The following is a 57671-nucleotide window of genomic DNA, read 5'->3' as shown; positions in this document are numbered from 1 at the left end:
CGGCCCTGTTTGATGACCGGGCACAGATTGCATCCATGCTGCTTTTTGAATCGGCCCTTGCCGCGGCCGAGGCGCGCGCAGGTGTGATCCCCGAAAAAAGTGCCACCCGCATCGCCGAAGTCTGCCGTGATTTTACGCCCGATCCGGCAAGCCTTGCGGCTGGAACGGCCAGTGCCGGTGTGCCTGTACCGGCCCTTGTTAAGGCGCTTAAGGCGGAAATTGGCGGTGAAGATGCGCGCTATGTCCATTTTGGCGCCACCAGCCAGGATGTGGTTGATAGCGCACTTGTCCTGCAGCTGCGCGATGCGGTTGCGATCATTCGTCGCCGCATTCGTAAATTGGCCAAGGCGCTGTCTGCCCATGCCGACACCCATCGCAAAACGGTTATGATCGGGCGGACGCGATCCCAACAGGCTGTGCCCACCACCTTTGGTCTTAAGGCTGCCGGATGGCTCGCACCGCTTGTGCGGATTGATCACCGGATTGATAGCCTGTCATCGGATTTGTTGCGGATTTCGTTTGGCGGCGCTGCGGGCACATTGGCCTCGATCGGGGTGAAGGCCGCAGACGTCGAAAGCAATCTTTCCGAAGAACTTGATCTGCCGCTTGCTGATATGCCCTGGCATGCGCAGCGTGACGTCCTTGTTGATTTCGCAAGCCAGTTAACAGCGTTAACCGGCGCGCTTGGCAAGATGGGGCAGGACTTGGTTCTGCTGGCCCAGTCCGAAATTGCCGAGGTCCAGCCGGGCAAGGGCGGCGGATCATCGACCATGCCGCACAAATCCAATCCGGTGCAGGCGGAAATGCTGGTGACACTGGCACGTTTCAATGCCGGGCTGCTTGGTACCTTTGCCCAGGCGCAATTGCATGATCATGAACGAAGCGGGGCAAGCTGGCTTCTGGAATGGTTGACCTTGCCGCAGATCATTACCGCAACCGGTGCGGCACTTGCGCAAGCCGTTGATATGGTGCCGGATCTTAAAATCAATGCAGATCGCATGGCCGAAAACCTTGAACTGTCACGCGGGGCGATGTTGGCCGAGGCGGCAACATTTGCGCTGGCCGATCACCTTGGCCGTGATGCCGCAGATAAACTGGTCAAAGATGCCATCGCCAAGTCGGCAGAAAACGCATCGAACCTGTTTGATGAATTGCCAAAACTGACCGACGCCCCGGTTGATTGGGTGCATATCCGTAACCCGGCAAATTATATCGGGCAGTCGGATGTGTTTATCGATCGTGTTTTGGGGGCCGCCAAGCGTGGCTTGCGCGACTAGGAAAAAGGCTGCCGGATGGCAGCCTTTTTTGTGTGTGATGCGGTGATTTGGTTCAGCGTGGTGCCCGCAGGCGCTTTTCAACCGCGTAATTGTGGATGGGTACGCCGGCGACTTCGAAATCGCGACGCTCCACAACGCTAAAGCCCTGTTTAAGCAGGAAGGATTTGGCAAATTCACTGGCCTCGGAATAAAGCTTGCCGATATCCTGTTTACGCGCGTGCGCTTCAAGCGCGTCGTACAGCTTTGTCACAATACCTTTGCCCGCAAAATCGGGCAGGGCATACAGAAACCCGATATGGCCATCGGCCTCGACATCGCCAAATGCGACAACCTGATCATTGCCATCAACCGCGACAAGACTGAACCGTCCATCTGTCATGATTTCGATAAACCGTTCCGGCGTCGGCAGAAGCTTTGCCCACACGGCAACCTGTTCGGAATTATAGGCGTTGGGGCCAATTTCCGTAACGGAGTGGCGATAAATCTCGACCAAGGCCTTTGCATCACTGTTCGCAAACGGACGAATTGTGATCATTCTTGTGGTTCCCATGCCGTATCAAAGAACTGACATTCAAGATCGGTTGCACGTTTGAAATAGGACAGGCATTCGGCGCGGTCTTCCTCTGGCAGTGACGGTCCGACCTGATCCAGTTGGGTATTCAGATAGGCAACCACACTTTCAAAATACACCCCGACATGCAGATCAATCCATTCGGCGTACCAGAAATCATCGGGGCGTTTGGCGATGGTCTTGTTGACCCGATCCGCCCAGCCAAGATAGGTGCCCTCGGCAACGGCCAGAACGGCCAGCATATTGGCGTAACTGTTGCTGTCCGTGGCGTCTTTCATAAGCTGCTTGAACGCTGCTGTTGCTGGCCAGTCCGGCATGTTTTCACGTGCATCATCAGATACGCCAAGGGCGGCAAAGGATCGTTCGAAATAGGTGTTTTCTTCGCCCGTGACCAGTGCAAGGAACTGACATCCCGGAATGCGATCCTTCAGGCTTGGTGCACGCGATACGGCCGCGGCCAGCAGGGCAACAAACCGATCAATAAACCGGTGATCCTGAATAAGGTAGTTTTCAAGATTGGCCTTGGGAAGCGCGGCATCACCCCAGGCATCGGTAAAGACATGGTGGGTTACCGCACGCCATTGATCCGCACAGGATGCCTTCAGCCAGTCTGAAAACAAACCATTCGGATTGGTTTGACGCCATGACGGAAAATCCGAAACGGCCTTTGCGGTGTTGCTCATATCTGCGCGTTTCCTGAGGAGCTTGATATCATTTGGGTTTTGAACTTTTGACATGCTCGCAACCATTGGGCAAGCCACGAAATAGGGCATCCGCCAAAGTACCGATCCGCATGGAGGCGATTGATAAGTATCAAAGTAATCGATTGGATTATAATGTTATAAATCACTCCATCAGAGCTTTTCCCAAGGAGGAAGTTATGGCGAATGTTGGAACTCTGGACCGTGTTGTCCGTGCGATTGCCGGTGTTGTTTTGCTGGCCATTCCGTTTGTTTCGGCCGCGCCCGAAGGTGGCGGCATGGCGTATGGCGTTTATGGCTGGGTGATGATTGCTGCCGGTGTTGTCATGTTGGCGACTGCGGCACTGCGTTTCTGCCCGCTTTACATGCTGTTTGGTTTGCGGACCTGTCCGCTTTCCAAATAAGGTAATAAACGGCGTTTGAAACCGGAATATTCCGTTCGATCTGTTGTTGTTTGAACGTTATGCTGGCGTCCGTAAATCTCTGCGGTATGTTGGATAGACGTGCTGTTGATGCCCGACGTGTGGGCACGGCGACCAGCAACGACGAACGGAATATAAAAATGAAACGCCTGAGTGATGAACTGACTGTATCCCCGCAAATGCCGCTTGCTGCGATTGACGAAATTGCTGCGGCCGGTTTCAAAACCATCATTTGCAACCGCCCGGACGGCGAAGATCCCGGGCAACCGTCATTTTCCGAAGTCGCCGCCAAGGCCGAGGCTGCCGGTATGAAGGCGATCTTCCAGCCCGTCGCAAGCGGCAATGTGTCGGACGCGGATGCGGATGCCTTTGCCGCCAATTTGGCCGCCGCCGAAAAGCCCATCTTTGCCTATTGCCGCAGTGGCACACGTTGCACCATCCTGTGGTCGCTGGCCAATGCCGGGCAGATGCAGGTTGGCGATATCGTCAAGGCTGCGGCGGAGGCCGGATATGATATGGCGCCGCTGGCACCACGGATTGCAGCACGCGGCTAAGCCGTTTGAATTTGCAGGTTATGCGGTGCGTTGCTGTGCAAAAAACGCAGTGAGCATCGCATAAATTGCACTATTGCTTTTGTGCGTTTCATGACGATATGTCCGCGCATGCTGTATCTGGCATGGTTTTATCAAGTGGCACCGGTATGACGTCAAACGCAGACCAACTTTCCAACATCAGATTTCGACTGGCAAAGAGCGATGATCTCGACGCCCTGTGCGAGATCGAAAACCGGTCCTTTGAAGTCGACCGACTGACCCGGCGTGCCTTCAAACGTTTCGTCGGCAGTGAAACCGCGCGTTTGACTGTTGCGGAAACCATCAGGGACGGGGGCGTTGTTGTTGGCTACGCGCTGGTGATTTTTCGCAGCAACGTCGCACTCGCGCGCCTTTATTCGATGGCGGTATCACCCGATAAGCGCGGGCAGGGGATTGGCCGTGCCCTGATTGAACGGGCCGAAGAACTCAGCCTTGATTTCGGCACGCCGATCCTGCGTCTTGAAGTCAGCCAGAAAAACAAGGATGCGATCCGGCTTTTCAAGGCAGTCGGATATCGCGAATTTGCACTTTATCCGGATTATTATCCCGATCATTCGAATGCGCTTCGCATGGAAAAGGTATTGGTTCCCAATGCCATGCATTTGCCATCGCCCATCCATTTCTATCACCAGACCCTGCCATTTACCTGTGGTCCGGCGGCCTTAATGATGGCGATGAATGCGCTGGATCAGGATATCGAACTTGATCGTAATCTTGAGATCGCGCTGTGGCGCGAAGCCACCACGATCTTCATGACATCCGGGCATGGCGGCTGTGGCCCGCTGGGTTTGGCGTTGGCTGCGCATAAGCGCGGCTTTGATGTCGAAGTGCTGAGCAGTCGCGACGGGCCGTTATTCGTTGATACCGTGCGAAAGCCGAAAAACCGCGAAGTGGTCGAACTGGTTCATTACGACTTTGCCCGTCAGGCACTTGATGCCGGTATTTCGGTCACGACCGGCCCGTTTGGCATTGCCGAGATCGAAGAACGCACCAAACAGGGCAAAATGGCCCTGGTCCTGATCAGCCAATACCGCATTTATGGCGATAAAATTCCGCATTGGGTGGTGGTTTCGGGCTTTGACGACCGGTTTGTCTATGTCAGTGATCCCGATATTGGCGAAGACCATGAACCCTATACCGGCAGTGACTGTCTGTCCGTGCCGATCCTGCGCCATGAGTTTGATCTGATGGCGCGCTATGGCCGCGATAAACTGCAAGCCGCTGTCTTCATTGACAAAAAGGCCGGGTAAAAACCCGGCCTTTTGCTTTTGTGGAATGTTGCTGAGGCCCTTATGGGCGCGCAATCTTGCCAAGAAGATGCGCAATGATCCGGCGATACAAATCCATGCCCAGAACCACATCCTCAACCCCGGCATCGATATTGGGGTTGTCATTCACCTCGATCACCATCGGTCCATGCGGCGTTTCCTTGACATCCACGCCATAAAGGCCATCGCCCATCAATCGTGCAGAGGCGAGGGCCGTCGCAACGATGTCGGCAGGGGCGTCTTCGACCGCAAGGGTTTCAAACCCGCCTTCCTCATAACTTTTGCCATCATCTTCGTGTTTGACGATCTGCCAGTGGCCCGGTGCCATGAAATAGCGACTGGCAAAGATGGCCTCGCCACCCAGAACACCAATCCGCCAGTCAAAGGTGGTTTCGACATATTCCTGAATGACCAGAAGTTCGGAGTTCTTGAACATCTCGGTCGCGACTTCGTTCAGGTGTTCTGGCGATTTGACCTTGCGCACCCCGCGCGAGAAGCAGCCATCAGGCACCTTCAAAACCGACGGGAAGCTGAATTGCTTTGCGATGTCGGGAATGCGGCGCTTATCGAAAATCGCACTTTTTGGTGCCGGGATACGGTGTGTGCGCAGCAATTCGGCCAAATAGACCTTGTTGGTACAACGCAGCATCGAGTCTGGATCATCAATCACCGGAATGCCTTCCTTTACCGCCCGCTTGGCAAAGCGATAGGTATGGTGATCAAGCGCCGTGGTTTCGCGGATCAAAAGGGCATCAAATTCCGAAAGGTGATGGAAATCCTTGGCCGTAATCAGTTCGGCCTTTGCCCCCAGATCGGACGCGGCCTGCACGAAATTGGCAAGCGCCTCCTTGTCTGACGGGGGCAGGACTTCATCCGGATCATGCAGGATGGCGACAAGGGCGGTCGGCGGGGTGACGTTACCCTGTTTGCGCACACGCCCGCGCAAATAGGCGCGCAATGCTGCCTCAAACTCGACAAGTTTGTCGTCATCAAGCTGGCTGATCGACGGGGCTTCGATTTCGCGCAAAATTCTGCGGTCCTGCTTGTTCAGATGCAGGCGCAGGATCGGGCAGCGGAACTGATCAAAGGCGCGTTCGCCAATCTGACGAAACTTCTTGTTGGCAGTTCGCCCGAAATAGACATCGATATGATCCGGCGCCTGATCAGGTGTCTGGCCGGATTTTTCCAGTGCCTCGATGATTTGCGGGCTGAGTTCCGCACGCGCAGTTTTCTGAAGCCGTTTCCAATTCAGATCCAAAAGAACATCGGCCTCGGGAATGACGCGTTCTGCACGGGCTGCCGCAAGAAGGCTGCAATAATAACCGCGCGAAAGATATTCATAGGACTGACACAGGTTGATCACGCGCCGGTTGCGCACACCGTGATCAAGTGCGAGATAATCGCGCACGCGCATCACGCGTGCCCCCGATACGGCAAAGCGTTGATCTGACAGGCGGTCGACCAAAATCAGCGGCGCACCGGTGGCAACAGCCGGGCTGACAGCGCTTTCGCCGTCATAAAGCGCGTGTTCAAGGCGGATGCCATCGCTACCATCTTCATAGTAACCTGGAAGGTCGGCAATCCGGACATAGCCATGGCGTTCATAAAGGTTGCGCGCGGTTTCGTTGGTCACACGCACTTCAAGGCGCATGCGCGTGCATCCCGCGTCCATCGCCAGATTTTCAAGGCCAGCCAATAGCTGTGTGCCCAAACCTTTGCCGCGCCAGTCTTTGGCAATCGCCAGCGAGTAAATCCGCGCTGTAACCGTATTGGCGCGCAGCAACAGCAAACCATACCCGACAATTTCAGGATGATCGGCATCACCAGCGTCGGCGACAAGAAGGCGCGCACTGGCCTGACGCAGGAACCGCGAAAAAGAAGCCCGCGAAATCAGGTCGCTTTCGAAATTGCCGCTTTCAAGGGCGCAAAGACCATCAAGGTCGTCGCGCACCGCTGCACGGATGATGACAGTATTGGTCTGGGGCAAAGTCACTGTGCAGCTCTCCTACGATGAGGGTAAATATGTTGCGCTCAACTTCCGGTACGCCCAAAGATCGTTCGTCGCAAGCGCATTTATTGTTCATAGCCATGCCTTTTTTTCATGGATCATGGCACAGGTCACACTCGACCAGCAGGTCCAATAAAAATAAGGTGTTTTCATTGGGCCTGCTGTGAAACATTTAATCATCCTGATCGTTTGCACTTATATAAACAAGAGATCAGAAACAAACAGGTTGGCGTACGTTGCACTGCGTCCGCAAAGCTTTCAAGGGCAAGATGGTTTGAATAAACGCATCCTAGACAAATCTCCGATCCACAGGCGCAGGTTTGCAATCGTTCCGCTTTTACTGGCAGGGTCGATGCTTTCGGCGTGCACCTCGGACGAGGGCTTAAGTGGTGTGCTTGGCTTTGGCGACGGTGCTGACAGCGAGATTGCGCAAAATGATCTGCAAACAACCATCCCCTATGAAGTCGAAATTGCCGGCATCGATCCCCAGGAAGAAAATCTGATTGCGGCGTTGGACGGGGTTAGTACGGCGCGCCGTTTGCAGTCGCGCCCGACCGCTTCGCGCGCGGGCCTGCAACGCCGTGCCGAAGACGACGTCGAACGGTTTCAGGCTGTTCTGCGATCCAAGGGATTTTATGACGGGCAGATCACATTTGAGATTAATGAAAAGGCCGCAGCAGACGCATCGAGCGCGCCAGCCCAAGACGCACCTGATGCTGGTTCAGAGCAAGACCCGGCCGATGGCCAGTCCGGGGATGATGCATTGGCATCAACATCCGAACAGCCAACCCCACTGGTTCTGACCTATAATATCGATGTCGGCACACCTTATCTGATTTCGGCGGTGAACCTTGTGATCACATACCCCGATCGTGTGGTGGAACGCCATGCGACGGATAAGGAACTTGAAAAGACCCGCCTTGAGATCGGGCAGCGCGCAACCGCGGAGCCGATCATTCTGGGCGAACAATACGGTATCGATATCCTGCGCGAACAGGGTTACCCGCTTGTCGAGGCTGGTAAACGAACCGTATTGGCCGACACTGCGCAAAAAACCATTACGATCAATTATGCCTTTGAAACCGGGCCGCAGGCCGATTTTGGCAAGATTACCGTCAATGGGGCAGAGGACGTCGATGCCGACTTCATCGCTGGATACCGAAGCTGGCGGTCGGGCGAGCAATATCATCCTGATCAGGTGCGCACCACGCGCCGCGATCTGGCGCAAACCAACCTGTTTGACAGTGTGATTGTCAAGGTTGCCGGTCCGGTAAATGACAATGGCGAAATCCCGGTTGAGATCGAAGTGGTTGAACGCAAAATGCGTTCGATCGGCGGCGGGGTAAATTTCTCGACCGCCGATGGGCCGGGTGCCAACGCGTTCTGGGAACATCGCAATCTGTTTGGTGCTGGTGAACGTCTGCGGCTGGGGATTGATGTTTCAAGCCTTGAACAAGGTCTGTCGGCAGAATTCAAAAAGCCGCAGTTTCTTGAGCGGCGTCAGTCCTTTGTGGCTGAGGCCAACGCCAAAAACAACGATACCGACGCCTATAAGGGCTCAACCTTGGACAGCTTTGCCGGTATCGAACGGCCGCTTTGGGAAAACTGGACAACCACATTTGGTGTCACTGCGGAATATTCCGACCTGACCGGATCAGACTCCCCGAACGAGGAATTCTACCTTGCTGGTTTGCGGGGCATCTTGCGCCATGACAACACCGACAACCCCCTTGATCCGAGCCGGGGGAACCGTTTTGAAATTAACGTATCGCCCTATATAGGCCTGACAGACAAGGATACCGGTTTCACCACCGTATCGGTCGTCGGGTCGCAATACCTGTCGATTGACGAGGAGGGCGACTATGTTTTGGCGGCCCGTGCACGCACCGGTACCATTATCGGCGAGGATCGCGGCAACCTGCCATCGAACAAACGTTATTATTCCGGCGGTGGTGGCTCCATCCGGGGCTACGAATACCAGAAAGTCGGCCCACTAGATGGTGATAATGATCCGCTGGGCGGGCGTTCCGTACTGGAAGTCGGTGCCGAATTCCGCGCCCGTGTGACCGAAAGCTTTGGCATCGTGCCATTCATCGAAGGTGGTAACGTGTATGCCAGATCCGAACCCGAAGACATCAGTCTTCTATGGGCCGCCGGTCTTGGCTTCCGTTATTACACCGCGGTCGGGCCGCTACGTTTTGATGTCGCCGTACCACTTGATAAACGCGACAACGTTGATGACGATTTTCAATTCTATATCAGTCTGGGGCAGGCATTTTGACCGGGTCTGACACGTCACCACCGAATAATCCCAAACGTTCCGCATCGCGCCGTTCTTCGACAAAGTGGCTGCGCTATGGTGCCTATGGTCTGGGCGGGGCTGTGCTTGGACTTGCGGGCCTGATTGCCGTTGCCGGGACCGGTCCGGTATTGCGGATGGCAACCCCGATGATCAACGAGGCCTTATCGGCCGCAACCGACAGCGAATTTGCACTTGGCCGGGTCGAAGGCAGTTTGTGGACTGGATTGACCCTTGATCAGGTGACGATGGATCGCGCCACAGATGGGTTGCATCTTGATATCAATGATATCGAATTTGACTGGTCGCCGATGGCACTTTTGGCTGGTCGGTTGCAAATCAATCAGATCAGTCTGGCAACGGCCAATGTCATTTTGCCCGACGGCACCGCACCGGAAACGGTCGAGGAAGAGGACGAAGACAGCGGTGGCTTTGCCATGCCGCTGGCGGTTTCGCTTGACGCGCTTGAGCTTGGCGAAATTGCCATTGTTGATCAGGTTACCGGTAACAGTTTCCTCTATAGCCTGAATGGGCGGGCAAAGGTTGGCACAAATCTGTCTGCGACCGCCTTTCTGGATTTGCAGCCGCGTGATGGCGGTACCGACCGGATAAAACTTGATCTGGATTTTGACGGCCCCGGGCAAAAGCTTGCAGCCGAGATTGATGGTTTGTTGGGGCGCGAAGGACTTGTCATGACCCTGGCTGGCGTTGATCCGACCAGCGCAACCGATATCAAGATTGCGCTTAATGGTGATGGTCCGGCCAATGACTGGAAAGGCACGATTGATTTGTCGGCGGCGGGCTATGCATCGCTTGCAAGCGACATTGGCGTTCAACTGTCTTCGGATGTTGTGGCATTTACCCTCGACGGTGCGCTTTCACCGCAGGAACGCATAAGCGAACAATTGCCAGCAAGCATGGATAAAGAAGTCGCACTGGGCGTTGGCGGGGCATTTGATCAATCAGAACAGATCCTTTCGTTTGATCGCATTTCGATTGCGATGGCAGATGTGCTGGCGCTATCGGGCACAACGGAACTTGACCTTGAAGACAGCCTGATGACGGCCGGTTTAACGGCCGATATTGATCCTGCAATGTCGGCACTGCTTGACGATGCAGTTTCATGGGCGGAACTTGGGCTTTCCGTTCAGGCCAATGGCAATCTTTCGATGCCCGGTGTGGCGCTGCGGGTGAATGGCCGTGATGTGAAAACGCCAGTGTCGCGTATTGGCGACATCGCCTTGCAGGCGGATATGGCAGCCCCCGATGACGCGGATGAGCCACTTGACGCAACCGTCGCATTTTCCGCAACCAGCACGGATTGGGATGACCTGGATCTGGGGGCGTTTTTGGGGGCGGCGCAGGACCTGTCGTTTGATGCGCAGATGTCGCCGGACTTTGCCGATATTGCGATCCGCAATCTGGCATTGAATACGCCTGATATGACGCTCCGCGGGCAGGCGGACGTTAACGAGGATCTGGTCGTCACGACATCGAACCTTGTGGCTGATATCCGTGATCTTGCGATTTTTGCGCCGATTTCGGGGCTTGATCTGCGCGGGCAGGGGCAGGTTGCCTTGCCCGGCCTGACCTGGTCAGAGGCCCATGGTCTGGAAACCGGGATTGAGGTTTCAGCCAGTCAGGCCGGTTTCGGGATTGCCGATCTTGATCGTATCGTCGGCTCCGAGCCGCGTATCACGGGCGAACTGACACTTGCACCCGACCTTGATCTCAGCGTTGATGTCAGCGCACTTGATACCGCAATGATCGACGGTCCGCTGATGCTTCGCATTACAGAGGCATTCGGGAAAATGTCGCTTGAAAGCACGCTTGATATTGCATCTGGTGCGGTGCCGCCGGATCTGGGCATTGAAATGGCCCCGGCAAAGCTGACAGCCGATCTTGAAGGTGACCTGACTGCACCCCCGGGGACGTTTGAGTTGAGTGTTCCAAGCCTTGCTGTTTCGGGTCAGGAATTCTCCGATATCGTGCTGACAAGCCGCATGACTTGGTCTGAACAGGCTGTTTTGTCGCTTGCCAATAAGGGCAACTTTACCTTTGCCAACCGTCCTTACGAAGTGGCTGCAAATCTTGTCCTGCCCGAAGATGCGCTGCGCGTTGAGCAGATATCGCTTAAAGGCGAACATGTCGCGTTGAGCGGTGATATCGCCTTGCCCGACTACAGCATTCCGATGCGCGGTGATGTTACGCTGTCAAATCTGGATGCCGAATTTCTCGATCAGTTTGGCGTGAGCTTGGTGAACGGTACCGTGACGGCCGATATCGCCCTTCGTCCGGATGGCCAACGCCAAAGTGTTACGGCAAATGCATCGGCCAAGGGCCTGCGGATGGCAAGCACAGATGGCACCAATCCGACGATGATCGAGGATGTTGAACTGACCGCGACGATCGGTAATGCGTTTGACGTGCCGGAAATTTCAGCGGAGCTGGATGGCCGTGACATTATTGCCGGATCAATTGCCGTTGGCGAGATTACCGTTGACGTTGACGGTGGCATGGATGCCCTCGCCATCACGCTGACGAGTTCAGGTCTTTATCAGGGCAATGTGCCGATTTCGACCGACTTGGCTGCTGATCTGTCGCTTGGCAATGATATCGCTGTGACGGCCAATCGGCTTGAAGCGATCATTGGCGATCAGACGATTGAACTTCGAAAACCACTGGAACTTGTTTTGCGTGAAAACGGGCGGCAACAACTCGACGCCGACCTGACCGTTGGTACCGGCCATCTTGTCGCAAGCCTTGATCAGGAAGCCGGGCAAAAATCCATTTCGGGTGAGCTCCGCCTTAATGATTTTGATCTTGGTCCGTGGGGGCGTATTTCCGGCTTTGACGGGCTGAGCGGCACCGCAAATCTTGATGCGTCCTTGCGTGAAACACGCGGGAACTTGCCAAGTGCACAGGTCAATGGTCGTATTTCCGGCATCACGGCAAAGGCAGTGGCGGGGCTGAAGCCCTTTGAAATGCGGCTTGATATCACGCTTGAGGACGGAAAACTTGCAGGGCAGGCGTCGCTTGGTAATGGCGATGTCGAAGCACTGACAGCCGAAGGCAATGTTCCGCTTGCGATTTCTGTGCTTGAACAGGAATTCAGCCCGGATCTTGCTGCGCCTGTTTCGGCCCGCGTGCGTGTGAATGGTCAAATTGCCGAATTCTGGCCTTATGTCCCGGCACCCGATCATCAGATGTCGGGCAAGATCAAACTTGCGCTTGATGTCGCTGGAACGCTTGACGATATCCGTTGGAACGGGGATGTCGCGCTTGCCAATGGACGATACGAAAACCTTGAGTACGGCACACTCCTTGATCAGATGACGCTTGAGGGCACCTTTGATCAGGCGGGTCTTTCCATTCCGTCCATTACGGCCACAGATGGCGGCAAAGGCACTGTTGATGCATCGGTTGATCTTGATCTGCTTGACGGTGGCGAGATGCGCTATGACGTGTCGGCTGATCTGCGCAATGTTGCCCTATCACGTAAGGATGAACTGCAATTCTGGGCGGATGTAAAAGCCAGCGTGACCGGATCCCAGTCAGAGGCTGATATCCAAAGTACGGTGTCGGTCCTGCGCGGGGAGGTCGATCTGACCCTGGCCTTGCCGGAATCGGTTCCGACCATCGAGATTGAAAATCTGCCGGACGCCGCGCAGGTCGAAAAGACCGAGGATACAGAGGAAGCGGACGACGCGTTTACCGGCAATCTTGATGTCACCGTTGATATCCCCGGGCGTCTTTTTGTGCGCGGTAAGGGACTTGATTCCGAGTGGGGCGGTCGACTTGAAATTTCCGGCACCACCGATGATCCACGCATCACCGGGCAGTTATCTGCCTTGCGCGGGCAGCTTGATGTCATCGGCAAAACATTTGTGATCCGGGATTCTCAGATTACCTTTGCGGGTGCATCCCCCCCCGATCCGATGCTTGATATCGAAGGGGTCTATACCACCGAAGATCTGGTCGTGACCGCAGGCTTCCAGGGGCCGTCAAGCGATCCGGAACTTGTGCTGTCGTCCAATCCGTCGCTGCCAGAAGACGAAATCCTGTCTCAGGTCCTGTTTGGCAAATCACAGGGCAGCCTTTCGGCAGTCGAGGCCGTGCAACTGGCAAGTGCCCTGAACGAACTTTCTGGCGGTGGTAGTGGCCTTGATGTGGTTGGCAGCATCCGACGCTTTATCGGTGCAGATGTCCTGCGCGTCGGTGGCGGCGAAGACGGGCCGGAGGTCAAGGTTGGCAAATACCTGACAGAGGGGGTCTATGTCGGCACCAAGGCCGGGTCAACGCCGGGATCAAGCGGCGTCGAAGTCGAAATCGAAGTCACGCCAAATATCAGCGTGACCAGCGAAAGCACCGAAATCGATAGCAAGGCTGGCGTTCAGTTCAGGCTTGATTACTAAGGCCGCACAAGCCTTAGCTTAGTCGCCGATGGGTTGGTGCCCGGTTGGGGGATTGACCGTCAAAAGCGACGAGCGAATGCGTCGCAGCTTTTCCTTGGCCTGATCGGGCATGCGTCGTGCCACAGCCGTCGCAATCACATCAATCGTTGCCAGAAACGCGTGGCGTGTGGCGGTTGGCTTATAGATGTCGGGGTTTTCCGGCATGTTGATTGATATGACCAAGTCACTCTCGGCCGCAAGCGGGCTGTCTGGGTTGGTCAATGAGATGACCTTGGCGCCATATTGGCGCGCAATGGCAGCGGAGTGGATGATTTCCGTCGGGCGACCACTGGTGGAGATCGCGAATATCACGTCCTCGGCGCCAAAGGTCGAGGCCAGCATGCGCTGCAAATAACCGTCACTTTGCGATTGTGCCGGAATTCCCAGTCGGAAAAAGCGGTTTGCGGCATCAAACGCCACAGTGGTCGATCCACCCCCAACCCCGAAAAACGCCACCTGACGTGCCTTGACCAGAATGTCGGCAGCCTGATCAATTTGATCAGACGATAACTGATCGCGCAGCAGGCGCAGGTTATCAATGATCACGCCCAGAACATGGTTTGACAGAACATCTGCGGCGGTTGTGTCATCTGAAATGTCTTCGGATGTCAGATACTGAATGCTGACGGCAAGGTTTTGCGCCAATCGGATTTTAAAATCGCGAAATCCGTCGCACCCCAAGGTGCGGCAAAAACGAATGACGGTGGGTTCGCTGACCCCGACATTTTTCGCCAGATCGGACAGGGCGATGGTTGTGACATCTTCCAGATGTGCGCTGACATAGTCCGCGACCAGTTGTTCGCGGTTCGGGAATTTGCCCGACTGGCTACGCAGTAGGCTGATGATGTCTGCGGTTTGTTGCATGGAATCGACCTGATCCGTCTATCTGGTTTGGTGTGTCAAAACCGACACCTTATTGGGAACTAACATTATTTCTGTTTGCAGGCGATAGCCATAATTTCAATTTAAGCGTCAACTCAGTACCCCGCACGCGGGTTTTCTCACATCAAATATCATCGTTTTGCCCGACATTAACCCGGTCGAAATTGACCATGTAGTTATTCAATGCACGAGACGGCGAAGTTGCTGTTTCGGGCTTTGGTTTGTCGGGATCCTAGGCGTCTTAATCCTTGATCCGATTGGCGAATTTCCTGCTTGAAAGTCTGATCGAAACAGGGGCGCTGCGAAATCTTATAATGTAGTTAAGCTACTTATATCAGTTTAAAAGTCAGTTTAAGAGCAAAAATATGAAACTTAGGAGATAAATAATGTAGACAAACTACAAAATGGGCCTCAGTATGTAGAAAAATTACATAACATTTGATCAGTGGAGAGTTTGGCGGAGATGGCTTTACGCCGTATTGAAACCACAGCTGCAACCGCAAGCCGGTGCCTTAATTGGGTGGTTGAACGCATCATAGCGGTTCTGATGCTTGTTCTTGTTCTGGACGTCTGGCTGGGTGTCGTTGACCGATACTTATTTCATTGGCAACTGCCATGGCCGGAAGAACTGGCGCGGTATCTGATGATTTGGGCGGCACTTCTGGCGATCTCGGCCGGGATTGCGCGGCGCGAACATATCGGGATTGGCATGTTTGTTCTCAGCCTGCCGATGCCGATCCAGCGCACAATCCTGTTTCTGGTGGATCTGATTGCGCTCGCAGCTTTCCTGTATCTTGCGATTTATGGATTTGATTTTGCCCAAGGTGGTATGCGCCGTCAGGCAATGATTTTCGGCATGTCACTGGCACTGCCTTATGCCGCCGTGCCGGTTTCAGCATTGCTTGCCGCCATTCAACTCCTCCTCGTTGCCTTGCGTGATCAGGGCCGTTTTGTCCCGGTTGATCTTGCGGAGGGCGCAGAATGATTGTCGCCATTATCTTTGTCGTTCTGATGGTTCTGGGCATGCCGATTGGCTTTGCTCTGGGTGTGGCAGGCGTTGTTGGCCTGTTTGACATGGGCGGGGGGATGTTCTTGTCCCAGGGTCCAAGCAAGGTCTTTAACGGGCTGAATGTCTTCCCGTTCCTTGCCATGCCGTTCTTTATTCTGGCGGGCGAAATCATGAACCATATCGGCATTACCAGCCGGTTGGTCAAATTCGCCCAAGCACTCGTCGGGCACATGCGCGGCGGGCTGGCCCATACCAACATGCTGGCATCGGTTTTCTTTGCCGGTCTTACCGGGGCCGCAACCGCCGATGCCGCGGCCTTTGGCAAGACACTGGTGCCGGCCATGGTCGAACGCGGATATCGCCGTGATTATGCCTGTGCGGTGACTGCCGCCGGATCGATCATCGGGCCGACCATTCCGCCATCGGGTTTGATGGTTGTTTATGGATCGCTGATGGGCGTTTCAATCGGTGGTCTGTTTGCCGCAGGTATCCTGCCAGGACTTATGATCTGCCTGATCTGCATGACGGTGATTGCGGTCACCGCACGGTCCAAGAACCTGCCAAAGAACGAACGCCGTGCGTCGCTTCTGGAAGTCTGGAAGATTTTCAAATCATCGATCACGGCACTGATCATGCCATTGATCATTCTGGGCGGTATCCTTGGCGGGATCGTCACCCCGACCGAGGCCGCATCAGTTGCTGTGGCCTATGCTCTGTTCATTGGTGTGTTTGTTTACCGCGCGCTTAGTTTTGCGGATTTCTTCAGGATGCTGGTGCGCACAGCACGTGTGACCGGGGTGATCTTTGTGATCATTGCCTTTGCGTCGATCCTGGGTTGGTGGCTGAGCTTCAACCGCATCCCACAAGAAGTCGCGACAATGGTTCTGGGTGTTTCAGAAAATCCCTACATCGTGATTTTCATGATTGTCGGTCTGCTTTTGATGATCGGCATGGTGATGGATATCAACGCCATCCTGATCATTCTGGCCCCGGTTCTGGTGCCGCTGACCGTTCAGATCGGCATGGACCCGATCCATGCCGGGATCATCTTTATCCTGGCACTTAACATCTCGCTGATGACGCCGCCTGTCGGAGCCTGTCTGTTTGTTCTGTCATCCGTCACTGGTGAAAAGCTTGAAAAAATTGCCGCACAACTTTGGCCGTTCCTTCTGGCCGAGCTGGGCGTGCTGTTCCTGTTTGCCTTCTGGTCGGACCTTGCCCTCGTGATACCGCGATTGCTGGGCTTCCGCTAAGTCATCGGGATGAATATAGCCCCGGTCAGGTCCGGGCCGGGGCGCACACCACAATAACGCCGGACACATAAAGTCGTTAAATCAAGGAGAGGTAGAAATGAAAACCGTAAAGCGTTTGGGCGCAGCCGCCCTTGCAACCGCGATGCTGATGGGCAGCACCTCGATGGCATTCGCCGAGCCGAAGGTTCTTAAATTCGCGCACGACAACAAGACCGACCCGTTTGAAAACCCGGCACATGCCTGCACGGCTGTTTTCGCCAACATCGTCGAAGCCGACACCAACGGCGAAATCGAAGTCGAAGTTTATCCGTCAAACCAGCTTGGTTCGGCTGCCGAACATGTTCAGATGGTCCGTGATGGCCTGATCCAGGGTACGCTGACCTCGACCGGTGCGCTGGCGTCTTACTATCCGCGCATTGACGTTCTGAACCTTGCATTCGCGTTTGATAGCAACGCATCGACCTATGACGTGTTTGATGGTCCGTTTGGCGAAACCCTTGCAAGCGACATCGAAGGCGAACTGGGTGATGTGAAGGTTCTTGGCTTCCCGGATACCGGCGGGTTCTTTGCTGTGACCAACTCGCAGCATTCGATTGCAACGCTTGAAGATTTCAAGGGTATCCGCATTCGTACCATGTCGCTGCCATCCCATCAGAAAATCATGCAGGCCCTTGGTGCCGAAGCATATCCGATGGCCTGGGGCGAAGTTTATGCCGGTCTTCAGACCGGTGTGATCGATGGCCAGATGAACCCGGTTCCGACCGTGACCTTTGCCAAGTTCAACGAAGTTCAGGGGTATTTGACCCTGACCAACCATCTGTTCTCGCCTTACACCATGATGCTCTCGAAGGCATTCTGGGATGACCTGACCGCCGATCAGCAGAAAATCATTCGCTACGCTGCACAGTCTTGCGTCGTTGCAAGCCGTGGCGTGTCACGTGTGATCGAGGCATCTGATCGTGGTCTTGCCGGTCTTAAGGACAAAATGGAAATCACCGCGCTGTCGGCTGAAGACCGTGAAAAGTTCAAAGAGGCAACCCAGCCGGTCGTGGTCAAACACGTTCAGGAAAGCCTTGGCGATGAAGGTGTCAAACTTCTGAACCTGTTCAAGGAAGAAGTCGAGAAGGCCAACGCCAACCGCTACATGGAATAAGCCATTCCAATTGCCGAAGGGGCGGGATTCTCGCCCCCTCGGAATTCTTTAGCTGATATCAAAAGACCAATAACAAAGGCACGGGCCATGCGGATTTTTTGCGCCTCGATTGCAACCGAGACCAATACATTTTCACCTTTGCGCACTGATTTTTCCGATTTTCAGGAAAGCTTTTATGCCCCGCCGGGCCAGCATCCGGTCACCCCGACACTGTGCAGTGCCGTCTTCACCGAAGGCCGCCTGCGTGCCGCCAAGGAAGGCTGGGATCTGATCGAAGGGACCGCCACCTGGGCCGAACCGGGCGGGTTGGTCAACCGTGCAACATATGAACAGTTGCGCGACGAGGTGCTTGGCCAATTGCGTGCGGCCATGCCGGTCGATGGCGTGATCCTTGGTCTGCATGGCGCAATGGTGGCCCAGGATTATCTTGATTGCGAAGGTGATCTGATTGCGCGTATTCGTGCGCTTGTCGGCCCTGATGTCGTGATCGGCACAAGCTTTGATCCGCACAGTCATTTGACCGCGAAACGCATTGATAACGCTGACATTATTGTCGCGTTCAAGGAATTCCCCCATACCGATTTTGTCGAAACCGGCCGGGCTGTGGTTGATCTTGTATTGCGCACATTGCGCGGCGAAATCAAACCGACCAAGGAAGTTTTTGACTGCCATATGATCGAGGTCCTGCCGACCTCGCGCGAACCGATGCGGTCATTCATTGACCGGGCAAAGGCAATGGAAGGAACAGGCAATATCTTGTCGGTATCCTTCATTCACGGATTTATGGCCGGTGACGTGCCCGATCTTGGGGCCAAGGTGATTGTCACCACCAACGATAACCCTGCGGAAGCCAGGCAGATAGCACGAAACCTGGGGGTTGAGTTGTTTGGTTTCCGTGGGGCCACCCGGCCTGATTTTGCCAAACCCGAAGATGCCCTTGATCAGGCGCTGGCATCCGATGCCAAACCGATTGTCCTGACCGATGTCTGGGACAATCCGGGCGGTGGCGTTCCGGGCGATAGCACCATTTTGCTGCGTGCCGTGATCAAACGCGGGCTTAACGATTATGCCTTTGGCACCCTGTGGGATCCGATGGCGGTGCGAACCTGTTTTTCCGCGGGCGAGGGGGCGGTTTTGCCCCTGCGTTTTGGCGGGAAAACCGGTGCCCATGCCGGTGCACCGATTGATGCCGAGGTCCGGGTCAAAACCTTGAAACGCGATGCCTGGCAGTATTTCGGTGAAAGCATCGTTCCGCTTGGCGATTGCGCCGTGATCATCCTGCCCGACGGGGGGGAGGTGATCCTCAATACCAACCGGTCGCAAAGCTTTGATCCCAGTCTGTTTTCCAACATGGGTATCGATCCGGTATCGAAGAAATACCTGTTTATCAAATCGACGAACCATTTTTATGACTCGTTTGCCAAGATCGCGGGCGAGATCATTTACGTCGATGTGCACGGACCATATCCGTCCGACCCGAAAACGAACGGATATCGCCATCTGACCCGCGACCTGTGGCCGATTGTCGAAGATCCGTTCGAAAAAAAGGCCGGTTAGAAAGTTTACCTTGTGCCAGTCGCAAGCGGTTCAAAAGCCACACATTCGAGCCGTTAAAAGTCTCCCTGCGAAAGACTGGTCAAGGATTGGGGCCATGATTGGGTTTAACACCCGGTCATGGCTCTTTTTTATGCGGCAGCGATCGGTACGCGTTGGTGAGTTCGGTTAAAAGCACCATCTATTTTGCGAAGTGTTTGCAAACAATCCGAAATTAAAGAAAGATTGAACCGGGCGAGATCGTTTTCACCGAAAATAATGAGGTTCCGATGGCTTGGGGCGGTTTCACAGCAGCAGAGCTTGAATGGCAATATAATCCGCGCGAAACCGTGCCGGACTTCATGACCCATTTTGAACGGTTCGTGAAACTGTCCGACGAAACCCGTGCCCAGCTTGGCGGCAAGATTGATGTGCGCTATGGCGACGGGCCCAAGGAAACCATGGATATTTTCATGGCATCCGATCCGGGCGCACCGGTGCATGTGTTTTTCCATGGCGGTTATTGGCGCAGTCAGGACAAAAAGGATTACGCCTTTGTCGCGCGCGATCTGGTCGCAGCCGGGTTTACGGTCATCTGCCCGAATTATGATCTGTGCCCGGATGTAACCGTGGCCGACATCACCGAAGAAGCCGTGCGCGCGATTGCCTATATCTATCAGCATATCGAAGAATTTAACGGCGACCGTGACCGGATTTCGATTTCGGGCCATTCCGCCGGTGGGCAGATCGTCGCCCGTCTGGCCACCCATGACTGGACCGAAACGCTTGGCGATGCGATGCCGTTTGAGGCCATTGTGCCGATTTCCGGTGTTTTTGATCTTGAACCGATCCGGCACACGACGATCAATGACGATGTCCGCCTTGATGAAGCATCCGCTGCCGACAATTCACCGATGTTGGACGGCGTGCCGCTTGATGCCCGTTTGATGGTGGTGGTTGGCGGTAATGAAAGCCCGGAATTTGTCCGCCAAAGCGATGCCTATGGTGCTTATTGTGGCAGTGCCGGGCTTAAGGTTTCGGTCTATAAGGCATGGGGTGCCAACCACTTTACCGTGCTTGAAGAAGTGTTCCTTGGCACCGGATCCCTGTTTGGCATGCTCAAACGGTTTTTGTTGCCGTAAATCCCCCGGAAATTCTTAGAAAACAGCATAAAAAACTGCTGGTCTTCCTGTGACGTGCGTGGCTCAACGTGGTATAAAATATGACCGCTACCGCACTGAAAACAAAAATGCTTATACAGGAAGGCCCATGCGTTTCATTACTGCCGAAGATATCGAAAAATTCGTCTCGCCCCGTGATCTGGTCGAAGCCCTTCGCGACGGGTTCGAACAAGGCTGCGAAGCACCGCTGCGCAGTCATTTCAACATGGAACGCAGTAACGAGGATGATGCAACCTTCCTGATCATGCCAGCCTGGCAAAAGGATGGTGCGGCAGGTGTTAAAATCGCTGCCGTCGTGCCGGGCAACTCGGCGCGCAATCTTCCGGCTGTATCGGGCACCTATGTTTTGCTGGATGCCGTCACCGGCCAACCATCCGCCGTCATTGATGGCACCAAACTGACCACGCGCCGTACGGCTGCTGCATCCGCATTGGCATGTGACTATCTGGCGCGCAAGGACACCAGCGACATGGTCATGGTCGGGTCTGGGGCGATGGCCCCACAATTGATCAAGGCACATGCATCGGTTCGCCCGATCAAGAATGTCACGATCTGGAACCGCAATCCCGACAAGGCGGCAAAACTCGCGACCGAGATTGCCGAGCTCGGCTTTAATGCCAAGGGCACCGATGACCTCGAAGCGGCGTGCAAGACAGCCGATCTGATTTCATGCGCCACCCTGTCGACCGCGCCGCTGGTGCATGGCGACTGGCTGCGTGAAGGAACCCACGTTGATCTGGTCGGCGCGTTCAAGCCAACCATGCGTGAAACCGATGATGCTGTCATGCAGAAATGCCGCATCTATGTCGATAGTTTTGAGGGGGCGAGTGCCGAAGGCGGTGACGTCGTTCAGGCCATCGACAGCGGGGCGATTACCAAATCCGACATCATCGGCGATCTGTTCGGCCTGACCCGCGGGCAGGTCAAGGGCCGCGAGACGGATAGCGAATGCACGGTCTTCAAATCGGTTGGTCATTCGCTTGAAGATTTCGTCGCGGCGGTCGCGGTCGTAAAGGCCGTCGAAAAATGATCAGCACCGATCTGTTTGCGCCTGAACCGCTTGAAGCCTTTCGCGGGCATATCAAACCCGAATGGATTGATTTCAACGGCCATATGAATGTTGGCTATTACGTGGTCGCATTCGATCTGGGATCGATGGCGTTTCTGGATGCGGTGGGGATGGGATACAGCTATCCCGAACGGCGCGGCGGATCGACCTTCGGGCTTGAAATGCACGTGACCTATGATCGCGAAATTCATCAGGATGATCCGTATGTGATCCATACCCGTGTTCTGGATTGCGATCAGAAACGCATTCACATGTATCATGAAATGCGCCATGGCACTGAAGGCTGGCTGGCCGCGACCAATGAAATCATCACCATGCATATTAACATGAAGGAACGGCGTTCGGCCCCGTTCCCCGATGACATCATGGAAACACTGAACAAGATCAAGGACGCGCACGCCAATTTACCCATCCCGTCCGGGGTTGGTCGCAAGATCGGCATTCGCCGCAAATAATCAAAAACCCCGCATCATCAGATCGCGGGGTTTTGTTTTGGTCTTTGCTATGCGTCTTAGGGGCGGGTTGCCACATAAAGCCTGCACATTTCGCCAGACTGATTGACATCCTGATCGCGCAGATAAGTCAGGCCGAGCTTTTCAAGCATCCGAACGGACGCGATATTGTCAGGCAGGCAATAGCCATAAATCTTGTCAAACCCGTAGTGATGCCAGCCATGATTGATCAGTGCCGAGCTGACTTCATAGGCATATCCCTTGCCCTGATGGGCCTCCGTCACGGCATAGCCGATATCAGGGGCATCAAGCGTGTCACGCTTTACAAAGCCGATCAGGCCAATCGGGCTTTGGCTTTGTTTTTCCAGTGCAACGCACATCCCAAAGCCAAGCTTGTCATAGTTTTCGCGAAAACGCAGATCGATATAATCCCGCGCCGCCTGAAGGTCATGAATATTGCGATCACCGATAAACCGAAGCCATCCGGGCTCATTTAGCAACTTAAGAATGAATGGCGCGTCGTCATGCGTGGCTTCTCGCAAAATTGTGCGTTCGGTTTGAACGATCATCACTGAACTGTCCGTGTTACGGTGGCATCAAGAAGGATATTATCGGGGACTATCTGAAATAGCAGTATGATTTCACCCCTCAAGGGTCAGGAGAATGACAATGCCCGGAAAACCGATCAAGGTGACATTTGAAGGGGCCCATGGTGCCGAACTGGCCGCACGGCTGGACCTGCCGACCGGGCCGGTCAAGGCCTATGCGCTGTTTGCCCATTGTTTCACCTGTACCAAGGATCTGATCGCCGCCCGCAAAATTGCCGAGGCGCTCACGATTGAGGGCATCGGTGTCCTGCGGTTTGACTTTACCGGGCTGGGTGGATCGGGCGGTGATTTTGCCTCGACCAACTTTACGTCCAACCTTGAAGATCTTGAACGTGCGGCCGATTTCCTGCGTGACGCGTTTGAAGCCCCCAAACTTCTGATCGGACATTCACTTGGTGGGGCGGCGGTTCTGGCGGTGGCCGATCGCATCAAGGAGGCAACAGCGGTTGCAACCATCGGCGCACCGGCAGATGTTCATCATGTGACGCATAACTTTGCCGATCATCTTGATGAAATCCGCCAAAAGGGCGAGGCCGAAGTTTGCCTTGGCGGGCGACCGTTTGTCATTCGCAAGCAGTTTGTCGATGACCTTGGCGGATATGATCTGCCAACGCAGGTGGCAAAGATGAAAAAGGCGCTTTTGGTCTTGCATGCGCCGCTTGATCAGACTGTCGGGATTGAAAATGCCGGCAAGATTTTTGATGCGGCCAAGCATCCCAAAAGCTTTGTTTCGCTTGATCAGGCAGACCATTTGCTGCGCGATCCTGATGATGCGCAGTACGCTGCGTCCGTGATTGCCGCATGGGCAAAACGATATCTGCCGGAAGGCAAATCGGCAAAACCGGATATCGGCGAAGGTGTGATTGTCCGTGAAACCGGTCTTGGCAAGTTCCAGTCGATGGTCATGGCGGGCAAGCATCGCTTGCTAGCCGATGAACCGGAAAAGGTTGGTGGGCTTGATAGTGGACCGTCGCCTTATGATTATCTGTCAACCGCCCTTGGCAGTTGCACGGTGATGACGATCCGGATGTATGCCGATCACAAGGGCATCCCGATTGATTCCATTCGTGCTGAAGTCTTGCATCAAAAAGTTCATGCCGATGATTGCGCGGAATGCGGCGAACAGCATGCGGCAAAGGGCGGCAAGATCGACCGTTTCGAACGCATCATCCGGTTCACCGGCGATCTGGATGACGCAACCCGTCAACGCCTGATCGAGATTGCTGATAAGTGCCCGGTGCACAGAACGCTTGAGGCGACATCCCTGATCGTCACGCGCGAAGATCGGGTTTAGCCCGCCAGATTTCCGATGAAACAAAAAACGCCTGACCGGTTTCCCGCGTCAGGCGTTTTTTATTGATGCCAAAGTGTCTTACGGCTTGGCCGCAATCACGATGAACTCAACCAGGTAATCCGGGTTGGCAAGCTTTGCTTCGCCGCAGGCACGACCCGGGGTGTGACCCTGCGGGACCCATGCATCCCAAACCGCGTTCATTGCCGCAAAGTCTTTCATGTCGGCAAGCCAGACGGTGGTCGACAGGATGTTTTCTTTGCTGGAGCCGCATTCGGCCAGAAGCGCATCAACCTTTTCAAGGCATTCCTTGGTCTGGTTGGTGATGTCGCTATCGGGGTTACCAACCTGGCCGGCCAGATAGATGGTGTTGCCATGGACAACGGCCTGGCTCATACGCGGGCCGGTGTGAAGACGCTGGATGCTCATGAAACGCTCCTTGTTAAAGCATTGGATATATTATTCGAATTGGGATGTAGGGTCGAAACTCGTTCACATAATCGTTCCGGTCGCCCGGATTTGTGCGGATATGCGAAGCAAAACCGCAGGAAGATATACATCTTTCAAGGTTTTGCGACAAAATAGCCCGTGCAAATCCGGGTGATCCAAAGGACAACTGATATGAGAGAAAGCCTCTGCGTCAAATCCCTTGACCGGGGATCACCCCGATCTGCGGCATTTTCCTAGCTTTTTCTCTCATATCAGTTGCCGGATCGGTCATGTGAACGAGTTTCGACCCTAGCTAGCACGCTTTTGTACGCCGCACCAGTCGGCAATGAACAGGGCAAGAACCTCGGTGACTTCCATCATCGACGCAATCGAAACCCGTTCGTCTATCCCGTGAATCCGTTCGGCCTTCGGGCCATAACAGGTGGCCGGGATATCGCCATAAATCTGGAAAAAGCGCGCATCGGTCGTCGCGGTCGAGGCAAGGTTTCTGATCTCCTTGCCCGTCACTTCCTGATGAATGTCGCCAATCATCGACATCATCGGATGATTGATATCCATCTCGCAACCCTCGGCCTGAAAACCGCGATAGGTGATCTCGATCTTGGCTCCTTTGCAGGAAGGGTGGTTATCAAGCGCGCTTTGTTTGACGGCCTCAATGGTTTCGCGCACCTTTTCAAGTTCCATCCCCGGATAGAACCCGACACGGATATCAGCGGTGCACACCGGCGGCACGGTCGATGCCCATTCGCCGCCTTCAATCTTGCCCAGATTGAAGTTCACCGGATGGACATGCGCACCAAAGGCAGCATGACGGTGGGTCGGATGGTTCCAGATTTCTTCAACTTCCTTCAGCGTTTCAAAGAAACCAAAGGCCGCCTCAATCGCGTTGCTGCCAGCCGAGGTATCAAGAACATGCGCCGGGCTTCCCGATACATGGATCTGGAACCACATGACACCAAGTTGGGCGGTCATCAGGGTCTGGTTGAACGGTTCGGGAATGATGGCGCAATCGGCCTTGTACCCGGCATGCAGGCAGGCAAGCGCCCCGTTGCCAGTACATTCTTCCTCGATCACCGATTGCAGGGTGACGGCGGCTGCCGGTTCAAGACCGATATCGTGCAGGGCCTGAAGCGCCTGGCAATAGGCAATGATCCCGGCCTTCATATCGCCCGCCCCACGCCCGTAAATCCAGTCATCCTCGACATGCGGGGTAAAGGGACCGTGGCGCCATTGTTCAGCCGGGCCAGTCGGCACAACATCCATATGACCATTGAGGATCAGGCTGCGCCCCGTCGGGTTTTGCGGGCGATGCAGACCAACAACGTTTTCACGCCCGTCATAGCCGTCAATCACCGGTGGGGAAAAGCCCGGCTGATCGCGTAAAGCGCTGATGTCAATCTTGACCCGTTCGACATCGAGCCCCATCGCAGCAAACTTGTCGGCAATCCAACCTTGCGCGGATGCTTCGTTGCCAAGCAGGCTGTCATGACGCACCAGCGCGCACAAATCATCAATCGCACTTTGGGTGCGCTTTGAAACAGCGTCGCGCAAGGCTGCACGATCAAATTGGCTCATTGGTCTTTCTCCTGATCGGGCGAGGCCGATGATTACTTGCCGCTGACAAGGGTAGGGCGGGTGGCCGAAAGCGCATCGGTGGTAATGCCAAGCTTTTCCATCTGCGGCGGGACACCGTTTCCGGTGATGATGCTTGCGGCATATTCACCCATGGCGGGTGCGGTCTGGATGCCATAACCGCCTTGACCGGCCAGCCAATAGAAACTGTCATCAGTCGGATCAAAGCTTGATACCGGATCACCATCGGCAAAGAAACTGCGCAATCCGGCCCAGCTTTCACCCGGACGGCGGACCTCGATGCTGGTCGCCGTCATCAGGCGATCTATGGTGATCGCGATATCAAGTTCTTCGGGCTGGACATCATGTGGCTCGGTCGGTGTGGTATCGGCAGGCGACACCAGCAAGCGACCGGCATCTTCCTTGAAATAAAGCGTTTCATCGAGGCTTGCGACCAGCGGCCAGCCATGTGGCTTTACGTCGGCTGGCACATCCACCATTACTGCCGTGCGGCGTTTGGGCACGATGCCAAGCGGCTTGATACCAGCCTTGGTCGCGATCTCATCGGCCCAGGCACCCGCCGCATTGACGACGATATCGCCGGTATAAACATCGCCCTTGGCCAGCGTGACCTGCCACTTGCCGTCTGCCTTGCCAATCGCGCTGACATCGGCCTTGGTCACAACCGAACCGCCAAGTGCCTTGAACTGGCGGATAAAGCCCCAGTGAAGCGCATGCACGTCGATATCCATGGCTTCTGGTTCATAGGCCGCCTTGACCACCCGGTCGGTATGAATGACAGGCACAATTTCCTTGAGTTCATCGGGCGTCAGTTCAACAAAGTTCGCGCCATTCGCGCGTCCCTCGGTCAGGATGGCATCCAGTTCGGCCTCTTCGCCGGGGGCGGCGGTCATGATGATGCCGCGCGGGGTCAGGATCGGGTTTTCGGTAAACCCGTCCGGCGGGGTGATGAAGAAAGCCCGGCTGGCGGTCGACATCTTGCGGATGATCTTCGGGCCATAGGTCTCGCTATATAGGGCTGCTGACCGGCCGGTGCTGTGATAGCCCGGCTGGTCTTCGCGTTCGAGTACCGTGACGGATTTACCCGCCCTGGCCAAAAAGAATGCAGCTGACATTCCGGCAATGCCGCCGCCGATGATCAGGATGTCCGAATGTGTCATGTGGGGCCTTCTTAAATCGGGTTTGTTTTGGTGGTCGCGCCAAAGCCGCTGATAAATTGATAAAGGTTTTCTGCAAGTGTTTCACTAACATAACCACCTTCCTGCACCAGAACGGTCGGGCAGGAAAGGGTGCCAATCTTTTCGCCGATCCGGGCAAAACCATCGGGACTGACCGTCAATCCGCCAAACGGATCATCGCGTGATGCATCAAGGCCAAGCGCGATAACAACCGCATCCGCAGCGAAATCGTCGATCCTTGCCAATGCCCGGTCAAGCGCATCAAGAAACACCGCATCACCACTGCCAAGGGGCAGGGGCTGATTATGGTTAAAGCCAAGCCCGTCTCGTTCACCGCATTCCTCGGCATGCCCCCAATAGAACGGATAGAAATCCATCGGATCTGCATGGATCGACAGGGTCATGATATCAGACCGGTCATAGAAAATATGCTGGGTCCCGTTGCCATGATGCAGATCGACATCAAGGATCGCCACCCGGTCATATTTGGTGCGGAGCTCCTCGGCGGCAATCGCACTGTTGTTCAGGTAACAAAAGCCGCCGGCGATATTGCCACTGGCATGGTGTCCCGGCGGGCGGCACAGGGCATAGGCGGTCTTGGCCCCCTGATCACGCACATGGCGGGCGGCGGCAATTGCGGTTTGCGCGCTGGCATAGGCTGAATGCCATGTGGTGCGTGATACAGGGCAGGATGTATCACCAAGATGAAAGCCCGCCTTACCCGCCGGATGACGCGGGTAGGGGCCGGTGCGATCAAATGGGTGGATGTTTGGAATGACCTGTTCTGCACCCCCGACATCCTGCCATTCATCGTGAATGGTCTGCAGGAAGTTCAGATATTGCGCATCGTGAATGGCGGCAATCGGGGCAAGCCCGGCATCATTGGGGGTATGAAGATCAAGCCCCAGACGCCCGACCGCACCGCGCAGGATTTCCGCGCGTTCGGGGACTTCGGGGATCGGCTTTTTCTCGCCCGCGACAATGAATGTCTTGCCATGATGGCGGAGCTGATCGTCTGAGAAATAGGCATGCATCATCTCTGCCGCCTTTCACATGATGTGGTCAAACGGTGGTGGCTTTATCGGGCCTGTCGTCAGAATGCGACCTTGTCGCCGCCTTTCAGGCCGAGGATCGCGCGTGCCTCGTCCGGGGTTGCGATTTCAAGCGACAACCCGTCAAGCACTTCGCGGATTTTGCGCACTTGCGATGCGTTGTCCGGCGCAAGTTCGCCCTTTTTGATATACAGGTTGTCTTCAAGCCCGACCCGCACATTACCGCCCATTGCGGCCGACATGCTGCCAAGCGGCATCTGATGGCGACCGGCACCCAGAACAGAAAACTGGTACTGATCGCCAAACAGCTTGTCTGCCGTGCGTTTCAGATGCGCAAGGTTGTCGGGATCGGCGCCAATGCCACCCAGAACGCCCAACACGAACTGGATGAAGATCGGCCCCTTGATCAGGCCACGATCAACGAAATGCGCCAGGGTATATAGATGGCCGACGTCATAGCATTCAAACTCGAACCGGGTGCCATTGGCCTCACCCAGTTCGGCCAGAATGGTTTCGATGTCCGAAAACGTGTTCTTGAAAACAAAGTCACGGCTGCTTTCAAGGAATTCCGGTTCCCAGTCATGTTTCCATTCGCTGCGGCTGGCAAGGGCCGGGAACAGGCCGAAATTCATCGTGCCCATGTTCAGTGACGCCATTTCCGGTGCGGCTTCGCGGGCCGCCCGGATGCGGTCACGCACATTCATGTTCATGCCACCACCGGTGGAAATGTTGATCACCGCATTGGTCGCCGCCTTGATCTTTGGCAGGAACTGCATGAACACATCCGGATCCGGGCTTGGATAACCGGTTTTGGGGTCACGTGCATGCAGGTGCAGGATTGATGCCCCGGCATTGGCGGCATCAATCGCCTGCTTTGCGATCTCATCGGGTGTGACCGGCAAATGCGGGCTCATGGACGGGGTATGAACCGATCCGGTAATCGCACAGGTGATGATGACTTTGCGGCTCATGCGAAGGCTCCTGCGACTTCGAGTTCGTCTTGCAGTTCGCTCAATGCCTTGCGCAGCGGCACAAGGATATCGGTAAACTGTTCCTTGGTAATCGTCATGGGCGGGCAGATCATGACATGATCGCCGCGATACCCGCCGCGTGTACGCCGCCAGTAAATGATCAGGCCCATGTCATAGGCGATATCGACCAGTCGCGCTGCCGCCATGTGTTTGGGATCAAGTGGCTCCATGCTGTCTCGGTCCTTGACCAGTTCGATCGCCAGCAACAATCCCTTGCCACGCACATCGCCGATCATCGCGAAATCATCGGCAAGCTTGGACAATTCATCCTTGAGTGCCGCGCCATTGGTCGCAGCATTTTCAAGCAGATTGTCTTCTTCAATCACATCAAGCACGCCATTGCCCGCCGCACACGCCAACGGGTTCCCGGCATAGGTATAGCCATGAATAAACCCGCCATGATCAAGAACCGGACCCACGATCCGATCAGGTGCGATCATCGCACCAAGCGGCGCATAACCGGCGGCCAATCCCTTGGATACGGCAAGGATATCGGGCACGATGCCCCAATGTTCGGCGGCGAAATACTTGCCGGTACGACCGGCCCCCGTCATGACCTCGTCATAGATCAGAAGAATGCCGTACTGATCGCAAATCTCGCGAATGCGGCCATAGTAACTGTCGGGGGCAACCAGTGCGCCGGTGGCAGCCCCGCCGACCGGCTCCATGATGAAGCCAAGAACGGTTTCCGGGCCCTGTTTGATGATTTCGGCTTCCAGCATGTTGGCATATTTGATGCCGCGCTCATGATCACTCAGATCATCACGATCCAGATAACATGTCGGTGCGGGAATTTTCGGCTGATCGACCATCATCGGTGCGAACGGTGCATGCATCGGCGTATAGCCGGTGATGGCAAGCGCACCCAGTGTCGCACCATGATAGCTCGGAAAGCGTGAAATGATTTTTGTGCGCTGTGCCTGGCCCTTGGCCAGTGCATATTGTCGGGCAAGCTTGATGCAACTTTCAACTGCCTCGGACCCGCCAGAAACAAAGAATACGCGTTCAAGATCGCCCGGTGCACGGTCGGCAAGGCGGATCGCAAGGTCTTCGGCCGCGTCATTTTCGAAATGCAGGCGATAGGCGAAGCTGGCCTTTTCAAGCTGCTTGGTCATCGCGGCGACCACGCGCGGGTCGCTATGGCCGATATTGCTGACCATGGCACCGCTGGATGCATCGATATAACGTTTGCCATCGACATCCCACATATAAACGCCTTCTGATCGTTCGATCAGCGGGCGGCGGGACCGGCTTTGATAAAACAGACGGGATTCCCGGTTATGTCCGACGGGGCTTTTGGGATCATGCGTCATTCTGGTGGCTCTCCTGAACCGGCGGAGGATTAATCCTGATGGCCGGGTAACAACACACAATTACGGGCCGCGATATGCATGAAGATATCGGCCCCTTCCTTATGGGGGTGGGCATCAATCGGGTTGATGACCTGCCAGTCGCGGCCATTGGCCTCGACAAAGTAACGGGCCTGTTGGCCCAGATAGTCAACGGTTTTGACCTTACCGGGGATCGAAATTACGCCATCGGTGGCGCGGTTTTCTTCAGACAGATCAATTTTCTCGGCCCGGATCACGGCGCGAACGTCTTTTGAATTTCTTGCCTTGGCTGTTTGTTCGTCCGTGGTCAGCAATGTCTCGCCGCTTTCAAGTGCCACTTGGGTAAAGGCGGCATCGGGGCTGCCAAGGTTGGCTTGAATGATATTGGAATGACCAAGGAAGTCGGCAACAAAGGCCGATGCCGGATTGTTATAAACCTCTTCGGGCGCGCCTTCCTGTTCGACAAAGCCGTTATTCATGACAACCAGCTTGTCGGACATGGCAAGCGCCTCGGACTGGTCATGGGTGACGAACACGGTGGCAACACCAAGCTCGCGCTGGATGCGTTTCAGTTCCACCCGCATTTCTTCGCGCAGATTGGCATCAAGGGCTGAAAGCGGTTCATCAAGCAGAAGCACATCCGGTTCAATCACAATCGCACGCGCGAGCGCAATACGTTGCTGCTGGCCACCGGAAAGCTGATTGGGATAGCGGTCGGCGACATGCGGCAATTGCACAAGATCAAGCGCCTTGTTGACCTTCTCGGCAATGTCGGCCTTGGAAACCTTGCGGTATTTCAGGCCAAAGGCGATGTTGTCAAAGATCGTCTTGTGCGGGAACAGGGCATAGTTCTGAAACACAAGGCCAAGATTGCGCTTGTGGATCGGCAGGCTGTTGACCCGTTTGCCGCGGATCAGAAGATCCCCCTCGGTAATATCGGTCAGACCTGCAATCATGCGCAGCGTCGTTGTCTTGCCACAGCCCGACGGACCGAGGAAAGTTACAAAGCTGTTGTCCGGGACGGTCAAATCAATGCGTTTGACGGCGGTGAATTCCCCAAACCGTTTAACGACATTGTGCAGTTCAACAGCGTTTTGTCTGTCTGCCATTGTTAAATACCCTGTCTGAATTGCGCCGCACCCGACATAAGGCGGCAAGTCTGTCCTGGCCGGTTGTGCACGGCCAGGACACAGTTTCAGGCAAGCAGGCGGGGCTTAGTAGCCGCGCTGCACACGCGAGAACGTTTTCGACCAGTCAGCTTCGTTTTCGTTCCAGTACGCCGGATCGAAGAAGCTAAGCGACGACAGTGTTCCACTCGGATCAAATGCTGGCAGGGTCGGGATGACCTCGCCCAGTTCGATCTTCTGCGGATCAAGGGCTGGCGGATAGCTCTGACCTTCGGCAACGGCAATCGCCACTTCCGGCTCCAGCATGAAGTTCAGAAGTTCTTCACAGGCCGCCATCGGGCTGCCACGCAGCACAAACAGGCACTCCTGCCAACCAAGGCCACCGGCCGGATCAAGATAACCGATGTCATGGCCCTGATCCTGCAGCGCCTTGATGCGGCCTGACCAGCCCTCGGTGACATAGATTTCTTCTTCGGCCAGAAGGCTCATCAGTTCGGCCCCCGAAGACCAGTATTTCAGCGCAAGGTCACGGTGCGCGCGGACCATGTCCCAAACAGCTTCAATGTTCTGAATGTTGTTCGGGTCCTGATCGGACTGCATTGCGCCGTACCAGATACGGGTTTTCCATTCGCCCCAGCCGCCGATTTTGCCTTTATAGGCTTCATCAACCATCAGCTTGGCACCCTTGGCCTTGGCTTCGTCGTCGCTGATATATTTGCGGTTATAGGCAATGCCGGTGGTGCCATAGTCATACGGAACCGCCGAAATCGTGCCGCCGGTGATCTTGCGCAGGGGCTCGACCAGTGTCGGGATGACGTTTTTCAGGTTCGGTATGTTGTCTTCATTGAGTTCCGACGTCAGTTCCAGACCGTGATACCGCGCATAGTCAAACACACCCGAAAGGTGGGCGAGGTTGAATTCGCCCGGCTGGCTGGCCTTGACGCGGGCAATATATTCATCCGCACCGCCAAAGGTGCCCGAAACCACTTCAATGCCGGTTTTCTTGGTATAGGGCGCGAAGGCATATTTTTCGAATGCCTCGGAAACAACGCCGCCCCAACCGTCAAAGCGGACCTGTTCCGGGGTTGCGGCCATCGCCTTGCGCGCCAGCATGCCCATTGGTCCGCCAGTGACCCCGGCAACAACGCCGGCCGCACCCAGTGCGGTCAGGAAAGTACGGCGGTTGATGTCGCCGTCGCGAAAACGGGTAAGTAGGCGTTCATAACGTTTGGTATCGTCCATTTAAGGCCTCCTGATAAAACGATATATCCGTTGATCGGTCTTGTTGTTGGTCGTTGTATTTTTGGTGTTGTTCTTGGTTTTGGCGGTTGTCCGCATTGTGCAAAAAGTTATTTGGATGCGCCCACCTTGCGCATGGCCATGACCCGCGCGATCGATGCCGCCACCAGCGGCAGGGCAATGGTGAAGATCACCATCACAGCACCAAGGGCATTGATTTCCGGGCTGATCGAGTTGCGCAGCATGGCAAAGATCTGGGTCGGGACGGTTTCAACACCGCCCGGCTTCCAGAACAGGGTGCCGGTGATGTCATCAAATGAAATGGTAAAGGCAAACAGCATCCCGGCCATGACGGCAGGCAACATCAGGGGCAGGGTCACTTCAAAGAAGGTCTGCACCGGTGTTGCGCCAAGGCTCATGGCGGCTTCTTCGACGTCGCGGCGGATGGACACCAGACGCGCCTGAACCACCAGCACCACAAACGGCAGTGTAAAGACCACGTGGCCCATCAACAGAAGCCCAAAGCTTTTTGGCATCGACAGGAACTGCAGGAAGAGCAGGAGCGCCACAGCCAGAACGACTTCCGGGATCAGGATTGGGGCAACCAGAAGGGTCGAAATGGTCCGTTTCCCGGGGAAATCGTATCTGACCATGGCAAGGGCGGCGAGGGTGCCAAGCGTTGTCGAAATGGCTGCTGTCAGCACACCAAGCAGAAGCGACGTCTTGAACGCCCGCACAATCGCATCATTGTTCCAAAGCGCTTCGAACCAGCGGAACGAAAAGCCCTCAATCGGGAAACTGCCGAACTGGTTGGCATTGAACGCCAACAGGATGACAACCGCCACCGGCGCAAACAGGAACAGATAGACAAGGATCGTGGCAATTCGGATTACTGACCAACCGGACATCATTTGCTGCTCCCTTACTTGAAACTCTTGGCGATCTGATCGATGCCGAGATAGCGGGTGTAAATGACGACCAGTGCGCCCAGAAGCGCCAGCAGCACGAGCGAAAGCGCCGAGCCAAGCGGCCAGTTGAGCTGTGTCACGATGGCTTCGAACACAAGGTTGGCAAACATCGCATCGCGCGGCCCGCCAAGAACAATCGGGGTGATATAGGTGCCCGCCGCCAGAACGAAGCACAGCAACGATCCCGCCGCCAAACCGGGCATGGACAGCGGCAATGTCACTTCGCGGAAGGCCTGGAAACCGGTGCAGCCAAGACTTTGGGCGGCTTCGGTCAGGTTCTTGTCGATGCCATCAAGGCTGACATAGACATTTAGGATCATGAAGGGCAGCAGATAGTGCACAAGGCCCAGAACCACGGTCTGCTGGTTATACAGCATCTGGATCGGGTCATCGATGATGCCGATTGATATCAAAAGGGTATTAAGCGCCCCCGATGTGCCAAGGATATTGATCCACGACATCGTTCTGATGATGTAGCTGATCCAGAATGGCAGCATCAGCAAAAGCAACAGGAACGCCTTGGATTTCATCCGCGTATTGGCAACGAAATAGGCCGGGATATAGCCGACAAACGCGCAAATAACCGTGGTGTAAAAGGCAATCAAAAGGGTCTGGAACAGGATATCGCGATAAAACCGGTCGCCCAGAACTTCAATCCAGTTATCGAGATAAAAGCCGACCTGATCCGCACCGGTCGCGGTCCGCAACCAGAATGAATAAACGACAATGAACAGCATTGGCACAATCAGCAGCAGGCTGATGGTTGCCAGTGATGGTGATAGCAGTACCCACGGAGTCCTGCGGGCTCCGGCGACATCTGCGGCCATTTGTGCCTCCCGTTATTGTCTGCGGTCAGTGCCGCACCCGGTTATTTGGCCGTGAAGAAATTTGTTGGAGGCATTCCAACCCAGACTTGCACATAGCGCAAATAGATAAGTAGAATAGATCTCATAGCCATTATCTATGTGTGGTGCTGGAAATGTCGGAAAGGTAAGCAGAATGAACGAGTTAATGCGTCGGCAGTTCGACTGGAACCTGCTGCACACCTTTACCGTTATTGTCGAGGAACGCTCGATAACCGGGGCGGCCAACCGGTTATTGCTGCGCCAGCCCAGTGTCAGTAACGCGCTCAAACGGCTTGAAGATCAGATTGGCGCGCGTCTGATTGACCGTGAACGCGGCCGGTTTGAAGTCACCGAACAGGGATTGGCGCTGTATCACGAATGCCGCGAAATTTGCGGTGCCATCGGCCGACTATCGGATGTGATGTCTGATAGCGGCAATCAACTAACCGGGCACTTGCATATGTGGCTGGCCAGTCATGTGGTGTTCCCACCCCTTGATGATGCCCTGTTTGAATTCAATCGCGCCCACCCGGAAGTCACCTATGAAATCGATGTCGCGACCTCGGTCAATGTCGTCGATCAGGTGCTGTCACAGCAGGCCAGTTTTGGCATCTGTCTGGTCAAGGAACGCCATCCCAGACTGGAATATCGCCGTTTGTATCGCGAACATTTCGGCTTTTTCTGTGGCCCGACCCATCATTTGTTCGGCCAAAAGGACCTAACCCTGGCCGATTTGCGCCGCGAGGCATTCGTATCATTCGCGACCGACCAGCTCAGTGATGCACTGGCCCCGGTCGCGGTCCTGCGCGCGCAGGAAGGCATGAAGGGCAAGGTCGTCGCCGTCAGCCCGCACCTTGAAGAAGTCCGTCGCCTGATCAATGCCGGGCTTGGCATCGGGCCACTACCGATCCACGTTGTGCAAAGTGCGACCGACCGCGGTCAGCTTTGGCGCTTGCCGCCCTATATTGATCCGCCGGCGATTGATATTTACCTGGTGACCAACCCGCGCATGTCGCTGAGCCGGGCGGAACGGTTCTTTATCGAAAACCTGACTGCGCGGCTGGATGCAGCGCCGGACGGCTATTTTGTTTACCCATAAGGCGTAAATTCGTCGGATCACGCCATTGGGACTTGCCACCGGGCAGGGACTTGCGCAAGCATGCGGGCAAATTGAAGTTTGTTGTCAGGAATAAACATGAAGCTGATCTATTTCTCGTGGGTCAAGGACCGCATCGGTATGGCGGAAGAGGCCATTGACCTTCCAGATACCGTCAAAACGGTTGCCGACCTGCTGGCGTGGCTGCCCGGTCGCGGCGAAAACTTTGCCAATGCCCTGGCCGATCCCGCGATCATTCGCGTCGCGGTCGATCAGGAATATGCCTCGCCTGAAACCGACGTTACCAAGGCGACCGAGATCGCGCTGTTCCCGCCGGTCACCGGCGGGTAATTCATTCCTCATAGAAAAGGGCGCCCTGCTTCCAGGGCGCCCTTTTAATCATCAGACTATTTGATCAGATTAATCCGCAACCGATGCGGTTTGCGTCAAACTGTCAAAGAACTCCTTGCGGCCCAGCGTGCCGGTCACCTTGCCATCACGGGTCAGGATGACCGGGTTCTGGGTGATCGATCGCATCTCGATCAGATCTTTCAGCAGCACATCCTCCTGCGCGACAAAGACAATCGAGTTGTCGGTCGCGTCCAGTTCATCGGGCAGGGTGCCGTCATAATTGATCAGCTTAAGCTCGCCGCGTTCGCCATTATTGGCAGAACGCACCACACCATCCTGAAGGGTGACGCGGATATTGGCGTCTTCGAGCAGGAACTCGGTATTGCCGGACTTCTGATCGCTATCAAGGCGATGCATGATCGCCCGCCCGCGCAGGATATTGACCGGGTTCATATGCGCCACAAAGTCCGCAACATATTCGTTGGCGGGGCGAAGGGCGATGTCTTCTGGCGTGCCGTGTTGCACGACATAACCACCTTCCATGATGGCAATCGAATTGCCGAGCTTCATGGCTTCATCAAGATCGTGGCTGACAAACAGGATGGTTTTATTGAGCTTCTCCTGCAAATCCAGCAACTCGTCCTGCAGGCGGTTACGGATCAACGGATCAAGGGCCGAGAACGGCTCGTCCATCAGAAGGATCGGCGCATCGGTGGCAAAGGCGCGCGCCAGACCAACACGTTGCTGCATACCGCCGGACAGTTCATGGGCATATTTGTTTGCCCATTTATCCAGTCCAACAAGAGCCAGTTTTTCACGCACGATCTCGCGGCGTTCGGCCGGACCCATACCGCCCAGTTCAAGGCCAAAGCCGACATTGTCTTCAACCGTTCGCCACGGGAACAGGGCGAATTGCTGGAAGACCATGGCGACACATTCGCGGCGCAACTTGCGAAGGGTGGCGCCGTCACATTTGGTGACGTCTTCCATCCAATCGCCATCACGGACCCGAAGCGAACCACGTGATACAGAGTTAAGTCCGTTCACGCAGCGCAGAAGCGATGATTTGCCTGAACCGGACAGGCCCATCAGGACGCATATCTCACCCTGAGGCACATTGAAGGTCACATCGGCGACACCAAGGACATTGTTGGTGGCCGCAGCGATCTCTTCGCGGGTTTTACCTTCGTCCAGCAGTTTCAAGGACTCTGCCTGACGATTACCAAAGATCACGTCGATATTTTCGAATTCAACAGCATTGCTCATGATCACTGCCCCGACTTTTCTTTGTGGTCACGACGGCAGATGCGGTCCAGCACGATGGCCAGAATCACAATTGCCAGACCGGCTTCAAAGCCTTGTGCGATATTCACCGTATTGAGCGCACGCACAACCGGCTTGCCAAGGCCGTCTGCCCCAACAAGGGCTGCAATCACCACCATCGAAAGCGACAGCATGATGCACTGGGTCAGGCCCGCCATGATCGATGGCATGGCCGATGGCAATTCAACCTTGAACAGCAACTGGCGCGGCGTGCAGCCAAAGCTTTCACCTGCTTCAAGAAGGGATTTCGGCGTGTTGGAAATGCCAAGATGGGTCAGGCGGATCGGGGCGGCAATCGCAAAGATCACGGTCGAAATAAGACCGGGAACGACGCCAAGACCAAACAGGATCAGGGTCGGGATCAGATAAACGAATGTCGGAATTGTCTGCATCAGATCAAGGACCGGGCGCATCGCCTGATGCAGCCACGGGCGGTGGGCGGATGCCACGCCAAGCGGCACACCGATCAACATGCAAAACAGCGTCGCATAGATCACCAGCGCCAGCGTTTCCATGGTTTCTTCCCAATAGCCAAGATTGACCACCAGCAACAGGGACAGAACCGTAAATGCCGTCAGTTTCCATGATTTGTGCAAGACAGCGGCAAGCGCCCCAAAGACCGCAATGATCAAAAGGGCCGGCAGCCACACCAGAAAATCGATGGTGTTTTCAATAATGAATTCGAGAACATCCGAAACGGTATAGAAAACGAAATCGGCATGTTCGTTCAGCGCATCCATCAGGGACGATATCCACTGTCCCAGCGGAATCTTCGTTTCCGTGAGCCATTCCATGCGAAAAAATCCGTTCAATGAGAATTAAGAAAAATACATCCGATGCGCCCGCATCGGCCGGAAGCCAATTGCGGGCGCATCGGTAAAATCAATCGTGGTGCTTAAAGACCAAGACCGGATTTGAGCGCTGCTTTGGCATCGCCACCATCAAAGGTGGTTACACCGTCAAGCCATGCATAAGCTGCATCCGGGTTGGCTTTAAGCCATGCGGTTGCGGCTTCTGCCGGGTCGGTACCTTCGTTCAGGATCGCGTCCATGATTTCGTTTTCCATGGCGAGGCTGAATTTCAGGTTGGTCACGAATTTACCCGCATTCGGGCATTCGTCGGTGTAACCGGCACGCAGGTTGGTGTGAACAGTCGCACCGCCAAAGTTCGGGCCAAAGACGTCATCGCCACCATCAAGATAGGCCATGTCGTATTTCGCATTCATCGGATGCGGTTCCCAACCGAGGAAGACGATGAACTGATCGCGCGATGATTTGCGGCTTACTTCTGCCAGCATGCCCTGTTCGGAGGATTCAACAAGTTCGAACTCGCCTAGACCGAACTGGTTGCTGTCGATCATGTCCTGGATAAGACGGTTGCCGTCATTGCCCGGCTCGATGCCATAAATTTCGCCATCAAGCTGATCCTTGAACTTGGCAATGTCGGCAAAGTCCTTAAGACCCGCATCAAAGGCGTTCTGGCTCACAGCAAGGGTGTATTTCGCACCTTCAAGGTTGGCGCCGGTCGACACAACGGTGCCTTTATCAAGGTAGGGCTGAATATCGGCTGCCATGGTAGGCATCCAGTTGCCGAGGAAGACGTCAACGTCGCCGTTGGCAAGGCTCGTGTAGGTGACCGGTACCGACAGCAATTCGGTTTCCGCGGTATAGCCAAGTGATTCAAGGATCACGGATGCGGTCGCCGTGGTTGCGGTGATGTCGGTCCAGCCCACATCAGAGAAAGTCACGGTTTTGCAGGCATCGCTATCGGCTGCTTTGGCAGCAGTTGCACCCAAAAGGGTGGTCGCAATAATGGTGCTGCCAAGAAGGCGGCCGAACGTGGAAAGATTGGTCATGCTTCTGGTTCTCCCTTGTATAAACCTGATGTTGCTGATGACCGGATTTGGCCGGTCATCAGAAGACGCTCGGTTCCGGAGGCCAGACGAACATCAACGCAACAAACATGTCGCCAACACTCGCCCAGAGCCATCAACCACATTCCCCTGAATGGGTGTGATGGGCCGGAATAATCACAAAAACAGCCGCATAGCCGCGCAGCAAAGGCCAAAAGCCCTGAGAAACGCGCCGCATATGTCGGCGTGTTTTTATTGATTGATTGTTCAATTAAATTACAGCATATTCACGAGACGTCAATTGCGAAGGATTAAAAACTGCGTCTTATGCTGTTGCACCGGCGTTAAACCCTTCGCAACGCAGAGGATTGGATGAATTAATGCCCAAAGTTGGTATGCAGCCTGTACGCCGCAGGCAGTTGATCGACGCAACGATTGAAACCATTCACCAGCACGGATTCGCCGATACGACGATTGCGCGGATCTCTAAGGCTGCCGGTATGTCGTCCGGGATTATTTCGCACTATTTTGGCGGCAAGAACGCCCTGTTGCGGGAAACCATGCGCTCCCTGATGAAGGATTTGCGCAATGACTACATGGTGCGACTGGCAACGGCCAAAACGCCGATGGACCGACTTGAGGCGATCATCAATACCAACTTCAACGAAGAACAGTTCACCCCGCAGGTGACAGTGGCCTGGTTGTCCTTCTGGGCGCAGGTGCCGTTCTCTGATCAGTTGCGGCGTCTGAACAATATCTATTTTCAGCGCCTTGCATCCAATCTGCGGCACGAGTTGCGTCAATTGACCACCGAAGAATGCGCAGATGAAATCTCGTCTGCGATTGCCGCCATGGTTGACGGCATCTGGGTGCGAACCGGTCTGTCACGCGGACAGGCCGACATTGCCGGGGCGCGCAAGATGGTGCTGGGCACCTTGCGCCTGTATCTGGCGAATTCGCCCAGTCCGGCAAAGTGCCCAAAGAAGCACGTAAAGAAGTAATCGAACCAAAACACAAAGACCACGGCTGCCGGTTGTCCCGGTGGCCTGCAGGAGTTTTAAGATGAGCCTTTATCAAATCCAGAATTTCATCAATGGCAAGAAGACCCAAGGTTCGGGCGCAGAGATGGTTACCCTTAACCCTGCGACCAACACGGTTCTGGCCAAGGGTCACGAAAGCACCGCTTCTGATGTTGATGCCGCGGTCAAGGCCGCGCGCGCCGGGTTCGAAATCTGGAAAAACACACCAGCTGCCGAACGGGCACGTGTCCTTTTCAAGGCCGCCCAGATCCTGCGGGATCGCAATGATGAACTGGCGCTGGTTGAAACCCGTGATACCGGGCGTGCCATTCAGGAAACTGAAATTGTCGATGTGATTTCGGGTGTCGAATGCCTTGAATATTTCGCTGGTGTGGCTGGCAGCCTTGCGGGCGAACATATCGATCTTGCCGGCAACTTTGCCTATACCCGCCGCGAACCGGTTGGCGTTTGTGGTGCTATTGGTGCCTGGAACTATCCGATCCAGATCGCCTGCTGGAAGGCAGCCCCGGCACTGGCATGTGGCAACGCAGTTGTTTACAAGCCGTCCGAAACCACGCCGCTTTCGGCCATTGCGGTTGCCGAGGCCCTTAAAGAAGCCGGTCTTCCCGATGGCGTTTACAACGTTGTGCAGGGCGCGCGCGAAAGCGGTGCCGCGCTGGTTGAACATCCGGGTGTGGACAAGATTTCCCTGACCGGATCGGCCGCAACCGGTGCCAAGGTGGCCTCTGTTGCAGCAGGTGGCATGAAAGCCGTCACCATGGAACTGGGCGGCAAGTCGCCAATGATCGTGTTCGAAGATGCCGATCTGGACAACGCTGTCTCCGGCGCGCAGATGGCGAACTTCTATTCATCAGGTCAGATTTGCTCGAACGGGACGCGTGTGTTTGTGCATGAAAGTGTTGCCGATGCCTTCATCGAAAAGCTGATCGCACGTTCCAAGGATCTTGTTCTTGGCGATCCGGAAAAACCTGAAACCCAGGTCGGCCCGATTGTCACCAAGGCACAATACGAACAGGTCATGTCCTATATCGAAAAGGGCAAGGCAGAAGGGGCGAAATGCGTTCTTGGTGGCCATGCTGTCACTGAGGGCATGCCAGAAGGCGGACTTTTTGTCGCACCGACGGTATTTGCCGGTTGCACCGATGACATGACCATCGTGCGCGAGGAAATCTTTGGCCCGGTAATGTCTGTCCTGACCTTTAGCGACGAAGACGAAGTGATCAAGCGCGCCAATGACACCGAATACGGTCTGGCGGCTGGTGTGTTCACCAAGGATTTGTCGCGTGGCCATCGCGTGGTCGCACGGCTTGAGGCCGGTACATGCTGGATCAACACCTATAACATCACGCCGATCGAAATGCCGTTTGGCGGTGTCAAGAAATCGGGCGTTGGCCGCGAAAACGGCCGTGCGGCGATTGAATATTACACCCGCATCAAATCCGTTTATGTCGAAACCGGCGATGTCGAGGCCCCTTACTAAGGGGCTTTGACCAACCAACGTCGCCAACCACTCACCGGCTGCCCACACAGCAAGACCAAACAAGGGATCAGAAATGACGACCCCAACGACCACTGAAAAATATGATTATGTGATTGTCGGTTCAGGTTCGGCAGGGGCTGTGCTTGCCAACCGACTGACCGAAGATGCCGAGGTTAAGGTTCTGGTGATCGAAGCCGGACCAAAGGATCACTGGTGGGACTGGCGCATCCATATGCCGACAGCACTTTCCTATCCGATGCAGTCGGAAACCTATAACTGGGCCTATTGGACAACGCCGCAGCCCAACCTGAACAACCGCCGCATGGAAACGCCGCGCGGGCGCGTTTATGGCGGGTCAAGTTCGGTCAACGGCATGGCTTATGTGCGCGGTCACGCACTTGATTACAATCGCTGGGCCGAAGAAGACGCAAGCCTCAAGGAATGGGATTATGCGCGCTGCCTGCCATATTTCCGCAAGGCCGATACGCGCAACGAAGACACCGAAGGTGATGAATATCACGGCGGTGATGGTCCGCTGCATGTGACGACCGGTGCCTGTCAGAACGACCTGCACAAGGCCTGGATCAAGGCCGGTCAGCAGGCGGGTTATGAATTCACCCCGGATCAGAACGGCTACCGCCAGGAAGGTCTCGGGACTATGGATATGACGGTCTATAAGGGCCGTCGCTGGTCAACCGCGCGCGCCTATCTGCATCCGGCGATGAAGCGCCCGAACCTGACCGTTTATCACAAGGCTTTCGCGCAACGTGTTGTTTTCGAAGGAAAACGTGCCATTGGCCTCGACTTCGTCCATGACGGCGAAAACAAGCGCGCCCTTGTTGATCGCGAAGTCATCATTTCGGCCGGTTCGATCAACTCGCCAAAGCTTCTGATGCTTTCGGGTGTTGGTCCGGCAGCCCATCTGCGCGAACATGGCATTGATGTTGTCCATGATCTGCCCGGTGTCGGTGAAAACCTTCAGGACCATCTTGAACTCTATGTTCAGATGGAGTGCACCAAACCCATCAGCCTGAACAGCAAACTCGATTGGTGGAACAAGCTTAAGATCGGGGCAGAATGGTATCTGTTCAAAACCGGACTTGGTGCCAGCAACCATTTCGAGGCGGGCGGCTTTATCCGTTCCAAGGCGGGCGTGCAGCACCCAGACATTCAGTATCACTTCCTGCCAGCCGCGATTAACTATAACGGCTCCAAGGCGGCCGAAGGCGATGGCTTCCAGGCCCATGTCGGTCCGATGCGTTCCAAATCGCGCGGTACGGTCCGTCTGGCATCCGCCAACCCCAAGGATCGCCCGATCATTGATCCGAACTATATGAGCCACCCGGATGACTGGGAAGAAATGCGGGCGTCTGTCCGCCTGACCCGCGAAATCTTTGCCCAGGAAGCCTTTGCCGATCTGCGCGGGGCGGAAATTGCACCGGGCAAGGACATCCAGACCGATGAAGAGATCGACGCATTTGTCGCCGATCACGCCGAAAGTGCCTATCACCCGTCCTGTTCGTGCAAGATGGGCAGTGATGAGATGTCCGTGGTGGATGAGAAAACCCGTGTGCATGGCGTCGAAGGCCTGCGTGTGGTCGACAGCTCGATCATGCCGACCATCGCATCGGGCAACCTCAATGCCCCGACCATCATGATCGGTGAAAAGGCCGCCGACATCATTCGCGGTCGCACGCCGCTGGCACCATCGAATGCACCGTATTTCGTGCATCCGGAATGGGAAACCAAACAGCGCTAAATTTGTGGACTTTAAATAGTCTGATGATTGTCCCCGGTTCATCTTTTTGATGGATCGGGGATTTTTATTTCCGGTGATTGCAATCGGTTCGGCATCGGAGGATGATCATGGCATATTGTATCCAAATCCCGCGACATACAGCGCCAACGAAGAAGTGCCGCCATGCAAGAAATCAGCCTGCTTAATTCCGTTATCGGTCCCGTTATGCGCGGGCCGTCCAGTTCCCATTGTGCGGCACCCTATATGATGGCCAAGCTGGTGCGCGAACTTTCCTGTGCCAACGGTGAAACGCTAAGGCGTGCCGTGATCCGCTTTGATCCCCGTGGGTCCTTTGCGCCGTGCTACAAGTCGCAAAGCTCGGACGAAAACTTTGCCGCCGGGCTGGCCGGGGCCAAGCTGACCGATCCGGACTATCGCGAAATTCTTGGCCGGGTAGAGCAGGGCGAAGGCTTCCATTTCTCGATCGAAGTCACCGAGCTTGAAAACAACAACCACCCAAACCGTGTTGATCTTGAACTGAGTGTCACGACCCCGGATGGCGAGGAACGTACAGACCTTTATACCGGCGCATCCGTCGGCGGCGGGATGTATTACATCGACGGCCGTAATGGTGAGCGCCTGTTCATGACCGGCAAAACGGCAACCGTCTTTGTCTGGGGCGCCGACGCGGTGGCACAGGCTGACGCCTTGGCAAACGAACTTGCGGCAGGGGAAAACAGCCTGCTGGGTGTGTCGGTTGAGCCCGATCACGAACGGGTCGAAATCGCGCTTCAGGCCTTGCCGAATGCCGATGTCCTGACAGCCATTCGAAATCGCGATGGCATTACAGGTGTGCGCTTTGCCGATGCATCGCAATATCCGGTTTGCGCCACCGATGAGCTGTTTTCCGAAAGTGCCGCGGTGATTGCGGTGGCCGACAATCAGGAAGGGGGCTCCATCGCCGATGCCGCCCTGGTGCTGGAGGCAAAACGACTTGGACTATCCCGCGATGCCACTCGTGCGCTGTTTCGCGAACGGTGCGAACTGATGCTGCGTGTCGTGGCAGAGGGATTTGAGGCCAAGCCGGAAGACAACGTCATGCGGTTTCTGACACTGCGGGCCCGTACTGTCCGTGATGCCAACCTGCCCGCGGGGCTCGGTGGCCCGGTGTTGCAGGATGCCATGGCCGGTGCGCTTTCGGCGATGGAACGTGACAGCAACCGGGGGCTTGTTTGTGCCGCACCAACGGCGGGCAGTGCCGGTGTGGTGCCGGGCACGCTTTATGGCCTGATTCGTCATGGAATTGAACTTGATGGAGCGACCGATGCCTTGCAAACCATGGCCTTGATCGGGGCGGTGTTTGCCGCGCGTGGAACCTTTGCCGCCGAATGCGGCGGCTGTTCGGTGGAAACCGGCGCATCGGCGGCGATGGCGGCCGCCGGGGTGACACAGGCCTATGGGGGCACGCCAAAGCAATGCTTTGATGCCGCCAGCATGTGTTTGATGAATACGCTGGGCCTTGTCTGTGATCCGGTGGGCGGGGATGTGGAAATCCCGTGTCATGCCCGAAATGTCGCCGGTGTGTCGCATGCCTTTTCATCGGCGATGGCGGTTCTGGCCGGGTTTGATGCGGTGCTGGCATATGATGAACTGGTCGATCAGACGGTGAAGATCGGCAATATGATGCATCCTGATTTGCGCTGCACAGCGCGCGGGGGCTGTGCCGCCACCAAAACCGCCCTTCGCATGGTCGAAGCGGTTCGTCAGAAACCTTAAAACGCTGATTCTCAAGGGCCTGTTGCCTGCCAACAGCAATAGCCAGTACCGCAGGTATCACGCTTTGTTGGCCGCTTTGCGCAATCGTTCTGCTTTGACTTGGCCGGTTTTGGCATAATCGGCGAAAAGCGGGTGTAAGGCCGGAAAAAGGGCAGTTTTTCCTTGATAGGTCGACCGGATTGGGCAGGATAAGCCCACATCCATTTTCAAATATGAGGGTTCCTCATGTTCACCCCGAACTTGCTGACCGCCAATGACCGGGCAGGCCAATATCCTGATTCCTATTATGCCGCGACGGCGAATGCGACCGCACCCTTTGCCAAGCTTGAAGGGGATCAGACCTGCGACATTGTCATCATTGGTGGCGGCTTTACCGGGCTGTCATCCGCACTCCATCTGGCGGAGCGCGGCTATGACGTGATCCTGCTTGAGGCGCACCGGGTCGGCTGGGGCGCGTCGGGGCGTAATGGCGGGCAGGTAGGATCTGGCCAGCGCCGTGAACAGGATGAACTTGAACAGATGGTCGGGCGCGATGATGCGCATAAACTTTGGGATATCGCCGAAGAATCAAAGGACGTCGTCAAGGCCCTGATTGCCAAGTATAATATCCAGTGCGACTGGAAGCCGGGCATTTTGCATGCCGATCACCGTGCACGCTTTGTCGAACATTCCCGCACCTATGCCGAAAAACTTCAGACCGAATACGGCTATGAGGATATCCGTTTTGTTGACCGTGATGAAATGCGCGCGATGCTTGGCACCGAATTTTATCATGGCGGGTCGCTTGATACGGGGGCGGGGCATTTGCATCCGCTGAATTTCGCCCTTGGTCTGGCCGACGCCGCACGCAACGCTGGCGCACGTATTTTCGAAGGTGCGGTTGTCACGTCTTATGAAAATCAGGCGGGCAAGGTCACAGTGAAAACCAGGGATGGCGGCGTTGTTAGCGCTAACAAGCTTATCCTTGGCTGCAACGGGTATCTTGATGCGTTGGATGATCGGGTGGCAAAACGTGTGATGCCGATCAACAATTTCGTCATTGCCACCGAGCCGCTTGGCGATGATTTGGCACGCGAACTGATCCGCGATGATGTCGCGGTCGCGGACTCAAAATTCGTGATCAATTACTACCGGCTGAGTGCGGATAAACGCATGCTTTTTGGTGGCGGGGAAACCTATGGCTATAATTTCCCGCGGGACATCAAGGCGTTCGTGTCGCCGCATATGCTCGAAGTCTATCCGCAGCTGAAAGACGTCAAGATTGATTATGGCTGGGGCGGGACGCTGGCGATCACGATGAACCGCATGCCGTTTTTTGAGAAGATCGAGGATAATATCTTTACCGCGTCGGGCTATTCCGGGCACGGGGTTGCGATGGCAACCCTTGCCGGTCAGATCATGGCCGATGCCGTTTCCGGCACCATGGAACGGTTTGACGTGATGGCCAACATCAAAACCCCGGTGTTCCCAGGCGGGAAGATGTTGCGCTTCCCGATGCTGGTGGCCGCGATGCTGTGGTATTCGATCCGCGACAAGCTTTGATCTGATGTGACGTGATGGAGGGCTTAGCGCTTTGTATTGCGCTAAGCCATTTTGCGTCCTTCGTCTTTCTCTTTTTTGGTCTGGGCACTGGTGTCCTGATCGCCGGTGTCGGGAGCCGTGGTATTTCGGTTGCCCGTATCGGGCGTACTATCAGGGGTGCGGGCGCCAGATGGGTCTGCATCCGTTGTATCGGTCTTAACGACCTGTGTGTCTTGGTCCGTATTATCGGATGCGCCGCGTGCGGTCAGAAGTGCCTTGGTGCGTTCCCATTTTTTAGGGTTCAAAGCCAAAGTGGTCGCGTCGCTGAACGATACGTCATACCCGCGGTTCAGGGCTGCCTGCATTGTTGCCTTGACGCAGAAATCGCCGTCCAGACCCACGATAATCAGTTTGCCGACTTTCTGACGATCCAGAACGCGATCAAGCTCTGGTTCGCTAAACCCGTCCGCACGTGCCTTGACGATATCGTGGTCGATATCGCCGTTGATCCGTTCATCAAGATCAAGGCCCTTGGACTTGGGGCTGCCACGACCTTCATTCAGGAGCTTTACGAGAAAGTTGATGTACCAGCCACGGAATGTCTGGCGGATCGAGATCACCGGCGTTCCATTGGCATTGGCGGCTTCAACCAGTTTATTGATTGCAGTGATCAGTTTATCGACCATGTCGGCCGGATAGGCATGCTTGCCATCCGAACTGGTGAAATCTTCCTGGACGTCAACGATCAGAAGGGCACTATTGGGGCGCTCTGCGAGATTGATCTTTCTGCCCTTGCTGGGGGCGAGGTGATGGCGTTGGCCATAGATGGTGTAGGCGATGGCGCCCACCAGTAAAATGACAATAAGAGTGATCACCGACCACATGTCCAGGCTCTCCGTTTCGTCGTCTCAGGTCGCTTCGTAAATCTACTTTGCAATCGGACTTAAAGACCATCGGTGAACCGGGCAGTTCAGGTGCGGTAACGCACTGAACCACACCCGACCACTTTGGGACGGGTGTTCCAGGCCAGATGTATCCAATTGTCAGAATGCCGGATGCCGCGTTGCGGCGCGTCCATTGGACGTCACGAACAGAGCTATTTTTTTCTACTCTTCCAGCATTCTTCATAACCACATGAAATCGCAATCATTTAAATTTGTCAACTTAGCCGACAAAAAGCAAACCCGCGGTTTTGCGGGGTGCGTGGTTATGTGTATCTGATTGCCTAACGTTTCAGGATCAGTTTGGTTCCCAACTTGATACCGGGTCATAGCGTTCGCCCTTGGACAGGATCACGCCATTATGGGCGGCAATGCCGACTTCAAAGCTTGAAGCGATGCGAAGGGCCCGTTCCATGAAATGTCGGGCGGCGGGTTCTTCGCAATATTCCGAAAGGGTTTGGGCAAAGAGTTGCAGCCAGCGGTCAAAGTGATGACGGGTGATCTTGAGCGGCAAGTGCTTTTGCATCGGGCGCCCGTCATAGTTGCCAGTCGCCAGCGCGACCGAGGACCAGAACATCACCATGCGATCAAGATGATGGTCCCAGTTATCCACCTTTTCATCAAACACCGGGCCCAGCAGGTCATCATCGCGCACCTTGGCGTAAAAGCCATGCACGATATTCTTGATCATGTCCGTATCAATGCCGGTATCTTCCTTGATACGCCGCGTGGCAATTTCGCGACGTTCCTTGATTTCGGCAAGGGTTGGCTGTTTTTCGGACATGATTTCTGGCCTGTTTTGCGCATCAACTGGAACCGCTTTAAACGACGAAGCGATTTTCGGACATGACATATGTCACTTTGTGTCCGAACGCAAACAGATCACCTGTTATGGCATTATCGGTCAGGCAAACCGATCATGCAGGCCGTAATACCGATACCCGATAGAACGCGCCACACGCCGCAATGACGCCATCGGGAATTTATCCATCGGTGTCGTCAAGACAGCGCCCAGATCCTCTTCATCGCAGATGCCCAGCATCCGTTCTGCCAAAAGCTTGCCGCCCAAACTTGCCATCGCCACCCCGTTGCCATGCCAGGCAAGGGCGGTCCAGACATCGTGATGACCCGGAACCCGCCCGATATAAGGCCGCCAGCTTTGCGACAGGCAGGCAAGCCCGTTCCAGTGATGGGTAAAGGCAACATCCTGCCAAGCCGGGAACATGCGTTTGAAATTATCGAGCAGATCCTGTTTGCCTGCGGCAAAGGCCTTCGGCGTTGCGGTAATCCCGCCGCGTCCACCAAACAGAAAACGATTATCCGGAAGTTTGCGGAAATAATGCAGCAGAATGCGGCTGTCAAAAGCCATAAGGTCGCTGGTCCAGCCTTGATTTTCAAGCTCATCCGGGCGGAGCGGACGGGTAATCAGAATACCCGAAAAGACCGGCATCAAACGTCCGCCAATCCAGTCGGGCAGGTTTTCCGCGCTATATCCGTTGGTGGCGATGACGATCTTGGCCGCCGTGATTTGGGTGTTGCCGGCATAGAGGCGATAGGTATCGCCATCTTCCTCAAACCGTTCGATGGTTGCCTGTTCGAATATCCGAACACCCGCACGAACGCATTGTTCATGCAAGCCGGAAAGATACTTCATCGGGTTGATGCCAAACCCGGCCTGAACATGCAAACCGCCATACGTTTCCGCCGCACAAAGACCGCGTTCCTTCAATGCGTCGCGGCTTAGCAGTTCTGTCGGGATGGTTGTGAAATGGGATAGTTCCTGTGCCTCATGGGCCAGTTCGGCGACGCGGTTGGGCTTATGCGCAAGCACGACTTCGCCGTCAGAATGACGATCCGCATCAATGTCCCAGTCATTCAGGCGTTGATCCACCAGATCAATGGCATCGCGTTGATGACGGGCAAACTGTTTGACCGCGTCTTCGCCAAAACTCTTTGCCAGTTGGCCAAATCCCTTGCCACTGCCACCCATGCAGCAAAAACCACCATTGCGCCCCGATGCGCCCCAACCGGACCGACCGGCATCAAACACCGCAACACTGGCGCCGTTCTTTGCCAGTTCCAGCGCCGTCGACAGGCCGCAATAACCGCCACCGATGATGGCGATATCGGTTTTAAGATGACCTTCTTTGGGCAGGGTTTCACAGGCAGGAAGTGGCGATGCACTTTCGACCCAATAACTGTCAGGCAGGGTGTCGGTGCGATAGGCGGCGGGTTGATAGATACGTTTTAGCATGGTGGGCTCTTTTGGGCGTTGGGATAGGGTGTGCCTGTGGGGCAGGCTTTGATGGGCGGTTTGTTATCTGTTTAATCAAAATACCCGGCAATGATAACTCATGCCGGGTATTTGTATAAGTTACTGTAATCGAAACCGGATTACATTTTGCCAAGTTTCTTCGCGGTCTCGTCAAAGGCGGCACGCGCCCGTTTGACCAGCTCGTCGATTTCTTCCTTGGTAATGCAAAGCGGCGGCGACAGAACCATGCGATCACCACAGGCACGCATGATCACGCCATTGGCAACGCAGGCATCGCGGCACATGGTGCCAACGGTACCCGGCTTGTCGAACATCTTGCGGGTTTTCTTGTCATCAACCAGCGGCATACCGGCAATCAGACCGACGGTTTCAACCGCACCGACCAGCGGATGGTCTTCAAGGGTTTTCAGTGCCTTGGCGAAATACGGGCCGATATCGTCCTTGACGCGTTCGACCATCTTTTCTTCGCGCAGGATACGAATGTTTTCAAGTGCGACCGCCGCACATGCCGGATGACCGGAATAGGTGAAGCCGTGGGTGAATTCACCGCATTCATTGATCAGCACATCGGCAACCCGATCGCCAACCATAACCGCCGAGATCGGCAAATAACCCGAAGACATGCCCTTTGCCATCGGCATGAGGTCCGGCTTGATGCCAAAGGTGTCAGAGCCAAACCATTCACCGGTTCGGCCAAAGCCGCAAATAACTTCGTCAGCAATCAGAAGGATGTCGTATTTTTTGCAGATACGCTGAATTTCCGGCCAGTAGGTTGACGGCGGAATGATCACGCCACCCGCACCCTGGATCGGTTCACCGATAAAGGCACCAACGCGGTCTGCACCAAGTTCCTTGATCTTTTCTTCAAGCTTGCGGGCTGCAATCAGGCCGAATTCCTCGGGGGTGTGATCGCCGCCTTCGCCGTACCAGTATGGCTGGTCGATATGAACGATATCGCGCACCAGCGCACCGCCCTGCGAATGCATGCCCGACATCCCGCCAAGCGACGCACCGGCAACGGTGGAGCCGTGATAGGCGTTCTTGCGGCTGATGATGGTGGTCCGTTCCGGTTTGCCCTTAAGGTTCCAGTACTGGTGCACCATACGGACAACCGTGTCGTTCGCTTCCGAGCCGGAATTGGCGTAGAAAACGTGGTTCAGGCCTTCTGGCGTGATTTCGGCAAGAACTTTGGAAAGCTCGATCGCCGGGGTGTTCGCGCACTGGAAGAAGTTGTTGTAATAGGGCAGTTCAAGCATCTGCTTGTAGGCGGCTTCGGCAAGTTCCTTGCGACCGTAGCCGACATTGACACACCACAGGCCCGCCATGCCATCAAGATAGCGTTTGCCGTTGGAATCTTCGATAAAGACGCCTTCGGCACGTGTGATAACGCGGGTGCCACGATTGTTCAGGTCCGCCGTATCGGTGAACGGGTGAATGTGGTGAGCCTGATCAATATCCTGCCAATAGGCGGTTTTGTCGAAATTATTCATAACGTCTCCTGACAGCGGCGCTGCTCTGCTTTCGTGCGATATGTTGAACATCTGACCTTAGTGTTCGTTTTTTCGAACACCTTTGCAAGAGGATTTTTCGACAATCTTTTTGAGGAATTCAAGGTCAGTTTTTGTTACCTGGCGGTCGATGTGAGTGGTCTGTGCTGCTGAACCATCCTGTCGCGCCAGAAAATTGTGCATTGCATGATTTGCACGATATATCGAACGAAGGGGCTTGACCGGGGCTATCCGGCGCGGCACGATGCGTTACAGTTTAATAACAGGCCTTCTCTGGGAGTATATGACGATGAACAAGTCGTTCGTCGAAGACAGTAGGGCGGAAGCCCAACGATTCTTTGAAGAAAATCCGGATGTCGAACTTGTTGAGTTGCTCATTCCCGACATTAACGGCGTGTTTCGCGGCAAGCGAATCAGCAAACAGAAATTCCTTAAAAGCTTTAGCGAAGGTGTAACGCTGCCGGGCTCGATGTGCCTGGTTGATATCACGGGTGACAACCCCGAAGGCACAGGCCTTCTTTGGTCGAGCGGTGATCAGGACAATCTGGCAAAACCGATCCCGGGCACCCTTTGCCGTGTGCCTTATGGCGAGCTGCCGCTCGCACAGGTGATGATGAGCCTGTATAACCTTGACGGCACCAAGTTTTTTGCTGATCCGCGCAATGTGTTGCAGGGCGTCGTTGATCGCATGGCGGCCGATGGTTTTTATCCGACCGTAGCACTTGAACTTGAATTCTATCTTGCCGATCAGAACCAGGAAACCGCCGCACCACTGCCGCCGCAGCCGCTTGGTGGTGGAATTGCGTCTGATGGCGTGCAGGTTTATGGCCTGCAACAGATCGAGGATTTTGAAAAAGTCCTGCATGATGCGGTTGCTGAACTGAACCGTCAGGGCATCCCGGCCGACACCATCGTTGCCGAAGCAGGCCCGGGGCAGTTTGAAATCAATCTTGGTCACGTGACCGATCCGATGATGGCGGCAGATCACGCCATGCAGCTTAAACGCGTGGTTAAGGGGATTGCCTGGGATCACGGCGTGACTGCGACCTTCATGGCAAAACCGTATTCCGATCAGGCGGGCAATGGCCTGCATGTTCATGTGTCGCTGCGCGACAAGGATGACAATAACGTTCTGTCGCCGGTGGGTGACGAGGAAGTGTCGGACAATCTGCGCTTTGCGATTGGTGGCCTGCAGGAAAGCATGTTTGAAAGCATGGCGATCTTTGCACCCAACCCGAATTCCTTCCGCCGGTTCCAGAACAAGGCCTATGCGCCGATGTCGCCGAACTGGGGTTTGAACAACCGTACTGTCGCCCTTCGTATTCCGGCTGGCAGCCCGAAGGCCGCCCGTGTCGAACACCGCGTGTCGGGTGCCGATGCCAACCCGTATCTGGTTCTGGCGTGTGTTTTGGCGGGCATGCATCACGGCATGAAGAACAAACTTGATCCGGGCGAGCCCACAGTTGGCAACGGCTATGAACAGCATGGCGGACGCATTGTTCCGCGCAGCATGATTTCGGCCCTCGATCGCTTTGTCGAAGGTGACATCGTCAAGGAATACCTTGGCGAACGTTTTGTCGAGGTGTTCGATATCTGCCGTCGTGCCGAATATGACGAGTTCTTTGCCGAAGTCACCCAGCTTGAATATCGCTGGTATCTCGACGCGGTATGACCAGATAAAACAACAATAAAGTTTGACAGGGAAAAGACGGGAATGTCGCAAAAGGTAGGGGATCGTCTGAAGGCGGTGCGCAGCATGTACGGGCTGTCGCAGCGTGAACTGGCCCGCCGGGCCGGTGTGACCAACAGCACGATCTCGACAATTGAACAGAACCGGGTCAGCCCGTCTGTTGATAGCCTGGCCAAGGTTCTGGCTGGCATTCCCATGAGCCTGATTGATTTCTTCACAATCGACCTTGATACCGGTGAAGAAATCTTTTTCAGGAAAGAAGACCTTGTCGAACTGTCTGACGGGACGATGTCGATGCGTCTTGTCGGGGCATCGCGCAAGGACCGTAATTTGCGCGTGCTACATGAAACATACCCTGCGGGCGGGGATACCGGTAACAACCTGATTGTCCAGAAGGGCGAGGAAGCCGGTGTTGTCGTGCGTGGCAAGCTTGAAGTCACGGTGGGCGAACGGGTCAAGGTGCTTGGCCCCGGTGATGCCTATTACTTCAATGCGGAAATTCCACATCGTTTTCGAAATGTGGGTGACGGGGAATGTGAAGTCGTCAGTGCGGCGACGCCACCGTCATATTGATGACAGATCGTGCTGCCACAGTGCCTATCAAGATGCCACGTGCCACGATCAACTTTGAAAAATCCAAACGCGCCATCCGTCAGGAGACTTGCGATGACCAATCCGATGAATTTTGAACAACTGACCGCGCAGGCCGCCGCCCTTGATATTCGCAACAAGGCGTTCATCAACGGGGCCTATGTCGATGCGGCATCCGGCAAGACATTTGATTGCATCAGCCCGCGTGACGGGTCGGTGCTGACCAAGGTTGCCGAATGCGATGTCGAAGACGTCAATCGTGCGGCGGCATCGGCGCGTGCGGTGTTTGAAAAAGGCAGTTGGTCGGAAGCCGCCCCTGCGAAACGCAAGGCGATCATGCTGCATTTCGCCGATCTGCTTGAAAAGAACGCCGCCGAACTGGCACTTCTCGAAAGCCTCGATATGGGCAAGCCGATCACGCTTGCGGCGCGTGATGACATTCCGCTGTCCTATAAGTGCATCCGCTGGTACGCCGAGGCGATTGACAAGATCTATGACGAAATCTCCCCGTCGGGCACCAATGAAATCGGCATGATCACCCGTGAACCGCTGGGTGTGGTTGCCGCCGTTGTGCCGTGGAACTTCCCGCTGATGATGGCGGTCTGGAAGCTTGGCCCGGCCCTGGCGATGGGGAACTCGATCATCCTCAAACCAGCTGAGCAGTCACCACTGACCGCACTCCGTGTCGCCGAAATCGCGGTTGAGGCCGGTATTCCCGAAGGTGTTCTGAACGTCGTTCCGGGCTTTGGCCCAACGGCAGGCAAGGCGCTTGGCCTGCATGAAGATGTTGATTGCGTGACCTTTACCGGGTCTGGTGAAGTCGGCAAGCTGTTCTTGCAGTATTCCGGTCAGTCGAACATGAAACGTGTCTGGCTGGAATGCGGCGGCAAAAGCCCGAACATCGTTCTGGCCGATTGCCCGGACATGGATGCGGCTGCCGCGGCGGCAGCGGGCGGTATCTTCTATAATCAGGGCGAGGTCTGCACGGCTGGTTCGCGCCTGATTGTCGAAGAAAGCATCAAAGACGAGTTCATTGAAAAAGTGGTCGCCGCGGGTGCAAAAATGCAACCGGGTGATCCGCTTGATCCGCAAAGCCAGATGGGCGCGATTGTCGATGAAAGCCAGATGAACCGTGTTCTAGGCTATATCGAAAAAGGATCCAGCGAGGGCGGGGTCCTTCGCACCGGTGGTAAACGGGTTCGCACCGAATCTGGTGGGTATTATGTCGAACCGACCGTGTTTGACGGCATCAAGAACGACATGACGATTGCCAAAGAAGAAATCTTTGGCCCGGTTCTGTCGGTTATTTCGGTCAAGGACTGGAAAGAGGCTGTTCAGACCGCAAATGATACGCCATATGGTCTGGCAGCAGCAGTCTGGACGCGCGACATCAACAAGGCACACATGACCGCAAAGAAACTGCGTTCGGGTCTTGTATGGGTCAATTGCTGGGACGGTGGATCAATCACCATGCCGTTTGGTGGTTACAAACAGTCCGGTACCGGTCGCGACCGTTCGCTGCATGCGCTGGACAAATATTGTGAAATCAAGTCGACCTGGATTGCACTGGGCGACGCGTAAGAGCTCCGTCGACCGCTGGCAGGCAGATGGTCCGGGTTTGATACGGGAAGTGAGAAGGGTTTAAAAATGAGCAGCACCGGGGTCATTGACACCAAGGGCGGTGATAACGCCTTTACGGCAAAATCTGTGCATCAGAACACCAGCGAGCCGATGTATTCCGGTGCGCTGTCCTTCATGCGCCGCCGATATTCGCGCGATCTCAATGGGATTGATGTTGCTGTGACCGGTATTCCTTATGATCTTGCAACATCAAGCCGACCGGGCACGCGTCTGGGCCCGCAGGGGGTGCGTCGTGCATCGACCAACCTTGCATGGGCACCGCATTTCCCGTCTGGCCGTGATATCTTTGCCGAGATGGCGGTGATTGACTATGGCGACATGGTCATTGATCCGGGCCATCCGGAAAAGCTTCCGGAAATGATCGAAGATCACGCACGTGACATCGTTCAGTCCGGTGCCAAGATGCTCACAATCGGTGGCGATCACTTCATCACCTATCCGATCCTGAAAGCACACGCCGAAAAGTACGGTGATGGCATTTCGCTGATCCAGTTTGATGCCCATTCCGATACCTGGGAAGATGACGGTGATCGCATTGATCACGGCACCATGTTCTGGCACGCGGCCCAAAAGCGCATCGTCAATCCGTCAAAATCCATTCAGGTCGGCATTCGCACCCACAATGAATCGACCCACGGGTTCAATATCCTTTATGGCCCGGATGTTCAGTCGATGTCGATTGATGCCATTGTCGAAAAGATCAAGGCCACGGTTGGCAATAACCCGGCCTACATCACCTTTGACATTGATGGGCTGGATCCATGCTATGCGCCGGGCACTGGTACGCCGGTTCTGGGCGGTTTGACCAGCCATCAGGCCGTGTCGATCCTGCGCGGTCTTGCGGGGCATGTGAACCTGATCGGCAGTGACGTGGTCGAAGTTTCCCCGCCCTATGATGTTTCGGACATCACAGCGCTCGCCGGTGCGACCATGGCGTGGGAAATGCTGAACATTCATGCGGTTAACCGCGCAAAGTAATCTGACGTTTCAGATCAAAAAATTAGAGGGCCGGTATTATTTCATGATACCGGCCCTTGTTTTTTCATTTTCCTGTGCTCGGATAGGGTCCACACTCAGAAAAACAAAAGAAGACAAGAGATACGGAAATGAAACCAATTGCTATTTCGCGCCTGACCATCTGTGGCATTGACGAACTGCCGACCCATCGCAGCCATGGCGTGACCCACGTCCTGTCGGTCCTTGATCCCGAACGTGAAGATCCGACCATATTCGCGAACTTTGACCCGCATGAACGCACTATTTTACGTTTCCATGACGTGATCGAGGACAAGGAAGGCCGTCCGGCCCCGACCAAGACCGATGTCGAAGCCATCCTTGCTTACGGCGAAACCCTGATCGGAAGCCGTGCGGATCGTCGCGATGGGCATTTGCTGGTGCATTGTCATATGGGCGTGTCGCGTTCGACCGCCGCCATGATCACCCTGATGGCACAGTACGAGCCGGACCGTGATGAAGACAGCATCTTTACCACCATCCGCGAAATGCGCCCGATTGCCTGGCCGAACTCGGTCATGATCGCCTTTGCCGATGAACTTCTTGGCCGCGAAGGACGCCTGACCGCAGCCCTTCATCGCCACTACGCCATTCAGCTTGAGCGTGATGCGATGTTCGAACGCTGGATGACCGAACTGGAACGCCAACGTGAAGTCGGCTTTGGCAAAGGCCTGCAGAAGACGTAATTCGTCCGCCACAGGCACTCTGTCGCAGCAACTTCGTTGAGGTTACAGTTGCTGCGATAGGGTTTTGGTTTTTTCTGTAACAACATTGCCAGTGTGTTTGGTCGATTTGCTTTCAATCAGCAGGACCCAGCATTCTTCCTTGGCAATCGGGTTGTGCATGATCCCTTTGGGGATGGTCAGAAATTCACCTTCGCTCAGTTCGACCTTGTGGTCTTCGAACTCGATGATCAGGCTTCCTTTGACGATATGGAAAAGCTCGTCTTCCTCGTCATGGGCATGCCAGACCAGTTCGCCTTTTACTTTTGCAATT

49 protein-coding genes (2 of these 49 cut by a window edge) are annotated in these 57671 nt (G+C 55.2%); 26 read left to right on the top strand and 23 right to left on the bottom strand.

Features of this window, described 5'->3' with window-relative positions; translation table 11 throughout:
* Positions 1 to 1277 carry the 3' portion of a 3-carboxy-cis,cis-muconate cycloisomerase gene (pcaB, locus tag WBY09_RS12200; RefSeq protein WP_336232825.1) on the top strand. Its footprint begins 61 nt before the window's first position, so the window shows 1277 of its 1338 coding nt (coding positions 62-1338); its start codon lies beyond the left edge, outside the window; its stop codon occupies positions 1275 to 1277.
* Between the two features lie 52 nt (positions 1278 to 1329).
* Here pcaB and WBY09_RS12195 read toward each other — a convergent pair whose 3' ends face one another.
* Together WBY09_RS12195 and WBY09_RS12190 are read right to left on the bottom strand one after the other, a co-directional pair.
* Positions 1330 to 1812, bottom strand: a complete 483-nt coding sequence (locus tag WBY09_RS12195) for a GNAT family N-acetyltransferase (RefSeq protein WP_336232824.1) — start codon at positions 1810 to 1812, stop codon at positions 1330 to 1332.
* Complete coding sequence (locus WBY09_RS12190; RefSeq protein ID WP_336232823.1) at positions 1809 to 2531, bottom strand: TenA family protein; 723 nt, start codon at positions 2529 to 2531, stop codon at positions 1809 to 1811. Before WBY09_RS12190 ends, WBY09_RS12195 begins: the two co-directional genes overlap by 4 nt.
* A 197-nt stretch (positions 2532 to 2728) precedes the next feature.
* Here WBY09_RS12190 and WBY09_RS12185 point away from each other — a divergent pair, with 197 nt between their 5' ends.
* The 3 genes from WBY09_RS12185 (at position 2729) to WBY09_RS12175 (ending at position 4814) form a co-directional block, all read left to right on the top strand.
* Positions 2729 to 2953, top strand: a complete 225-nt coding sequence (locus WBY09_RS12185; RefSeq protein ID WP_120225922.1) for a YgaP family membrane protein — start codon at positions 2729 to 2731, stop codon at positions 2951 to 2953.
* 158 nt (positions 2954 to 3111) lie between these two features.
* Positions 3112 to 3525 (top strand): TIGR01244 family sulfur transferase, encoded by a 414-nt coding sequence (locus WBY09_RS12180; RefSeq protein ID WP_008891887.1) that lies wholly within the window; start codon positions 3112 to 3114, stop codon positions 3523 to 3525.
* A gap of 146 nt (positions 3526 to 3671) precedes the next feature.
* On the top strand, positions 3672 to 4814 hold the full coding sequence (locus WBY09_RS12175; protein WP_336232822.1) for a peptidase C39 family protein: 1143 nt from the start codon (positions 3672 to 3674) through the stop codon (positions 4812 to 4814).
* A gap of 40 nt (positions 4815 to 4854) precedes the next feature.
* Here the strand turns inward: WBY09_RS12175 and WBY09_RS12170 are convergent, their stop codons facing one another.
* Positions 4855 to 6825 carry a GNAT family N-acetyltransferase gene (locus tag WBY09_RS12170; protein ID WP_336232821.1) on the bottom strand — a complete coding sequence of 657 codons (1971 nt, stop codon included), beginning with the start codon at positions 6823 to 6825 and terminating at the stop codon, positions 4855 to 4857.
* 367 nt (positions 6826 to 7192) lie between these two features.
* Here WBY09_RS12170 and WBY09_RS12165 point away from each other — a divergent pair, with 367 nt between their 5' ends.
* Both WBY09_RS12165 and WBY09_RS12160 read left to right on the top strand, forming a co-directional pair.
* Positions 7193 to 9121, top strand: a complete 1929-nt coding sequence (locus WBY09_RS12165; protein ID WP_336232820.1) for an autotransporter assembly complex protein TamA — start codon at positions 7193 to 7195, stop codon at positions 9119 to 9121.
* Positions 9118 to 13554 (top strand): translocation/assembly module TamB domain-containing protein, encoded by a 4437-nt coding sequence (locus WBY09_RS12160; RefSeq protein ID WP_336232819.1) that lies wholly within the window; start codon positions 9118 to 9120, stop codon positions 13552 to 13554. Before WBY09_RS12165 ends, WBY09_RS12160 begins: the two co-directional genes overlap by 4 nt.
* A gap of 18 nt (positions 13555 to 13572) precedes the next feature.
* On the opposite strand, the gene WBY09_RS12155 is transcribed toward WBY09_RS12160, so the two are convergent.
* Positions 13573 to 14457 (bottom strand): MurR/RpiR family transcriptional regulator, encoded by an 885-nt coding sequence (locus tag WBY09_RS12155; RefSeq protein WP_008891882.1) that lies wholly within the window; start codon positions 14455 to 14457, stop codon positions 13573 to 13575.
* 481 nt (positions 14458 to 14938) lie between these two features.
* On the opposite strand from WBY09_RS12155, the gene WBY09_RS12150 reads away from it, so the two are divergent.
* From WBY09_RS12150 to WBY09_RS12120, 7 genes are all read left to right on the top strand, one after another.
* Complete coding sequence (locus tag WBY09_RS12150; protein WP_008891881.1) at positions 14939 to 15460, top strand: TRAP transporter small permease; 522 nt, start codon at positions 14939 to 14941, stop codon at positions 15458 to 15460.
* Entirely contained in the window at positions 15457 to 16737 is a 1281-nt protein-coding gene (locus WBY09_RS12145) for a TRAP transporter large permease (RefSeq protein WP_063086911.1), read from the top strand. The genes WBY09_RS12150 and WBY09_RS12145 overlap by 4 nt, the downstream gene beginning before the upstream one ends.
* 97 nt (positions 16738 to 16834) lie before the next feature.
* Positions 16835 to 17890 (top strand): TRAP transporter substrate-binding protein, encoded by a 1056-nt coding sequence (locus tag WBY09_RS12140; RefSeq protein WP_063086912.1) that lies wholly within the window; start codon positions 16835 to 16837, stop codon positions 17888 to 17890.
* An 87-nt stretch (positions 17891 to 17977) separates the two neighbouring features.
* Positions 17978 to 19447, top strand: a complete 1470-nt coding sequence (locus tag WBY09_RS12135) for a M81 family metallopeptidase (RefSeq protein WP_336232816.1) — start codon at positions 17978 to 17980, stop codon at positions 19445 to 19447.
* Positions 19448 to 19713: 266 nt separating this feature from the next.
* The gene (locus WBY09_RS12130) at positions 19714 to 20565 is read left to right on the top strand and encodes an alpha/beta hydrolase (RefSeq protein ID WP_336232814.1); all 852 of its coding nucleotides are present in this window, start codon (positions 19714 to 19716) and stop codon (positions 20563 to 20565) included.
* 127 nt (positions 20566 to 20692) lie between these two features.
* Positions 20693 to 21634, top strand: a complete 942-nt coding sequence (locus WBY09_RS12125; protein WP_336232813.1) for an ornithine cyclodeaminase family protein — start codon at positions 20693 to 20695, stop codon at positions 21632 to 21634.
* A complete protein-coding gene (locus WBY09_RS12120; protein ID WP_063086916.1) occupies positions 21631 to 22128 on the top strand; it encodes a thioesterase family protein in 498 nt (165 codons plus the stop codon). Before WBY09_RS12125 ends, WBY09_RS12120 begins: the two co-directional genes overlap by 4 nt.
* 56 nt (positions 22129 to 22184) lie before the next feature.
* Here the strand turns inward: WBY09_RS12120 and WBY09_RS12115 are convergent, their stop codons facing one another.
* Complete coding sequence (locus WBY09_RS12115; RefSeq protein WP_336232812.1) at positions 22185 to 22694, bottom strand: GNAT family N-acetyltransferase; 510 nt, start codon at positions 22692 to 22694, stop codon at positions 22185 to 22187.
* 100 nt (positions 22695 to 22794) lie between these two features.
* On the opposite strand from WBY09_RS12115, the gene WBY09_RS12110 reads away from it, so the two are divergent.
* A complete protein-coding gene (locus tag WBY09_RS12110; protein WP_336232811.1) occupies positions 22795 to 24027 on the top strand; it encodes a bifunctional alpha/beta hydrolase/OsmC family protein in 1233 nt (410 codons plus the stop codon).
* Between the two features lie 78 nt (positions 24028 to 24105).
* Here WBY09_RS12110 and WBY09_RS12105 read toward each other — a convergent pair whose 3' ends face one another.
* The 10 genes from WBY09_RS12105 to WBY09_RS12060 form a co-directional block, all read right to left on the bottom strand.
* Positions 24106 to 24453, bottom strand: a complete 348-nt coding sequence (locus tag WBY09_RS12105) for a RidA family protein (protein WP_336232810.1) — start codon at positions 24451 to 24453, stop codon at positions 24106 to 24108.
* A gap of 309 nt (positions 24454 to 24762) precedes the next feature.
* Positions 24763 to 26049: a M20 family metallopeptidase gene (locus WBY09_RS12100; RefSeq protein WP_336232809.1), complete on the bottom strand. Its 1287-nt coding sequence runs from the start codon at positions 26047 to 26049 to the stop codon at positions 24763 to 24765.
* A gap of 32 nt (positions 26050 to 26081) precedes the next feature.
* Entirely contained in the window at positions 26082 to 27227 is a 1146-nt protein-coding gene (locus WBY09_RS12095; RefSeq protein WP_336232808.1) for an NAD(P)/FAD-dependent oxidoreductase, read from the bottom strand.
* Positions 27228 to 27238: 11 nt separating this feature from the next.
* The gene (locus WBY09_RS12090; RefSeq protein WP_336232807.1) at positions 27239 to 28282 is read right to left on the bottom strand and encodes a histone deacetylase family protein; all 1044 of its coding nucleotides are present in this window, start codon (positions 28280 to 28282) and stop codon (positions 27239 to 27241) included.
* Between the two features lie 56 nt (positions 28283 to 28338).
* Complete coding sequence (locus tag WBY09_RS12085; RefSeq protein WP_120225938.1) at positions 28339 to 29268, bottom strand: 3-keto-5-aminohexanoate cleavage protein; 930 nt, start codon at positions 29266 to 29268, stop codon at positions 28339 to 28341.
* Complete coding sequence (locus WBY09_RS12080; protein WP_336232806.1) at positions 29265 to 30641, bottom strand: aminotransferase family protein; 1377 nt, start codon at positions 30639 to 30641, stop codon at positions 29265 to 29267. Before WBY09_RS12080 ends, WBY09_RS12085 begins: the two co-directional genes overlap by 4 nt.
* A 29-nt stretch (positions 30642 to 30670) precedes the next feature.
* Positions 30671 to 31768 carry an ABC transporter ATP-binding protein gene (locus tag WBY09_RS12075; RefSeq protein ID WP_336232805.1) on the bottom strand — a complete coding sequence of 366 codons (1098 nt, stop codon included), beginning with the start codon at positions 31766 to 31768 and terminating at the stop codon, positions 30671 to 30673.
* 105 nt (positions 31769 to 31873) lie between these two features.
* The gene (locus WBY09_RS12070) at positions 31874 to 33028 is read right to left on the bottom strand and encodes an ABC transporter substrate-binding protein (RefSeq protein ID WP_336232803.1); all 1155 of its coding nucleotides are present in this window, start codon (positions 33026 to 33028) and stop codon (positions 31874 to 31876) included.
* Positions 33029 to 33135: 107 nt separating this feature from the next.
* A complete protein-coding gene (locus WBY09_RS12065) occupies positions 33136 to 33936 on the bottom strand; it encodes an ABC transporter permease (RefSeq protein ID WP_008891864.1) in 801 nt (266 codons plus the stop codon).
* Positions 33937 to 33947: 11 nt separating this feature from the next.
* Entirely contained in the window at positions 33948 to 34820 is an 873-nt protein-coding gene (locus WBY09_RS12060; RefSeq protein ID WP_008891863.1) for an ABC transporter permease, read from the bottom strand.
* 172 nt (positions 34821 to 34992) lie between these two features.
* Here WBY09_RS12060 and WBY09_RS12055 point away from each other — a divergent pair, with 172 nt between their 5' ends.
* Both WBY09_RS12055 and moaD read left to right on the top strand, forming a co-directional pair.
* Positions 34993 to 35937 carry a LysR family transcriptional regulator gene (locus WBY09_RS12055; RefSeq protein ID WP_129542731.1) on the top strand — a complete coding sequence of 315 codons (945 nt, stop codon included), beginning with the start codon at positions 34993 to 34995 and terminating at the stop codon, positions 35935 to 35937.
* Positions 35938 to 36033: 96 nt separating this feature from the next.
* Entirely contained in the window at positions 36034 to 36285 is a 252-nt protein-coding gene (moaD, locus tag WBY09_RS12050; RefSeq protein WP_336232800.1) for a molybdopterin converting factor subunit 1, read from the top strand.
* Positions 36286 to 36354: 69 nt separating this feature from the next.
* Here moaD and choV read toward each other — a convergent pair whose 3' ends face one another.
* From choV to WBY09_RS12035, 3 genes are all read right to left on the bottom strand, one after another.
* The gene (gene choV / locus WBY09_RS12045; RefSeq protein WP_336232798.1) at positions 36355 to 37551 is read right to left on the bottom strand and encodes a choline ABC transporter ATP-binding protein; all 1197 of its coding nucleotides are present in this window, start codon (positions 37549 to 37551) and stop codon (positions 36355 to 36357) included.
* A gap of 2 nt (positions 37552 to 37553) precedes the next feature.
* On the bottom strand, positions 37554 to 38402 hold the full coding sequence (choW, locus tag WBY09_RS12040; protein ID WP_008891859.1) for a choline ABC transporter permease subunit: 849 nt from the start codon (positions 38400 to 38402) through the stop codon (positions 37554 to 37556).
* Between the two features lie 101 nt (positions 38403 to 38503).
* Positions 38504 to 39463, bottom strand: a complete 960-nt coding sequence (locus WBY09_RS12035; protein WP_063086929.1) for a choline ABC transporter substrate-binding protein — start codon at positions 39461 to 39463, stop codon at positions 38504 to 38506.
* A 377-nt stretch (positions 39464 to 39840) separates the two neighbouring features.
* Here WBY09_RS12035 and betI point away from each other — a divergent pair, with 377 nt between their 5' ends.
* The 5 genes from betI to WBY09_RS12010 all read left to right on the top strand — a co-directional run bounded on the left by betI (position 39841) and on the right by WBY09_RS12010 (position 47036).
* The gene (gene betI, locus WBY09_RS12030; protein WP_336232797.1) at positions 39841 to 40461 is read left to right on the top strand and encodes a choline-binding transcriptional repressor BetI; all 621 of its coding nucleotides are present in this window, start codon (positions 39841 to 39843) and stop codon (positions 40459 to 40461) included.
* 61 nt (positions 40462 to 40522) lie between these two features.
* Positions 40523 to 41980, top strand: coding sequence for a betaine-aldehyde dehydrogenase (gene betB / locus WBY09_RS12025; RefSeq protein ID WP_336232796.1), 1458 nt, complete (start codon positions 40523 to 40525; stop codon positions 41978 to 41980).
* Between the two features lie 73 nt (positions 41981 to 42053).
* Positions 42054 to 43739 (top strand): choline dehydrogenase, encoded by a 1686-nt coding sequence (gene betA / locus WBY09_RS12020; protein WP_336232795.1) that lies wholly within the window; start codon positions 42054 to 42056, stop codon positions 43737 to 43739.
* 162 nt (positions 43740 to 43901) lie between these two features.
* Positions 43902 to 45494, top strand: a complete 1593-nt coding sequence (locus WBY09_RS12015; RefSeq protein ID WP_336232794.1) for an L-serine ammonia-lyase, iron-sulfur-dependent, subunit alpha — start codon at positions 43902 to 43904, stop codon at positions 45492 to 45494.
* 225 nt (positions 45495 to 45719) lie between these two features.
* Positions 45720 to 47036 carry an NAD(P)/FAD-dependent oxidoreductase gene (locus WBY09_RS12010; RefSeq protein ID WP_336232793.1) on the top strand — a complete coding sequence of 439 codons (1317 nt, stop codon included), beginning with the start codon at positions 45720 to 45722 and terminating at the stop codon, positions 47034 to 47036.
* Positions 47037 to 47077: 41 nt separating this feature from the next.
* Here WBY09_RS12010 and WBY09_RS12005 read toward each other — a convergent pair whose 3' ends face one another.
* From WBY09_RS12005 to WBY09_RS11990, 4 genes are all read right to left on the bottom strand, one after another.
* Positions 47078 to 47899 (bottom strand): cysteine hydrolase family protein, encoded by an 822-nt coding sequence (locus WBY09_RS12005; RefSeq protein WP_336232792.1) that lies wholly within the window; start codon positions 47897 to 47899, stop codon positions 47078 to 47080.
* Between the two features lie 355 nt (positions 47900 to 48254).
* On the bottom strand, positions 48255 to 48740 hold the full coding sequence (locus WBY09_RS12000; protein WP_063086936.1) for a group III truncated hemoglobin: 486 nt from the start codon (positions 48738 to 48740) through the stop codon (positions 48255 to 48257).
* Between the two features lie 120 nt (positions 48741 to 48860).
* Positions 48861 to 50210, bottom strand: coding sequence for an NAD(P)/FAD-dependent oxidoreductase (locus tag WBY09_RS11995; RefSeq protein ID WP_336232791.1), 1350 nt, complete (start codon positions 50208 to 50210; stop codon positions 48861 to 48863).
* Between the two features lie 140 nt (positions 50211 to 50350).
* The gene (locus WBY09_RS11990; RefSeq protein ID WP_286791190.1) at positions 50351 to 51721 is read right to left on the bottom strand and encodes an aspartate aminotransferase family protein; all 1371 of its coding nucleotides are present in this window, start codon (positions 51719 to 51721) and stop codon (positions 50351 to 50353) included.
* A 307-nt stretch (positions 51722 to 52028) separates the two neighbouring features.
* Here WBY09_RS11990 and WBY09_RS11985 point away from each other — a divergent pair, with 307 nt between their 5' ends.
* From WBY09_RS11985 to WBY09_RS11965, 5 genes are all read left to right on the top strand, one after another.
* The gene (locus WBY09_RS11985) at positions 52029 to 53411 is read left to right on the top strand and encodes a glutamine synthetase family protein (RefSeq protein ID WP_008891847.1); all 1383 of its coding nucleotides are present in this window, start codon (positions 52029 to 52031) and stop codon (positions 53409 to 53411) included.
* A gap of 42 nt (positions 53412 to 53453) precedes the next feature.
* Entirely contained in the window at positions 53454 to 54002 is a 549-nt protein-coding gene (locus WBY09_RS11980) for a cupin domain-containing protein (protein ID WP_008891846.1), read from the top strand.
* A 93-nt stretch (positions 54003 to 54095) separates the two neighbouring features.
* A complete protein-coding gene (locus tag WBY09_RS11975; protein WP_286791193.1) occupies positions 54096 to 55601 on the top strand; it encodes an aldehyde dehydrogenase in 1506 nt (501 codons plus the stop codon).
* Between the two features lie 66 nt (positions 55602 to 55667).
* On the top strand, positions 55668 to 56639 hold the full coding sequence (gene speB, locus WBY09_RS11970) for an agmatinase (RefSeq protein WP_286791195.1): 972 nt from the start codon (positions 55668 to 55670) through the stop codon (positions 56637 to 56639).
* A gap of 128 nt (positions 56640 to 56767) precedes the next feature.
* Entirely contained in the window at positions 56768 to 57361 is a 594-nt protein-coding gene (locus WBY09_RS11965) for a tyrosine phosphatase family protein (RefSeq protein WP_336232790.1), read from the top strand.
* A gap of 42 nt (positions 57362 to 57403) precedes the next feature.
* Here the strand turns inward: WBY09_RS11965 and WBY09_RS11960 are convergent, their stop codons facing one another.
* Positions 57404 to 57671, bottom strand: partial view of a cupin domain-containing protein gene (locus WBY09_RS11960; RefSeq protein ID WP_286791197.1) — the 3' portion only. The gene runs 101 nt beyond the window's last position; the window shows 268 of its 369 coding nt (coding positions 102-369); its start codon lies beyond the right edge, outside the window; the stop codon is at positions 57404 to 57406.

The sequence above is a fragment of the Thalassospira sp. CH_XMU1458 genome (assembly GCF_037027205.1).
Classification (GTDB): domain Bacteria; phylum Pseudomonadota; class Alphaproteobacteria; order Rhodospirillales; family Thalassospiraceae; genus Thalassospira; species Thalassospira tepidiphila.
Note: the sequence above shows the minus strand (reverse complement) of the source record. Positions and strands in the feature narration are given on the sequence as shown.

Excerpts from the sequence above, each read along its gene's own strand:
- WBY09_RS12120 (WP_063086916.1), top strand. The coding sequence starts at position 21,631 with ATGATCAGCACCGATCTGTTTGCGCCTGAACCGCTTGAAGCCTTTCGC.
- WBY09_RS12185 (WP_120225922.1), top strand. The coding sequence starts at position 2,729 with ATGGCGAATGTTGGAACTCTGGACCGTGTTGTCCGTGCGATTGCCGGT.
- WBY09_RS12195 (WP_336232824.1), bottom strand. The coding sequence starts at position 1,812 with ATGATCACAATTCGTCCGTTTGCGAACAGTGATGCAAAGGCCTTGGTC.
- WBY09_RS12155 (WP_008891882.1), bottom strand. The coding sequence starts at position 14,457 with ATGCAACAAACCGCAGACATCATCAGCCTACTGCGTAGCCAGTCGGGC.
- betB (WP_336232796.1), top strand. The coding sequence starts at position 40,523 with ATGAGCCTTTATCAAATCCAGAATTTCATCAATGGCAAGAAGACCCAA.
- WBY09_RS12060 (WP_008891863.1), bottom strand. The coding sequence starts at position 34,820 with ATGGCCGCAGATGTCGCCGGAGCCCGCAGGACTCCGTGGGTACTGCTA.
- moaD (WP_336232800.1), top strand. The coding sequence starts at position 36,034 with ATGAAGCTGATCTATTTCTCGTGGGTCAAGGACCGCATCGGTATGGCG.
- WBY09_RS11990 (WP_286791190.1), bottom strand. The coding sequence starts at position 51,721 with ATGAATAATTTCGACAAAACCGCCTATTGGCAGGATATTGATCAGGCT.
- WBY09_RS12010 (WP_336232793.1), top strand. The coding sequence starts at position 45,720 with ATGTTCACCCCGAACTTGCTGACCGCCAATGACCGGGCAGGCCAATAT.
- WBY09_RS12095 (WP_336232808.1), bottom strand. The coding sequence starts at position 27,227 with ATGACACATTCGGACATCCTGATCATCGGCGGCGGCATTGCCGGAATG.
- WBY09_RS12165 (WP_336232820.1), top strand. The coding sequence starts at position 7,193 with ATGCTTTCGGCGTGCACCTCGGACGAGGGCTTAAGTGGTGTGCTTGGC.
- WBY09_RS12145 (WP_063086911.1), top strand. The coding sequence starts at position 15,457 with ATGATTGTCGCCATTATCTTTGTCGTTCTGATGGTTCTGGGCATGCCG.
- WBY09_RS12075 (WP_336232805.1), bottom strand. The coding sequence starts at position 31,768 with ATGGCAGACAGACAAAACGCTGTTGAACTGCACAATGTCGTTAAACGG.
- WBY09_RS12085 (WP_120225938.1), bottom strand. The coding sequence starts at position 29,268 with ATGAGCCGCAAAGTCATCATCACCTGTGCGATTACCGGATCGGTTCAT.
- WBY09_RS12190 (WP_336232823.1), bottom strand. The coding sequence starts at position 2,531 with ATGAGCAACACCGCAAAGGCCGTTTCGGATTTTCCGTCATGGCGTCAA.
- WBY09_RS12125 (WP_336232813.1), top strand. The coding sequence starts at position 20,693 with ATGCGTTTCATTACTGCCGAAGATATCGAAAAATTCGTCTCGCCCCGT.
- WBY09_RS12150 (WP_008891881.1), top strand. The coding sequence starts at position 14,939 with ATGGCTTTACGCCGTATTGAAACCACAGCTGCAACCGCAAGCCGGTGC.
- WBY09_RS12105 (WP_336232810.1), bottom strand. The coding sequence starts at position 24,453 with ATGAGCATCCAGCGTCTTCACACCGGCCCGCGTATGAGCCAGGCCGTT.
- WBY09_RS12035 (WP_063086929.1), bottom strand. The coding sequence starts at position 39,463 with ATGACCAATCTTTCCACGTTCGGCCGCCTTCTTGGCAGCACCATTATT.
- WBY09_RS12065 (WP_008891864.1), bottom strand. The coding sequence starts at position 33,936 with ATGATGTCCGGTTGGTCAGTAATCCGAATTGCCACGATCCTTGTCTAT.
- WBY09_RS12015 (WP_336232794.1), top strand. The coding sequence starts at position 43,902 with ATGCAAGAAATCAGCCTGCTTAATTCCGTTATCGGTCCCGTTATGCGC.
- WBY09_RS12090 (WP_336232807.1), bottom strand. The coding sequence starts at position 28,282 with ATGATGCATGCCTATTTCTCAGACGATCAGCTCCGCCATCATGGCAAG.
- WBY09_RS12140 (WP_063086912.1), top strand. The coding sequence starts at position 16,835 with ATGAAAACCGTAAAGCGTTTGGGCGCAGCCGCCCTTGCAACCGCGATG.
- WBY09_RS12175 (WP_336232822.1), top strand. The coding sequence starts at position 3,672 with ATGACGTCAAACGCAGACCAACTTTCCAACATCAGATTTCGACTGGCA.
- WBY09_RS11965 (WP_336232790.1), top strand. The coding sequence starts at position 56,768 with ATGAAACCAATTGCTATTTCGCGCCTGACCATCTGTGGCATTGACGAA.
- WBY09_RS12005 (WP_336232792.1), bottom strand. The coding sequence starts at position 47,899 with ATGTGGTCGGTGATCACTCTTATTGTCATTTTACTGGTGGGCGCCATC.
- choV (WP_336232798.1), bottom strand. The coding sequence starts at position 37,551 with ATGAGCAATGCTGTTGAATTCGAAAATATCGACGTGATCTTTGGTAAT.
- WBY09_RS11975 (WP_286791193.1), top strand. The coding sequence starts at position 54,096 with ATGACCAATCCGATGAATTTTGAACAACTGACCGCGCAGGCCGCCGCC.
- WBY09_RS12130 (WP_336232814.1), top strand. The coding sequence starts at position 19,714 with ATGGCTTGGGGCGGTTTCACAGCAGCAGAGCTTGAATGGCAATATAAT.
- speB (WP_286791195.1), top strand. The coding sequence starts at position 55,668 with ATGAGCAGCACCGGGGTCATTGACACCAAGGGCGGTGATAACGCCTTT.
- WBY09_RS12080 (WP_336232806.1), bottom strand. The coding sequence starts at position 30,641 with ATGACGCATGATCCCAAAAGCCCCGTCGGACATAACCGGGAATCCCGT.
- WBY09_RS11985 (WP_008891847.1), top strand. The coding sequence starts at position 52,029 with ATGAACAAGTCGTTCGTCGAAGACAGTAGGGCGGAAGCCCAACGATTC.
- betA (WP_336232795.1), top strand. The coding sequence starts at position 42,054 with ATGACGACCCCAACGACCACTGAAAAATATGATTATGTGATTGTCGGT.
- WBY09_RS12115 (WP_336232812.1), bottom strand. The coding sequence starts at position 22,694 with ATGATCGTTCAAACCGAACGCACAATTTTGCGAGAAGCCACGCATGAC.
- WBY09_RS12000 (WP_063086936.1), bottom strand. The coding sequence starts at position 48,740 with ATGTCCGAAAAACAGCCAACCCTTGCCGAAATCAAGGAACGTCGCGAA.
- choW (WP_008891859.1), bottom strand. The coding sequence starts at position 38,402 with ATGGAATGGCTCACGGAAACGAAGATTCCGCTGGGACAGTGGATATCG.
- WBY09_RS12180 (WP_008891887.1), top strand. The coding sequence starts at position 3,112 with ATGAAACGCCTGAGTGATGAACTGACTGTATCCCCGCAAATGCCGCTT.
- WBY09_RS12135 (WP_336232816.1), top strand. The coding sequence starts at position 17,978 with ATGCGGATTTTTTGCGCCTCGATTGCAACCGAGACCAATACATTTTCA.
- WBY09_RS11980 (WP_008891846.1), top strand. The coding sequence starts at position 53,454 with ATGTCGCAAAAGGTAGGGGATCGTCTGAAGGCGGTGCGCAGCATGTAC.
- betI (WP_336232797.1), top strand. The coding sequence starts at position 39,841 with ATGCCCAAAGTTGGTATGCAGCCTGTACGCCGCAGGCAGTTGATCGAC.
- WBY09_RS12070 (WP_336232803.1), bottom strand. The coding sequence starts at position 33,028 with ATGGACGATACCAAACGTTATGAACGCCTACTTACCCGTTTTCGCGAC.
- WBY09_RS11995 (WP_336232791.1), bottom strand. The coding sequence starts at position 50,210 with ATGCTAAAACGTATCTATCAACCCGCCGCCTATCGCACCGACACCCTG.
- WBY09_RS12110 (WP_336232811.1), top strand. The coding sequence starts at position 22,795 with ATGCCCGGAAAACCGATCAAGGTGACATTTGAAGGGGCCCATGGTGCC.
- WBY09_RS12100 (WP_336232809.1), bottom strand. The coding sequence starts at position 26,049 with ATGAGCCAATTTGATCGTGCAGCCTTGCGCGACGCTGTTTCAAAGCGC.
- WBY09_RS12055 (WP_129542731.1), top strand. The coding sequence starts at position 34,993 with ATGAACGAGTTAATGCGTCGGCAGTTCGACTGGAACCTGCTGCACACC.